This window comes from Methylobacterium sp. J-088 (genome assembly GCF_022829295.1).
GTDB lineage: Bacteria > Pseudomonadota > Alphaproteobacteria > Rhizobiales > Beijerinckiaceae > Methylobacterium.
The window spans coordinates 1-42,892 of record NZ_JAKSYH010000098.1 but is presented as its reverse complement, the minus strand read 5'-3'; the positions used below and the strand labels follow the sequence as shown (position 1 = coordinate 42,892).

Below are 42,892 nucleotides of genomic sequence, written 5' to 3'. Positions count from 1 at the left end.
CTGGGGTGGTCACGCCGCCAAGAGCGCCGTCCATGTTCCCACCGCGTCGACCTGCTTGGCGCACACCAAAGTCCCGTCGGCCGAGCGGCGCACCTCGACGACGTGCGGCAGGCCTGCCGCTAAAGGCATGTCTAGACCAAGGTCGAAACCAACCCGGCCGTCTCCGACACCGACTGTTGCCACGTCCGCGCGGTACTCGTTAGCTACTGTGAAGGCCACCACAGCCCCGTCCACCAGCACGTCCAGGCACACTGGAGTGGCAGGCTGCGCGGCATCGTGAGCCCAGCCGCCCACGTGCAGCATGCCGTCCGTGCCGATCACGCAGCGGTCCAGCCAAGCCCGCACAGGGCTTAAGCCGCCGGTCTCACCCGCCCCGATCGCACGACGGGCCAAGCGCCCGCGCAGCGCAGCCAGGTCGGGGCCGAGCTCGGTCCGAGGAGCGTAGGGCTTGGGCGCCGCGCCCGCGTCGAGGGCTTGGATGCCGTCGAAGCCAACGCGCACGCCTCGAGCTGCCAGGAAGCTTTCAGCGGGAGTGCCCTCGGCCATGAGCAGGTCGTGACTATCGAGTTCGACGTGCCAGTAGGTCAAATCCGCGACAGCCTCGCCGCGGGTGATGCTGGTGCCGTTGACCAAGTGGCCGGCGGCCACAAACAGGCCGTCGAGCCACAGAGCGTGATCAGGCGAGAGCAGCAGGTCGCGGGTGGGTACGTTGTCGGCCAGAGCGTCCGCATTGATGCGCACGGGGCAATCGTGTTTCGGCGCTGTGGAGCCGGAATAGCTGCGCGAGCCAATCCAGCGGATCGAGCGGAGCTTGCCGTCGGCGGTAATGGCTAGATCACCCACACACAGACGCTCCACCGACACATCGTCGATAGTGACACCGCGTAGGACGCGAATGCGCGTGCCCGTCACGTAGCAGGGAACTGGACTGGCCGCCGGAGCCGCAGAAGGCGCTGGGGTCGGAGTTGGTGCAGGCGCCGCGGTGACCAAATTGATCCGCACGCTGCCGTTGCCAGTGCTGATCCCGGCCCCATCACGCGTCTCCGCGGCATTCAATGTACCTGCCGCTGCTAAGTACGATGTCCCACCGCCGCCGCCGGGGCCGTCTACGTAGGAGCCACTGCCGTATGCATTGCCACCTACGCCACCGGTGTTGCCGCCACCACCACCGCCACCGCCATAGTAGAAGCCGCCACCGCCGCCACCACCGAAACCGCCGATGCCATTGCTGATGCCGCTACCACCACCTGTATAGGTTGGGCTCGTTAGTCCGCCATTGGCGGTGAGGCTGCTCCCTCCATCGCTCGTCGCGCCCGCGCCGCCGCCGCCGCCGCCCCCGGGAATGAAAGTGCTAGTGCTAGTGCCAGCAGCGCCGCCAGCTCCAAGGGTAGTACCTACAGGATTAGCTTGTGCATTTAGGCCGGCAGCAGTGGATTGACCGGTAACGCTTCTCCCCCCGCCACCGCCGCCGCCTGCAATGAGTATAGGCGTGTAAGTAGTTCCGGCACCTGAATTAGCTAGAATTTCGGTAAAGCCGCCGCCGCCGCCGCCTTCTCTGCCTTGAGTACCAACGCCACCGACGATGATTTGAAGCTGCTGGCCCTGCACTAAGTTGAAGGTGGCGCCGACCTCTGCCCCGCTGCCACCGGTAGAAGCACCGTTAGACCCAGCCCCACCCCCGGCACCGAACCCCAATAGGTCATAGGTGCCTGTCACCGACACGGTATAGTTCTGGATCGCGCCGGTGAAGTTAAAGGTGATTGGGTTCATGGTCTCCCCAGCGGTTCGGCAACTGCCACGGGTGCGCCCCTTGGGGCCGCCCGATGTCGCACGTAGCGCGCGCCTGCTGTTAGCCTGATGGAGATGAGGTCGGTGAGTCGAGGGCTGCCGCGATCACGCAGCCGTTATCAGCCTTCTCAACCTACCGTTTTACTGGCGCCTGTGCTGTTCAAGCGACAGGCGCATTCCATGGCAACGCACTGGTCACGCCCGTTCCAGTAAGGCCACAAGCAGCGACCCGGCCGCGGCGACGACGTTCCCTCGCCCGCCCCAACACAGCGGCGGAACCTCAATCACCGTCGAGATCTCTGCCGCCACCTCCGGCAGCGCAGCCTCGAGCGTCCCGGCCTCGCGGTCCCGGTCATTCCCGCGCAACCATGTGACCTGACTGCCAGTGTGGTTCTCGGGGGCCGCCAGGGACGGCTCGGCATCGGCGCCTTCCTCAAGGTCCGTGCCCCCGTCCATGCGGTCGAGCACGGCGATGATGCGGTCCGCGGCGTCGAGGGCGACCTGTGCGGCCTCCTCCAAGCTGGCGCGGAGGGCTGCTCCGGCCAGCGGCTCCGGGATCGCCGGAGCGGCCGGTTTCGGACGCGGGGTGAAGGTGAGCACGTCGCCCATGGGGTGTCTCGGGTCTCGATTGGGGATGGCCCGGCTGGATCCGGCCGGGGCGGTACGCACGGCGACAGAGGGGCAGGTCAGGCGCTCTTCAGCGCCGCACCTGATCGGCGAGGCAGGCCGTGAGCTGCCCAATGAAGAACGCGGTCTCGTCCGTGTCCCCGTTGAGGATGATCCGCTCGGCGATCGACGCGAGGCGTTCCCTGCGGTCGTCCTGGCTAGCCGGCTGACGGCGCTGCATCTCGTCCGCGGCCGCACTCTCGACGTCGGTCAGGGCGTCGCCCAGCCAGTGCAGCAGGTGGCCGGCCCTGTTGTGGTGATCGCCGAAGAGGCTGCGGTCCCCGGACTGGCATGCCCCCTGACAGGACATGGAATAGGCCACGTCCGAGAGGGCGCGTGCCTTGTCGTGGAGCACCCGCAGTTCATCCAGCGTGGCTTGGGCGAAGTCGACCCGCTCGGCGATGCCGTAAGTGGTCCGTGGCGGGTTGCCCGGGTTCGCCTTTGAGGGCGTGCTGCCGTCCAGCAGCTCGCCCTTCCAGTTCACGCCCGCGAAGGCGCAGCAGGCCTCGATCAGGTAGCGGGCCGGCTTGTAGGGTAGGTCCTCGCCGTCGCCGAGCGTCTGCCCCGCCTCGTACTCCCCGCAGGTGAAGGCCATCACGAGCGAGGCGCGAGCCTTCACGGCGAGACCGAGCGGCGTCCGTGCCGGGGTGTGCCAGATCTTGTGGCAGATCGGATCGAGTTCGGCGCCCACGCCCTCGAACTGGCTGATGGCCTCGCGCACGCCGGGCTCGGCCCAGACGGCCTCAGAAGCGGCCCAGATGTCCTTCCCTCGCGCCTTGGCGTCCCGCTCTGCCCGCGAGAAGCGAGCTTGCGCATCCTTGTAGGCCGGCTCTGCCTGCCGCCAGCGGGTGTGCACCGCGTCCAGTTCCATCCCAAGGGCCAGGATCTCGGCATCGCCGCTCAGGGACGCGGCCTCGAAGATGTCGATCTTCAAGAGCCGGCGCAGCCGCTCCCGGCGCTCGGGGGCAGTGTCCGGCCGGACCTGCCGGTCGAATTCGCGCTGCGCGATGCAGTGCAGGCGGTCCAGCTCGACCCGCAGGGCGTGCGGGATGAGAGCGAAGTGCGTCGGCTCGATGGCGGGCGAAGCCATGAACCCGGGCGGCGGGCTGTACCAGTCGGTTGGTTCTGCGCCGGGCGCGGCCGCGACCTTCCCCTCGGCAACAAGGGCCCGGATGGATGCGCAGATGCCGCCGAGGGCAATCACGGCCTCGTCTTCAGCATCGTCGCCGCCCCGCTGACGGATGGCCTTGGGCAGGTAGTCGGCGAGCGCCATCAGCCCGGGCAGCGAAGTGGGCAGGCCACCGAGCAGGCGCATGAACGCCAGATCCTCAGCGCGGGCGAGAGCGACCGAGGACTGCTGCATCTCCTCGACGCCCGGCCCTGATCCCAGCCGGTCGTATTCAGCGTAGGCGGCTTGGTGGGACTCGATCAGCCCGAAGGCCGGATCCGGCTCGACCGCCTCGCTCTCGATCGCCTCGCCCCTGGGCAGCGTTCCATGAGCGCCGGCGGAGGCCAGGGCCTGAAGAGGTCCGAGGTCCAGATCGTGCTCGACCTGGGCCAGCCGCAGTTCACGCTCGGACGCCATGTGCAGGAGCCGCGCGCATTCGGCCGGGCCGATGTCGCCCGCCTCCCATGCCTTCCAGAGGGTGTCCTGGGTCCACCACTCCAGGGACGTGCGCTTGAGCTCGGGGTAGCCCTCGACGATGAGCCGCGAACGGCGAGTATCCTCGCGGCACGCCGCCTCGTACCGCGTCAGTGCCTCGGGGCTATCCGGTCGGGGCAGCGGCCGTGGCTCACGGCCTCCCTGCGCCCCGGCATCGAACAGGGGCGAGCTGGCGATCAGGTCGAGGACGCGCAGGTGCGCGGCCCCATCCTCTCCATCGTCGAGCTCGAACCCGCGCGCGGCGGAGAATTCAACCGCGTACTGGGCGAGCGCGGCACAGCCATGGGCCGTGGTCGGCACGGTCTTGAGCAGCACGTCTTCAATGTACCGGTTGAGCACGTCGAACGCCTCCTGCTGCTCCGGCAGGGCGTCGAGGCGGCCCTCGGGCTGGGGCAACGCCTCCGCAGCCTCGACGACTGCCACCAGCCGGCGGCATTCCTTGATCGCCGGAAGGATCGGATCCTGCGAGGCCAAGATGGAAGCCGGCGGTGCGCCGAGCACGTCCCGGGCAAGGGATTGGGCCATCTCCAGCGCCTCGGGCGACTGCACCGAGAACCGGTCCGACAGGATGGCGGCGGCCTTGGCCTGCAGGCCGATAAGGCTGTCCGCGGGCGTGTTGGTGAGGACGTCGGCCGCCCTGTCCGCCGCGGCATCGAGGATGCCGTAGCCCGGCACGTCATCGAGGTCCTGGCCCGGCGCGGTCGGGATGGCGGCGATCGTCGCCTCCACGCGCTGAAGTTCGGCGGCCGCCACGGTCAGGGCGGCGTCGGCCAGTGTGGGAGGGTCCGCGGTCGCGGCGTCGGCGGCCGGCCGGGAGGCAGCGAGACGGGCGGCGGTCTCGGCGGCGCGCTCACGCAGGGTGAGGCGGGTGGGGTCGCGGCCGATGAGGCGCTGCAGGGAGGTGCGCAGGGTCATGTCGTGGATCTCCGGATGAGGTCCGCGAGCGCCTGGCCCGCGGCAGGTTGCGGGTCGGGTCAGAGCAGGGTGGCGAGGCCGGTCAGCACCATGCCGCCGCCGATGATGAAGGCCGCGGCCAGCAGCTCGCCGGCGACGTCGAGGAAGCGCAGGGACCGGCTGTGCGCGGTGTCAGGGCGGACTGGTGCCACGGCCTCCCAAGCCTCGATGCCACCGGGCACGGGCTCGTTGGGCAGGTTGAGGTAGCGGCCATCGGCCGAGAGCCGGCGGCGGCCGGTGCGGGGGCTGTCGCTGCGGACCGGGGCGGGCTGGCTGAAATTCGGGATGCGGGCATAGGACATCGTTCGCGCTCCTGACGGGGCTCGTGGCGGTGGGTCGGTGGTGGTGGTTGCGCTCCCCGGATCGGGGGAGCGGGTCAGATCAGGCGGCGGGCGGCGCCATGCCTGAATTCAGGGCCCAAGCGGGGTGATCGCCATCGGGGCCGTAGAGGTCGGGGAACAGCACCCACAGGCGCTGCTCGATGCGGGTCAGCAGATCGCTGCCCACGCTCATGGCGTCGTCGCGCAAGGCGTCGTCGTAGAACCGATCGTGCCCCCCGTGCATGTCACCGGAGACGTACTCGGCCAGCACCATGCCGATGACGGCCGCGCCAATCTCGGCCTGTGTGGCGGGCGAGAGTAGGTGCCACGCCTCTGCGAGCGAGAACGGCAGGGGCAGGCGCGACCAGAGCGCGACATGATCCGGCAGACGGGGGGTGTCGTCGCCGCGGAGGAACGTCGGCGCCATGTTGGCGGCCACGTTCGCGGGGGTTGCGGCTGCCGCGAGGAGGCCGGCGGCGAGCGCGCGGCGGTTGATGCGGTTGGACATCGCGGCGGCTCCTCAGTGACCGGCGGGGGCTTTGACGAAGGCGCGGGTCACGGGGTGACGCCAGCGGCGGGTTCGTTCGCACCAGAGCGGGGAGGCATTGTTCCCGGCTGGAATAATGGCCGGCGCGAGGGCCACACCGCGGAAAGCCGGCAGCTCGGGGAACCCGTTCTCCTCGATGTACGATGCGAGGAACGCTGTCCCGGTGCAGAGGCCGGCGATTGAGAAGGCGGCGAGAGCGGCGAGCATGGATGCGGCTCCTCAGTGCGCAGCGGCGCGGTGGGCGGCCTTGGCGACTTGCCAAGCGGCCTTGAGCGCGGAGGACATCGCCACACGGCGGGAGACGCTACAACGCTCCATAATGCCGGGAGCGGCGCGGCAGGCGGCGGCCATGATGGCGGCGCGGTCGTACTGGCCGGAGACGACGAGGGGGCGCTTGGCGGCGTGGAACTGAACGAAGGCGCGAGCCGAGAGGAGACCGGCGGGGATCGTGGGCTTGCTGTCGTGCAGCGAGCGGGAGATGCGGTTCCAAGAGACGGTGCGGTTGGACATTGGCGGGCAACCCGACTATGTATGCGGGCAACCCCGCTGTGTGTTTCATACACATAGCCGTGTCGGTGTGTACCGTCAACCTCTAAATGTGTGTGGCAAACATCAATGTTGGTGACGGGCAATCAGCTCAAAGCCGCACGCGCGCTCTCGGGCATCGAGCAAGCCGACCTCGCCACCCGGGCGGATCTGCACGTCAACACCATCCGCAAGATGGAAGCGAAGGGACCGGCCGAGATTACGAGCGGCGCCGATGTGGTGCGGCGGGTCCAGTGCGCGCTTGAGGCGGCCGGTGTCGAGTTCCTCAACCATGGGCGCCCTGGCGTGCGGCTCCGGGGCGAGCCGCAGACATGACGCATCGGTTCGGCCTCGCCCTGGACGTGCTTTCGGCTATCGCAGCGGCTTGTGCGGCCGCCTTCTGGTGGCTGTCGGCAGCGGTTCCTGTCCCAACCGAAATCATCCTGACGGCTGATGGCGGGGGTTGGCAGCCAATCACCAATGCGATGCGCGATCAGGGAACGTGGGGCAGCTATGGCGCGGCAGGCGCAGCCGTGGCTGCTGGCCTTCAAGCTGTAGCTATCATCGCTCGGCGTGCGGTTCGAAATTGAGCGCCGGTTCAACAGGATGGCCGGGCGGCCATATCATCACGGCTCGCCCGGCCTTGCGCACATCCCGACCGCTCCGCGGCTGGTGCGCCCCAGATAGCCCAGCCGAGGCCCTACCGCCACGCGTCCACATGACCACGTTACAACGTGGTAGCGCGATCCCGTTGCCAGTTCCCGCGTGGTGGTCTAAGGTCCGATAAGAAGGCATTATCGGACACTAGAACATGAGCAAGCTGCGGTCGTGGGACGGCTATCCGTTCCAGCATGGCGGCCAGCACTACACGATGGTGGGCCTGCGCACTTCCGACGGCTGGGTGCTGTACGTGAACAGTTGCCCAGACGGCGCAATGGCGGAGGAGACGGGGCACCGCACCTATCTTCGGGGTTCGGCCTCCCCTGACGATCTGCGAGCGGCGGCGCACGAACTCCAACGGCGCATCGAAACCGGCGACGCTCCCGACGAGGACCCAGGCAATGGGAACTGATCTCGCGCACCCCGCTCCAACCGGCCTACACGCTTTCGCCGATCAGGCTCGCCATTATGCCGACCAGTCTCGGGCTGCGAACACGCGCCGAGCCTATGCGTCGGACGTGCGGGCCTTCGCCGATTGGTGCGAAGCGCGGGGCGAAGGTTCGATGCCTGCGAGTCCGGCCGCCGTGCTGGCCTACCTCATCGACCACGCGACCACGTTGAAAGTTGCCACGTTACAACGTCGTCTTGCCGCGATCCGCGAGCAGCACGCCGCGGCTGGGCTCGATCTCGACACGTCGTCAGCCGCCTTTCGCGACACGTGGCGGGGGATCAAGCGGGCGCACGGCCAGCCGGCGGCGAAGAAACGGCCTCTGATGACGGTGGATCTCCGGCGCGCGGTCGCGACGCTGCCCGACACCCTGGCCGGCAAGCGCGATCGGGCGCTCATCCTCGTGGGGTTCGCCGCGGCGCTGCGGCGGTCCGAACTGGCGGGGCTCGAGGTTTCGCGCCGGGACGGAGGGGCGTGGGTCGAGGAGCGGCCCGACGGCCTGGTGATCCACCTCGCCCGCAGCAAGACCGATCAATCGGGCGAGGGCGCCGAGATAGGCGTGCCCTATGGCTCGAACATGGAGACGTGCCCGGTGCGCAGCTATCGAGCCTGGATCAAGGCGGCGCGGTTGAAGGAAGGCCCGGCCTTCCGTCCGATCGACAGGCACGGGCGCATCGGGACCGAGGCAGTGACAGACCGTGCGGTCGCTCGGATCGTACAGCGCACGGTCGAGGCAGCTGCTCTGGCGGAAGGCCACACGCCGGAGGAGGCGCGCCGGCTCGCGGCTGCCTATGCGGGCCACTCGCTCCGTTCGGGGCTCGCCACGTCGGCCGCAGCCAACGACGCGCCGGGCCATGCCATCCAGCGGCAGCTCCGGCACAAGCGGTTCGACACGACGAGCGGCTACATCCGGTCCGGGCAAATCTTCAAGCAGAACCCTGCCGGGATGGCGGGGCTGTGATGCGGGTACTGGTCCTCACCACACAAAAGGGCGGTTCGGGAAAATCAACCTTAGCCGCTTCGCTCGCCGTCGCTGCGATGCAGGACGGGGAGACGGTGGCTGCGCTCGATGCGGACCCGCAGGCGTCGCTTGCCGGCTGGGGGAAGCGCCGCGAGGCGAACGGGCTGGACGTGCAGCGCGTCGAGCCGTCGGCGTTCGCCGGTACGCTCGGGCGGATCCGTAGCAGCGGGGCGGTCTCGCTCGCGATCGTGGATACGCCCGGTCGGTTCGGTCCCGACGTGGCGCTCGTGCTGCGGGAGGCCACTTTGTGCCTCCTGCCGGTCAAGCCGTCCATCCTCGATGTCGAGGCATCGCGGCCGACGGTCGAGCAACTGCGACTCCTCGGCAAGCCATTCGCCTTCGTGCTCAACCAGTGCAACCCGACCACGCAGGCCCGCACGCTCGACGCCGCGACGGCTCTGGTGAGCACCGGATCGCTGGCGCCGTCCATGGTGGCGACACGCTCCGATTTTCTCGACTCAATGACGACGGGGCAGGGCGTCACGGAACTGGCGCCCAAAGGTAAGGCGGCCGTTGAGGTCCGACTGCTCTGGCAGTGGATCAAGGCGCAGCTCGGAGGCGCGAAGGCATGAGCAAGAAACCCCGCCCGTCCATCAACGACCAGCTCGCCAGGATCGCCGCGGCAGCGCCAACTGCAGAGCCACAACGTGAAGCCGTGGCAACAGTTCAACGTGACGACGTGACCACGTTACAGCGTGAGGACGTGGCAACACTGTCGCGTGGTAAAACGGAAACGGTTTCCGTTTCAGACGAGCCGGCTGGCCCCGAGGGGTACAAGCGCCGCGTCCGGTACGAGAAGCCTCACGCCTCGATCTACGCGCACCCCAAGGTGTTCAAAGCGCTTCGGGAGATTGCAGCGGCGACCGACTGCAAGCCTCACGATCTTTACATCGAGGGTCTGCGGCTCGTGCTGCGGCAGCACGGGCGAGATTTCGACGCGCTGAACCGGGGTGAATAACCACGTGGTCACGTTTCAACGTGGATTGATCTCGCCCGCATCATGGATCAGTCGGGCCACCGGGATCCGCGCACGGTGGTCGGCTCCATCCGGCGGGCGAACGCCTTCAAGGGGCACTCGGGGAGCGGGTTTCTGTGAGTGATAACGAAGATCCTGAGCGGTCGAGTCCTCAACTGCCGCAGCACCCCGGCACTACACCTGCCCAAAGCTTTGCGATGATGCTTGAACAGAGCTGCAAATCTTTTGAGGCATTGCAGAGCCTTATATCAGGGCGAACCAAAATAATTAGCACCGATTTCGATGTTGGCTCAACAGTGCAGACCGCACTCGCCCAATCATTCCTTTTTTATACCTCGCGGTCATACCGAATACTCAGATCGGTAAAAGGCGCTTTTGGCTTGCCTCGCGATGTTCGGAAAGAATTTGAGAGAGTGGTCGCCCCTGTTGTCACAGTTCGTGATGTCAACGAGCACGGTTTCGATATAAGCCGGGCATCGGGAAAAGTGTCAAAGCCGTCCATGCATGCCCATTCCGAGCATAGTGCAGCACTGGATGAAACTTCTATGATTATACTTGATGAGCACACCATACTTATGGGGCCGCTTAATCTTTGTGACGTGTACAAGCCGGTGGAGGCAATGCGAGCGGTAGCAGGGTTTCAGGCTCTCTTTTGGCAGGATCGCCTCCAGTCTGAGCTGTCTCACACCCGCCAGGATCCGCCCCCGGTTCGCACCGACTTGTAGCCGCTGAGACCGCCGCTGGGCTTCGCCGGGGCCTTCGGCGCGATGCCAGGGCGGGCACGGTCGAGGAGCTGTCCTACGAGGGCAATGGCGTCGACCTGATCGTCGTGGACACCCGCAGGGAAGCGCAGCAGCTCGGCCTCGAAGTCCTTCCGCCACGGGGCATCGTGCGGAATGTAGAGGCCCTTCATCGACATGCGGGCGCGGATAGACTGAGCGCGTACGGCCTTGTCGCCGCGCGTCGGGAACTGCTTGCGGACGCAGTACGCCTTCGCCTCGCGGGCGGCCGCGTCCATCATTGGCCCGAGTGCGGAGCGGATCTGACCCGTCTCCTCAGCCCATTCCATTGGGCGCCACTTCTTCACCAGATCGCAGTAGGCCGCGATCCACTCGCCGCTGTCGGCCTGCTTCCGCCAGAGGTCGAGCACGTGCATGTTGCCGGCCGGGTCGAGCCCCACGACGATGTGCACCGTGTAGTCGCCCCCGTCTCGGGTCACGGCATAGTCGCTCCCCCCGTACACGTTCAGGGTCTCGCGGGCCGGGGTGCCCTTGCTGAGCCGGATCCAGTCGCGCTCGAAGTAGCTGCCGCCCTCCGGCACCGGCACCTGCTGGTACAGGCTCGCCCAGGTGCGGGTGTCGACCTCCTCCTTCCGACGACGGAGCTGTGCCCCGTAGCCGTACTCGCCGTCTTCCCAGAGGAATTCGCCCATCTGCCGCCCGAGCGGGTCGCCGAGCCCGGCCTGCGCCGGCAGGGACAACACGCGGTAGGGGCGGGCGATGTCGTCCAACTGCCGGATGATGCGGCCGGCCAAGTCGTCGTCATGCCAGCGGGTGTGCATGATGACCTTCTTTGCCCCGGGCTTGAGACGGGTCGAGAAGTCGTCGCTGTACCAGTCCCACGTCCGATCGCGCATGCGCCGGCTCTCCGCGTCCTCGCGGCTGCCGAAGGGATCGTCGATGATGCCGAGGTCCGCGCGGAAGCCCGCGATGCCGACACCCACACCCACGGCATAGTACTCGCCGCCGGCCGTGGTCGCCCAACGGTTCGCCGCCTGGCTGTCGTCGGACAGGGCGACGCCAAGGTCCTGACCGTGCTCCACGATCAGGTTGCGGGTCTTCCTGCCGAACCGCTCGGCCAACTCCGAGGAGTGCGAGGCCGTGAGCACGTTCCGCTCGGGGTGGCGGGCCACGTACCACGCCGGGAACAGGTGGTTGGTGTAGATGCTCTTGCCGGAGCCGGGCGGCATGAACACCAACAGGGTGTCGGTGTCGGGGTCGCTCTCCAGCAACTCCAGTTCGGCAATCAGGTGCTCGTGATGGTTCGCTGGCGTGTAACCGGCGGCCACAGCCCACGCGACCATAGAGTCCTGAATGTCAGTGCGTCGTTGGCGGCGTTTCGCTTCCGTCGTCAGCAGCCGAACCCGCTCCCTCGCGGCTGAGATGTCGGACGAGTTCGACGGCCTCGGCGAGTTCTGACCCAAGCTCGGCATCGGTGAGGTCTCCAACAGGATCAACGGTGATGTGCTGGGCCGGCTTGCCCCATGCGCGGTCGAGGATGTGGCTGGCGGCGGTGACGCGGGCGGCGGCCGGGGCCTCGTCGTTGCGCATGACGCCGGCCAAGGTTTCGAGGGCTTCGCGCGTGTAGCCGCGGGCCAGTGCCTTCACGTCGTCGGGCAGGCGGGGGCGGCCGCCGGGGTTGCCAGACTGGCCGGGGGCGAAGGGCTTGAGATTGGTCGGCTTGCTCATGGTCTTGGCTGAAATCTATCGGGACTGCGAGGGTATATAGGATCTGCCTATCATTCGCTCAGAACAACGGCTTGAACAGTGGTCGCGGGTGTGTCGAGGAAGGCGGCGCGCAGCCCATCCGCGAGCCCCTGCAACGCGGCGGCTGCGGCCTGCTGGCGGACCTCGTTGGCGTCGCCCCGAACCTCAATCGTGACGGCGGCAGTCAGGGCGGCTTGCCGGGCGGCCTCGATGCCGGCGGTGAAAGCGGCTTGCTCGCGTGGGGTCATGCCTGCGCCCTCCCGATCCCGGCCCATGCGGTTTCGAGCGCCATGGCTCGCCAGTCCGCGTGACTAGGGTCTATCTCTGCGATCTCTACGGACAGGGCGGTGAAGTCCGCGTGCGGGTTGGCGGCGTGCAGGGCGTGACCGATCCGGCGCAGTTCGGCGCGGCAGGCGGTTCCGATTGGGTCTGCAGCGAGGCCTGGCGCGTCGAGGGCGTCCGTCGCTCCCGGCTGGCCGGCATCCATGAACGGGCGGCTTCGGAACGCGGCGAGCTTGAGGGCGAACCGCTGGCGGTCGGCCTTCACGATGACGCGCAGCAGGGCATCGGCGGCGGCCTCAATGGGGGTTGCAGGCTGGCTCATGCTTGAACCTCCGGCTGGGGTGCTCTGAACGGCACGCGCAGGGCCACGGCGAGTTCTGCGGCGGCCTCGGGACCGAAGGTAGCGGCGGCCTCGGCCACAAGCTCGTGACGCTCAGTCTCGGCCATGCTGCTGTCGTCGGCGGGGTCGTTCTCGGGACCAGGGCGGCGGGGATCGGGCTTGCGGCGGGGCATGATGGCTCCTCAGGCTGCGGTTCGATTGAGAGCGAGGTACGAGGCCCAGATGCGGCGCTTATCGAGCGCATCCAGGCCGGACAGGGCCGTGAGGGCGGACGGCAGCAGGCCAGGATCCCGCTCGGCCCGTAGCAGCAGATCGGCGAGGGCCTGACCACGCGGGCCGGTGCTGAGATGCACAACGGCCCTCAAGCATCGCAGCCGCGCCTTGCGCTCGGCCGGGTCGATGTCGGGGCGGAACGGTCCCCAGGCTTCATCGGCGGGGATCACCAGGCGCCCCCGTTCCGACCCAGATAGGGGTTTGACGGGTTTAAGGGGTCTGTTTTGGCCGCTACACGCAAACTGTCATGTACGTGTGCGCTTGCGGGTGCGGGCACACCCGCAACATGCATGCGCAAATTGATCCTGACAGTTCTTCGCGTTGGGATGAAACAAACCCCTAAAATCCCTGAAACCCCTAAATCTGGCGCCCGCATCAGAACACCGGTTCTGCAGAGGCCCGGTAATCGGGCGCGGGCCTCCCGCCAGGGAAGCCGTCTTCCGCGCCGACCCGGCAGAGCGAGAAGCGGTTTCCGTTGCTGCTGTCGGCGCGCATTTCGATCCGGTAGCCGCCGACGACGCGTCCCTTGATCCGGGACAGCCACTTGCCGAGACGGCGTGTGTTCACGGCGCCGCCATCGCCGGCCTGCCGCAGCAGGAGGTCGCGGAACTCCGGGGCTCGGAACTCCTGGGTGTTGTAGTCGAAGCTTGATCCGGGGCCCTTCTCGCACGCGGCTTTGACGATGGCGTTCGTGGTACAGCCGCTCGACAAGGTTAGGTGCTCGCGCCAGTGCTCGAACAGTTCGCGGATGGCGGACAGCTCCGGGTCCTCCTCGCGGGCCGTCTCCATGCTCACGACCGGATCATCATGGCCGAGCCAGACGAGCGGCGAGCGCACCATGGCGGACCAATCCTCGTAGCTCCCGAGCGAGCCGCAGACGGTCGGCGAGCCGGCGACCTGATAGGCGCGGATCACGGTGAGCGCGGCGGCCACGTAGGCCCCGCGATCGGCCATCACGCGGTCGATCGGGTTGAAGCTGAAATCCCGCAGCTCGGGGCGGTCCATCTCGGCGTCGAGAGAGCAGATCACCGCGCGGCGGGTCATGTCGCCCGTGAGCACGAGGTTGTTGCCGGTGGCGAAGGTGGTCGATCGGCATTCGAGCTCCGGCGCCTCGGACTTGCCGAGGATCCGGACCCGGACCAGGGGGCGCTCGGTAAGCTGGCAGAGCATGTCGCCGCCCAACTCGCCGTTCACGTTGTCGATGCTGACCACAGGCACCGCATCGCGCAGCAGGGCGCCCAGGCGCTTCTCGGTCTCCTCCTCGGTCTTGCCGGCGGCGATCACCGGGCAGCGCCGGCCGGTAGCGATGACGGCCGCGAGGTCCACCAAGAAGCTCTTGCCGGTGCCTGGGCTGTGCGCCCGGATGGCGTGGAGCGGCGCCGTCGGCAGGACGCCGCGGACCAGTGCCGTCAGGATGCCGGACAGGGCCACTGCGCGGTCGGTAGGGCTGACGAACGGGAACCCGACCAGCAGCGCCTCAATGAACGCCAGGGCTGCGGCCGCCTCGTTCCGATCCGGGCGCTCCATCAGATCCGGCATGGTGAAGCCGGGATCGTGCGCCAGGTAGAGCCGCGTCGCGGCGTCGTAGCCGGCGGCGGTGAGCAGCGAGCCGTCCGGCCGCAGCGTCGGTGTAGTGATGATGCCGGCCACCGGCGGGACGCGCCATTGCCCCTCGCGGGCCAGCAGCGTCAGGGTCATTTCGCTGGGTGGGTTGATGTCCAGCCAGTCCTCGGCGCGCCAGTCGAACCGCTGCACCCGCATGATGCGGGCGGCCATGTCGGCGAGGCTCACGGCCACCAGAGGGCTCATCCGCGCCACGGTGGTCATCTGCCCCTTCGCGGCTGGCACCTCGTCGATCACGGGCCGCACGAGGGCGCCGGCTCGAGAATAGATCTGCACCCCTGCCGACAGCAGCAGCAATTCCATGCGGTCGACTGCCTCCGGCACCTTGCCGGCGACGAACCGCACGATCGGCCTGCCGTCGTCCTCCTCGCTCGGGGCGGCTTCCGGATCCGCGCTGGCGCGACGCTCGGCGCGATCCTTCTTCGGGGCACCGGATCGGCCAGCGCCCGGGCGCTTCCATCCGTTCTCGGCGGCGTGCCAGAACAGGGTGGCAATGGTGACGCTACGGCCCTGCGCGAAAGCCGAGTATTTCCCCGCGGTGTGGGCCGCATCATCCTTCGGGGACGTGGCGGACCAGCTTTCCCATAGCCCGCGCCCGGCCTCGCCGAGACCGTGATAGAGCGCGTATCCGATCCGGATCCACCCGTCGTAGTCGAAGTCGTTCGGGATGCTGCGCAGCGCGTCGGCTACGGTCTCGTAGTCGGGCTTTTCATGCAGGCCGAACCCGCCCGCTTTCCGGCCCTTGGTCTCTTGCCTCGCCTGGGTCTTCCCTTGTTGCTTGCGCTCGCTCCGTGTTGCCGCGCCAGCCTTTCGCAGCATCACCTCGGCTTCGGCCACGAAGTCGCGCAGGGCGTCCTCGGTGATCTCGGGCAGGTCGGCGAAGGGAACCGTGAGCGGCGAGGCGTCCGGCCAGCGGTAGGGCGCGGCGGTCTCGGGGTGGATGCCGAAGCTGACGAAGTGCTGTCCGCTCAGCAGCACCTCGACCTTGGTATCCTTCTCCTTCGGGTCGTCGGTGAAAAACAGGGCCGGGGTCTGGATCTTCTTGAGTGGGATTGCGAGCCGGTAGCCGAGCAGTAGCTTCGGCTCGCGGCCGATCCGAACGAGCGGTGTATGCCCGAGCATGTCGCGAGCCCGATCAGCAACTGCCGCAGCCAGTTCCGCCACTCTCACGTCGATGTCGACGCCAGCCAGCCGGCCGCATAGCAGGCCGGTGTTAGTGCTGTCGGGGTAGCTCCTCGACCAGCGGCGGATTTCATCTGCCGACGCATTGAGACACCTGCGCTCCCAGGCCGGCATGACTGGCCGTTTACCGGCCGAGCTGACGTCCATGCTCGGGCTGGAGACCGGCACCGGGTGGTAGCCGTTTTCACGGAGGGCAAGGCGCAGGTCGGTCTCTGACGGAAAAGCGTGTGCCGTCATGCTGCACCTCCGAAATGGTGAGAGGGATCTTCGAAAGTCGCGTTGAGGCGCACCGCAGCGTCACGGGCGATCCGCACGGCCTCGTCGAGTGAGAAGGCGGTTCCTACGAGCGCGCCGGAGTTGCCAGAAGCGGACGTGTGATCGATCCGCCAGCACCCGCCGCCCTCGCTGTCCGGCCAGATGCTGATTTCGCCGGGTCGGTGCGGGTACGGTTCGGCCAGTCCGACGGCCAACGGCGTGTCGCGCCAGGTCACGGGGATGCCGTACCGTTTGGCGTAGGCGCGGGCGTCCGACATGGCGTGATGCTGGTCGGGCGTGCGCTCCAGGGCGGTGAAGTAGCCGGTCGGGAGGCGCAGCCAGGCCACCCAGAAATCGACCTGCGGGGCGACGATCACCTCGACGGCGATCGGGGTCTTTCGGGTCGAGAGTGGGCTGGGAAAGGCGACGACTTTGCTCATGCCGCCTCCCCGCGCTTCACGGTTTCGGGGCGGGCGAACGCCGAACACCAGTCGTTGCCGAGCACGTCAGGCCACAGGGCGTCGCCGGTCTTCTTATCCCGGCGCGGGGGCTTGGCGCGGCAGTCGCCGCGGGGCTGCTCGCCGATCGCGCCGAGGATCCCGCGGCCGCCGTAGACGTAGGCCGTGCTGTTCTGAGCGAAGTGCTGGCACCAAGCGCAGGCTTTGGCTTTGCGTGGAGGTTTGATGAGGTGGCGCATGTCAGGCAGCCTCCTCACGCTCGCCACGCATTTCGAAAGCGCGGCACCAGTGATCGGCGGCGACCACCGGCCACGTGGCGTTGTCGCCAGCGATCGCGTCGGGATCGATGCTGGGCGGGTTGGCGCGGCATTGACCGGTCGGCTTGCGGCCGATGATTGCGAACCCGCGCGGGCCGTCCTGACCCACGGTGATGCTGTCCCACTCGCTCCAGGCCGAGCAGTTGGCACAAGCGAGGGCCCCGGCAGGCGGACAGAGGATGCGGGGATGCGTCATCGGCCGCCCCCGTCCTGCTGGGCGGGGCGCAGCGCCTGCGCGGTAGAAGCGGCCGATGCGAGGGCCTTGGCAGCACAATTCAGGCTGTAGGCCGCGCCGCGAGCGTCTCGGATCAGGGCGAATTCGGCCGCGTTCCGGGCGTAGCTCTCGGCGATGCTCGCGGCCTCGGCCACGGCGTCGAAGGTAAGGGCGTCGGTCGGGGTGATCTGGGCGAGGGTGGCCATCTAGCGGGCCTCCCGCATCTGCGGGCCGTACCCGGCGAGGCCGGCGAGAACACCAGCGACGGCATCCGACACACGGCAGCGTTCGGCCAAGCGCCGCTCGATGCGTGCCTGAGTGGCGGCGGCGTCGGGAACGGCCTCGGTCGGCCGGATGGTGATGGATCGGCTGTGGGTCTTGGTTTTCACGGTAGGCACTCCTGCGTTGAGGGTGCCGGCCTGAAATCAGTGGAAACGCGCGCCGGATTGTACTATCTGAGCGGTGTCGAGACGCTGATAGAAATCCGCCGTCGGTCCTGATCCAGGGCCGGCGGCTTTTTCATGCGGCGATGGGCTGGGGCGAGGGCGAGTGCTGCGGCAGCCCGAGCATTTCGCGCAGCTTTGCGGTCGGCACGCGGTATTGCCCGCCGATCTTGAACGACGGGATGTCTCCCGCCTCGCGCGCCCGATAGGCGGCGTTCAGCCCAATCCCGAGCACGCGAGCCGCCACGGCCACGTCTACGGTCGGCTCCGTCAGCACCTTCATGATGTCGTTGGCGGCCATGGCCTCGCTCCGTACTCTAAAAAGAGGACATTTGGAGTTCTATGGCGAGCCTCGGCTTGCGTCAAGCGGTCGTGGTCTATATGGAGTGCATGTTGAGAAAATTGGAGAAAGATGATGACGGATGGTGTCGAGGCCGCTCCAAAGGCCAAGAAGGGCCGTCCGGCCGGCAAGCGCGGAACCTTTACCTTCCGAGTGACTGCGGATCTGCGCGCGCGGCTTGAGGCCGATGCTGCCGCGGTTGGCAGGCCGGTTAGCGAGGAAATCGAGCGGCGCCTTGAGCGCACCTATGAAACGGAGGATCTGTTGCTGTCGTACTTCGGCAGCGGTGAGACGGTCAGGCTATCTCAGGCTATCGCGCATCTTTGCCGGGCAGTTGAAATGAACACAGGCAAAAGATGGACTGATGATTTAGAGACTAGATCGCATGTACAGACAGCGATCGGCCGGTTTATGAATATTTACTTTTACGAACAGGGCTCGGAGGAGGCGCCAAGTCCTCTGTCAATTCTTGGTGGCCCGCGGCATGGCTGGAACGCTGCTGAGCAGGTGGCACAGTATATGGGTCTGCGCTCCAAAGCTCGGGAAGAAATGGAAGCCTTCATCAAGACGCCAGAAGGCCAGGCGGCCTTTGAACGGATCCAGAAAGAGATTGAAGCGGAACAATCCGAAGCCGCAAAGCCCAAGGTATGACGTGGTTGCAAGGGCAAATGACAAATATCAGCCACCGGAAGTGAACCGCTGAATTAAAAGACCAATGATAGATAGACTTACGTGACTGACGATATTCTCCAGGCGCGCAAGACATGAGGTCTATTTCGTGCGTTAGTGTCTCGGCAACATCGAGGCACCGCACATGCGCTGCAAGTTCCCAGCCCATCTCTACATCCGCGTTGATCGCGATCTTCGCGCCGCGCTGAACGACGGCGCCAAGGCGTCGGGTGAAAACGTCTCGACCTTCGCCCGGCGCACGTTGCGCGCGGCTGTTGGCACCCCGGATCGCGACCCGCCCCCGGCCGGTCCCGCCGCTGCCATGCGGGCCGCTGCGTGATGAGCCGCTCGCTCGCCTTCGCCTTTCTCGGATCAGTTGGGCTTCTCGCCGCCCTGTGCTGGCGCCGCGGCCAGCTCCATCTGTTCAATCGCAGCTCGCAGAGCCCCGAATGCGGAGATCGGGCCGCGAAGGTGCGCCACGATCTTGCGATGGGTCGGGCCGGGGTCGGTGCCTATGCCGGGCTCGAAAACCAGCATCTCCAGAGTGACCCTGCCCACGCCCTGCCAGACGCCGAGGTTCGGCGCCCCCTCGAAGTAGATCACCGGAGCTTCCAAGGCCCCTTCGACATGATCGGGGAGAACAGGAACCTTGTCGGTGCCTTCGCTCATAATCTCAGCTCCATCGGTACGGATCACACCGTCGATGTAGCGCGCTCACTGGCCGTTGCCCCCAACCGCCAGTCGAGCGTCGCCATTCCGAGGACCGCTTGATGAGCGGCGGGTACTCCTCGGGCTACAGGCCCTCCGCGAACATGCAGTTCGGCGCGAACAGTCCGAGCCGCACGCGGTGGCTGGAGACGATCGCCTTCGCGCCTGATGACTATCGGGCCTCGCATGGCCTGACTGTGGGCCTTGACCCGGCGACGCGACAGAGCGGGCTGGATAGCCTCATCAACGAGATGCCGTACCTCCCAGCCGGCTCCGACTACCTCGACATCGGTCGAAGCCAGCCGCATCGCTATTCCGGGAACGCGCCGGCTCTGGCGCCTCTGGGCCAGTCTTCGCCGCCGGCTTCGTTCCTTCAGCAGAACAACGACCTTCTGCTCGGCCAGGATATCAACGCTTCCCTCAACGGTCAGCCGACCCGCGGCGCTGATCCGGTCGGCGACGCCCTCGCGGCACTGTTCGCTCCGCAGCCTCGAATTCTGGGAGGCTACTGATGGGCGGCCCCGCCGATCTCCCAGAGGGCTTTGACCTCGATGCGGGCGACACCTCAACCCTCGCCGACATCTTCGCGGCGGCGGGCGCGCCGATGCCACTCACCTCGCACGAGGTGTTCCGCGAGCACATGCAGGGCGCGATCCGCGGCAATCGCCCGATCGGCCTATCCTTCCTCGAACTGGACGACCCGATCGCTACCGTCGAGGCGTGGGTCGGGTCCCTTGCCGGTCGCCGCCTTGGCTACTCGCCGACGTGGATCCGCATCGTTCGGCCCGACCTCGACCACGGCGCGCTGTTCCTGATCGACAACCTGCACGTCAACGGCGAGGCCGAGCTCACCGTCGTGGCCGAACCTGGCGTGATCACCCGCTCAGTGATCCGCGACGTGTGCCGCTGGGCGTTCCGCGGCCTACGGCTCAACCGCGTCGTTGCTCGCATCCCCGACAACTGCCCCGACCTGTCGAGCCTTGCCGGCCGGGCTGGTTTCCAGCGCGAAGGTACCGCACGCGGCTTCTACGGCGGCATCGTTGACGCAGAAATCTGGGCGATGACCGCTGCGGACTGCCCGTGGCTGCCGCCCCTACCCGCCATCCCATCCATGGGCGAAATCATCGTGCCCGCCAACGCGAAGGTTCACTAGTCATGGGAGTCTTCGACAGCTTGAGTGGCGGGGCTTACACCACCGCCTACAAGAACAACCTCAACACGATCAACACTGGCCTTAATCAGCAGACAACTGCGCTGGGCGACAACTACACGCAGGCCAACGGCTATATTCTGAACAACGGCCTTCCGGCGCTCCAAGCGGGCTACGGTGGCGGGTTGACCTCGCTCGGCACCGGCTACGGCAACCAGCGAACCGACCTGAACGCCGGTTACTCGACCGGCAAGGATGCCTTGAGCCAGTACGCGGGACAGGCGCAGGACGCGATCAACGCAGGCTATACCGCTGCTCTAGGCGCTCTCGGATCGGGCTACGGTCAGGGCCGTCAGGATCTCATCGACAACTACGGCCAAGGCCGCAACGACCTGATCGACAACTACCGACAGGGTCGGTCAGACCTGACCAATCAGTACGGCCAGACGCAAAGCCTCCTCGGCCAAGCGACCGCAGCTTATAACCCGCTCGTGTCCGGCGGCTCTGGTGCCTATTCGCGATACATGAACGCCATCGGCGCGAATGGCGCCCCAGGCTCGGCGCAGGCTGCGCAGGATTTCACTGCTGCCCCCGGCTACCAGTATCAGACGGATCAGGCGCTTGGCGCCGTGCAGCGGTCGGCTGCGGCTCGTGGCGGCCTCGCTGGCGGCAATGCTACCTCGGATATCCTCAACACCGCCACCGGCCTCGCGAACCAGGGGTATCAGCAGTACGTCAACAACCTCCAGAACGGTTCGAACTTCTTCCAGCAGGGCATCGCCGGACAGGCGACGGGCCTGACGGCGCAAGGCAACGCCAGCCAGAACTACGGCACGGCGCTCGGGAATATCTCGATGGGCCTGGGCAACGCTCTGAACGCCAACAGCACCGGGCTCGGCACGGCGCTCAACGCTAACAGCACTGGGCTCGCGAATGCGCAGGCGGGACAGTACGACAGCCAAGCGACGGCGCTGGGCAACCTGTATTCAGGCCTCGGCTCGAACCTGAATGCCTCGAACATCGGTCTGGGTACGTCGCTCGGCGGCGCAGACGCCAATCTTGGCACCGGTCAGTCGGCCCTCAATGTCGGAAACGGCACCGGGACGTATGGCGCCTACGGGCAGCTCGGCTCGAACCTCATGAATTTGGGGAACCAAGAGTCGGCGGCGATCGGCAACGCGACGAAACAGTACATCGACGCCAACAATCAGCAGGCCGCTGCGCAGACGCAAGCGGGCGCGAACCTTCTCGGCACGCTCACCGGCATCGCGAATAGCCCCCTGGTCGGTAAGCTTGGGAGCCTCTTCGGATGAGTGGCGGCGTCAACGCTCCGGGTCAGATGTCCCTGGCGGACTTCATGCGGCTCTATGCGCCGACTGCGCTGCCGCAGGCGACGCCCGTGCAGTCCGCAGGGCTCGCGGCCCTTGGGCAGTCTCAGCCCGCGCAGCAGCCCACACAGAAGTCGATGGGCTTCACCTCGAACATGGGGCAGGGCCAGCAGCAGCAGGGCGGATCGCTGCCGTTCCTCGGGCAGGGATCGCAATCCGGCCCTGCGAGCGCGGCCGGGCAGGCGCAGCCCGGCCAGGGTGGGCTTCAGCAGCTCCTGATCAACGCGATGCAGAACAACAGCGCGAACGGCACCAGCAACAGGCTCGCTGACGCGGTTGGATACGTGCCGTTCGGCACTGGCAGTTTCGGGTGACGGCGCATGTCTTTCGGTGAGTACTTCAACGGCTTTTCGCAGCTCGGCGGCAACTTCCTCGCGCAGCAGCAGGAGGCCGAGCAAAAGGCGGCGCTCGCCAAGCTCGGCGATCAGGTTCAGTCCGGTAATTACTCCGGCGCGGTTGGGACGGCGTTCGGCGGCCTCCATGACCCTCAGACCGGGCTCGGCCTGTTGAAGCTCCTCGACGCGCAGCAGCAGCGGAAGCTCACGGCGGACGCAGATGCCGGCTTTCTCCAGGGGTTCGGCATCGGTGGCCCGGTTGGCGCCCCTGGTGGCGGCCCCGCTCCTGCCGGTGGGGTGCCATCGTTCCTCGACAGTTCTGGCCCGTCGGGCAGCTATATCGCGGGTTTGGTCAAGCGGGAGAGCAATGGGGACCCGAACGCGCAGGCGTCGACCTCTTCCGCGAAGGGCCTCACGCAGTTCATCCCCTCGACGTGGAACGCCACGGCCCGCCAGCATCCCGAGCTTGGGCTGACGCCGGTCGGGAACGGGCAGGATGGGCGCACAGACCCGGATCAGTCGATCCGCGCAGCGAAGGCGCTCACGGCCGACAATGAGGCTGTGTTGGGCCGCGTCGGCTTGCCAGTGTCCGATGCCAGCCGATACGCGCTCCATTTTCTCGGGGCGAGCGGCGGCGTGCGCCTCGTGGGTGGCGCCATGCGGAACCCCGACGTGCCGGCGCTGAACTATGCCGATCCGAAGGCGGTGGCGGCCAACCGGTCGGTGTTCTTCGACCGCAATGGCGCGCCGAAATCCGCCGGCACGGTGATGAACGACTTCGCCCGCAGCTTCGGCGGCGGGGGCGGACAGCAGGCCCCTGCGCCTCGGGTCGCGAGCGCCGATCCGTCCTTCGCGCCGCAGATGCCCGTGCAGGGGCTCAATCCCGGCCGCCCGCAGCAGGCCGTTCCCGCGCAGCGCCCGGTTCAGTACGCGGACGACGAGGCGCAGACGCAGGCGCTTGAGCAGCAGATGGGGATGCTTCCTCGGCAAGCCGCTGCGCCGGTTCCGCGCGCCCCGCAGACGCTGATCCCGCAGTCGATGGCAGGCTCGGGCATCCCTGGGACGATCATGGATCGGGGCGTCCCGGTCGCCCAGGTTGGGTCGTCCGATCAGGCGAACATGCCGACGCAGGACGCGCAGCCCGCACAGTTTCGGATCCCGCCCGGCCCGCAGCAGGTGCCGGGCTCGGTCGCGGCGCTGCCGCAGGGCTTCGACGGTCAGGGTGCCCCCGCGCCGCTGCCTCGCGCTATCCCGCCCTCATCCGCTCCTACGGCCTCGAACGCACCATCTCCGGTGCCCTCGCTGCCGTTGGGTGGTGCTCCTGCCGGTCGCGTCATGGCGATGCCGGGCGATGGCCCCGCGCCAGCCGCCCCTGCGACGCCGACCGATCGCGCCTTCTCGGCGCAGGCCAGCACCATGGCGCAGTCACCGCTCGGTCAGCGGATACCCATGCTGATGCGGGCGGTCGCCAATCCGAACCTGTCTGAGGGGCCGCGTCAGATCGCGCAGACCATGCTCAAGGCCGCGCTCGACGAGACCGCGATGCCGGCGGCCGTGAAGGAATGGCGGTACGCGCAGGCCAGCGGCTTCACGCAGGCGCGCAACCCGGCTGAGTACGCCGCCGAGGTGGCGCAGCAGGGTAAGAGCGCCGCTCTCGACGGCGAGACGAGTGCTCGGGCCGCCGCCGCACAGCGGTTCGGCCTCCAGCCTGGGACGCCCGATTTCCAGAACTACGTGCTGTCCTACAAGCCGGAGAAGGATAAGGGCGCAGATCTCACGGCCGAGACGAACGCGCGGCAGGCTGCGGCCCTGCGGTATGGATTGGAGCCCGGCTCGCCCGAATTCCGCTCCTACGTGCTCACGGGCAAGGAGCCGACCGACCGGGATGAGGGCGCCAAGATCACGGCTCAGATCGAGGCGCGGCGGAAAGCTGCCGAAGGTCTCGGGCTCGAACCCAATAGCCCGAGCTATCGGTCCTTCGTGGGTACAGGAAAGCTCGGCGCGGATCGTGACATGTCGGCCGTCGACAAGAAAGCCATCGACGCGGCCGACAACGCGGTGCTCTCGGCGCAGGCCACCATCGGGCTTATGCAGCAGGCCAAAGCCCTATCTGGCGATGCCTATAGCGGGCCTTGGGCCGGTAAGCTCTCGGCAGTTACGGGCAGCTTCACCGACGCCGGCAAGGCGACGCTCGAACTGGACAATCTGGTTCAGTCGAACGCGTTGACCAACCTCAAGACCACGTTCGGTGGCAATCCCACGGAAGGCGAACGCAAGATCCTCCTTGAGGTCGCCGGTTCGTCGAACCTACCGCACGATCTGCGGGTGAAGATCTACCAGCGGGCCATCGATGCCGCGACGCTGCGCCAGCAGCAGAACGAGAGCCGTGCGGCTCAGATCCGTGAGGGCACTTACTACCGGCCCGGCTCGGGTCCTGCGGCAGCACAGGGTGCGCCAAGCGGCGGCCAGAGCGGCGCGCCCGCGCTGCCGGCCCCGTCGCCCTCAAATCGGCCCGGCGCGGTCTCGCCGTCCGACAGGTTCGGGCAGCTCGTCGGATCCGGGATGAGCAAGGCGGACGCCTACCAGCAGCTCCATCAGGAAGGTTACTGACATGGCGGCAGGCGTCGCGTTCGATCCCGCCGAGTTTGCCGCGTTCAAGTCGGGGCTGGCTGCTCCTGTCCGGGATGCTGCATCGCCGGCCCCGGCTGGCGACATGTTCGACCCGGCCGAGTTTCAGGCGTTCAAGGCGTCTCGGTCGGGCGCTGGCCAGCGTGAGGCGGCGCCGGCCAGCTTCGGCGAGCGGTTCGGCAACGGCCCGATGGCGTCCACCTTGGATACCTCGACGCCGGCAGGTTCGGCCCTGCGCCGGGTCGCGGACGAGCGCCTGGTGGGGAAGCCGTCCCTAGAGAACCAAGTAGACGCCGGCCTCTTTCGCGGTGCGAACGCCATCGGCCTGAACCTGCCGCGGAACGCCATGGCGGGGATTGAGGCGCTGCGTTCTGGCCGGTCGTTCGGGGACAGCTACCGCGAGGTCTCGGACATCGAGGACGCGCTGGCCCGGCAGTACCCGAAGACGGCCACGGCCGGGACTGTGGGCGGCGTGGTTGGCGGCGCGTTCGCGCTACCGCCGATTGGGAAGGTTGCTCAGCTCGGACGCGTCGGGCAGGCAGCGCTCACGGGAGGTCTGTACGGCGCAGCGGCGGAAGCTGCTGACACCAAGGATCTGGACCGAACGTTCGCAGCTGGCGCGCTGGGTGCCGGCCTTGGTGGCGCTGGCGGCTATGTCCTGGAGAAGGCCGCCCCGGTCGTCTCGCGGCTGTTCGCTCGGAACGCCCCGTTCCGTACCGCCGACGGTGCCCTGACCGATCAGGCAAGTACCGCCCTGCGCAAGGCCGGCATAGATCCGGCGGCGATCACACCTGAGTTGGCACAGCACATTGAGACGACGTTCGCGGCCAAGGGGCCGTCGGTCGCCGCGGCGCGCGAGGCGCAGGCCGCCGAGTTCGGTCTGCCGTTGTCCCGTGGGCAGGCGACGGCCGACCCGCAGGCGCTGGCGCAGGAGGGGCGTGCCCTGGCTGGCCAGTCCGGACCGCGGGCACAGCAGATTGGCGACGAGTTCTCTGCGCGCCAGGCAGACGCCTTGGCGACGAACCGAGACCGCTTCCTCGGCATGGCGGCCGGCGACGCGCCGCGCATCGAGCGGCCGCAGGAAGCATTCGAGGCGGTGGCGGATCGCGCCCGGCAGGCTGCCCAGGCCGAAGCCGAGCGGACCAGCATCGCGCAGCGGGCGCAGGATGACGCTCTGCGGGCCGTGCGCGGCCGTGGCGAGACCGATGCCCTGGACGCCGCCGCCATGGCCGCGCAGGGCGTGCGGGATGCAGCCAGCCAGGGCAAGGCTGGGTACCGCGCTGCTTATGACGATGTGGGCGCACTGCCTCACGTCTTCGACCCGGGCGCCCTCGACATGCTGGGCACTCGGGTGCGCTCCCGGCTTGGAGCGGACGTGCCGATTGACGATCGGCTGACACCTGCCGCGCACCGCGCTTTGCAGGACCTCGACCAGGTGCCCGAAATTTTCAATCTGGCGCCGGGCCAAGGGCCGAGCCTCGCGCAGACGGAGCAACTTCGCCGCCGAATGGGGGCGCTGTACCCCTCCACGGCACAGAACCCGACGGATCGGCTTGTCCTCGGCCGCGTCATGGATGAGTTTGACAACCATCTGAACGACGCGGCGGCAATTGGGGCACTCAACCGTCCGGCGTCTCGCGGAGCCGCAGACTTGGCCGGAGACGGCTTCCCCGGCGCCGCGAGCCTCGACGCTCCGTCCGCGCCGCTCCCGGCCGCTGGCGGGGCTCCTGCGCGACCCAGCGAGCCCGAGACCCTGACGCGATACCTCGCCCGAGGAGGCGGGGTGCCGCTGGATGCAGAGGCGCGGGCCGCCGACCTTCATCGGCTGTATGTCCCGGGGCAGGGCACGCTCGCCCGCAACGGCGCGCCGACCTGGGATCAACTTCGGGTCCGGTTGGCCGAGGAGGGGTTCCTGCCGCCAGGTATGGACGGCTCGGCCTCGTCTCGGGACGTAGCGGATTGGGCGCGACAGGCGATCCACGCCGAGCGCGTCGAGGGGCGCCCAACCCTACGGATGGGCGACGAGGCGCAGGTCGGTGGCCGGCGGGCGGTGGATGCGGTGTCGGACCAGAACACGGCGCACGCCGATCTCGTGGACCGCCAGGCCCGGCGCATGGCGATCGACCTTGAGGGCTACGGCATCGGGGCGCGAGACCTTGACCGAGGGGCGCTGAACGATGCCGCCGAGCACATGGTTCTCGGGCGCCACACCGACCCGGTGGATGCCTACGAGGCCGCGCTGACGGCACGCGAGGCGACCTCTGCCGGACGGGCGGCCGAACCGGCTCACGATATTCCCTTCGACGGGGCGACCGCGCGGGCCACGTCCGACGCCCTGCCGATCGGCGACACGGCTCCGCTGGAGGCGATGCAGCGGGCGCGTGGGCTGTTCCGAGAGTACCAGCAGAGGTTCAAGCCTCGCGGCCCTGGCGACACGGCCGGCGCCAACCTCCGGCGCATCGTGGAGCGGGACGCTTCGCCGAACGAAGTTGCCTCGATGCTGTTCGGCAGCACGACGGGGCGTGTTTCGCCCGGTCAGATGCAGACGCTGGCCCGCCTGCGGGAGGCTGTGGGTGCCGAGAGCGAGCCGTGGGCGGCCGTGCAGCGCGGGATCGTCGCCCGGCACCTCGGCGGCGAGGGTCGGGATCTCGGGGACCGGCTGCGCTACCTTGTGCGCGGCGAGGGTCGGGGCCTGATGAGCTTCCTTTCTCCGGATCTGCGCAGCGGGCTCGGTCAGCTTGAGGTGGCGACCCGCCAAGCGCAGGCTGCGCGGCAGGCAGTCCCGTCCTGGGCGGCGGATCTGGAGCGGACCGGGTTCGATCCGAACGCCATCGGCCGGAGCCTGTTCGGCTCCTCGGGAGCGATCGGTGCCAAGCCGGGTGCAGTGAACGAGGCGCGAGCCGCCAAGGCGTTCCTCGGGGCGGACAGCCAGGAATGGTCAGGGCTCCGGCAGGCGGCCGTGCAGCGCCTCATGGATCCGGCGACGCCGGCCACGAAGATGATCGCGGGCCTGCGCGACTTTACCGACGGCGCCGGCAAGGGCGTCGCCTCAACCCTGTTCAGCCCGGAGGAGCTGAGCCACCTGCGCCGGTTCTCGGGGGCGCTTCAGGCAACGATCCGGCCGGACGGCACGATCAAGTCCGGCGCGGCCGGTGAGGCGGGCCGCAAGGCTGTGGCGAAGGCCATGGACCTGATCGCCGGCGCGATCGCGTTCAAGGTCGGTGGTCTCGGCGCCGCGGCCGGCACCTATGGTGCCAAGGTCGGGACGCGCGCCGTGATGGGCGGGATCGGCGCGGCCTCGGCGCGGCGTTCGTTCGAGGGCGGGGCGCCGCGGCTGCTGGCGCCGCCTCCGATGCTGCCGCTCGGGCAGCTCGCGACGGGCGAGGGGTTGGCGCTCGGGCAGCGGTAGACCTCAGACCGTGAAGACCGCGGCGACAGCGATGACGACGAAGAACAGCGACGCGACCATAGGGATGGCTCGGTCTGCCCACGGGCGCCCCTTGGACAGCACGAAGCTGTAGACGAGGCCGTACGTGATGAGAGCGCCCATCGCCTCGCCAACCATCGCCGCGCCGAATAGGTCGGCGCTGCTTGCGATAGGCTGGCCTCGACGCAGGTAGACCAGCAGGGCGCCGAAGGCCGCATAGGCCGCGGCTCCGAACCCTAGCCACCAGGGCGCCTTCCCAGACCGCGCTTCCGCTTGGTGGCCGCGCCAAGCCAGGGCGAACAAGGCCACGTTGATGATCGTGGCTGCAGCGATTGGCGGATAGAGGCTGGAGACGGTCACGGAGTGCTCGGGGATGCCGGCTCAAGATGGCGATCGCCGAGGCGGCTGTCGAGGTGTCAGGCCCTGCGGGCCGACTGGGCCCGAAGCATCTCGGCCTCCTCCTGCCACGCGTCCCGCTCGGTCCTCATAGCCTCGACCAGGGCGTGCATGTTCCCGGCGTCGATGGCGGTCTCGACGAGCATGTCCTGGGCCGAGGCCAGTTGCTCGCGCAGTTCGGCGTTCTCGGTCGCCAGCGCCAGCAGAAGAGCGGCTACGACATCGCTCATCCAGACCCCAGCGCCCCCTCCCTCAAGCCTGAGCGTGTAGCGGTGCGGGCGCCGGGCGACAACGGCGGCTCTGCCAATGGCTACAGAGGGATGATCCGTTCCTTCGGGGCGTCCCAGTCCTCCCAACCCGTGCCCTCCTCCGGGCCGCTCAGCACGTCGAAGGCAGCATCCAGCTTGCGCAGGTCCCAGATGACCCGGCGGCCGATCCGGAAGGGTTTCGGCATCTGTCCATCGCTCACGAGTAGGTCGAATGTGGGCATGCTGACCCCAACGTAGCGGGCGGCATCTGATCGGCTCAGACCACGTCGCGGCACGACCTCAACCCGGGGCGCGGATACGGTGTCAGCGTCCTCAGAGCGGTGCTTTGGCATGGGTCCAGCCCCCATCTCTGCCCTAAAGCGAGGCGGCTCCGCGCTTTGGCCGCGGCACGACAGTAAGCAGGCGCCCGTGCAAGTCGGGCTCGACGAGCCAGACGGACCGGATCCAGGCCTCGCGCCCGTTCAAACCAACAATTGGGCCTTCGCAGATGATGCGTCTCGACCCGACTTCATCAAGCACCACGCGGGCATCCGGCGCGTTCTGGTATTGGATGGCGAGGGCATCGGCCAACGCCTTCGGCCCCTCGGCGGTGAAGCCGAGCCGCATAAGGTATTTGGCTTTTGAGCCGCCCTTAGGGTGCGTCGGGTCGAGCAGATAACTGACGACTTTCTCACCTTGGATACGAAGGCCGATGAGCGCCGGGAGCCCTTGCCGGCTCACGAGGCGTGACGGCCGGTGCGTCTCAGGTCAATCGGCCGAACCGTGGCCAGCGCGCCTTCGGGCTCGGCGAATTCAACGAAGAATGCCTCGCCGTCCTTCCAGACGCCGACGATCGTGCCTTCGGTGCCGGCGGGGATCGTGTCGCCGTCGTCCGTCACGACAGGCGCCAATACAGCCACGTCGTCGAGGTCCCGGAGCGCAGCCCCAGGGTCCTCCTTCCGCAGCAGGTATGAGAAGTCGACGCTCATGCGCTAAATCTGACGCACGCCGCGTCAGGCCGCAAGTTAGCTGATCACCGCGACTGCGCCGGCGAGGCCGCACCTGGGCGTTGCGAGACGATATCCCGGTGCTGCTCTTCCGGCGCGCGGCCAAAGCCGATCGCTGAGGGTATGGTGGCGCGGGGTGGTTAACGGATCCTCCGCATCAACACCCGACGACTACCGGCTCACGCCCGCAGGTGTCCGCAGGGGTTCACGGGGCCACGCCAAAGCGCACGAACAGACTCTCGGGATCCTGCGCATCTACGCTCGCTTTCTGCGCCGTCATCGAGGCGCCACGGCCAGCGATGGCTACGGCCGGCATGAAAGCACAGGCGCCGACGAGGATGGCGAGGGCGGCGAGGGACTGAAGCATGCGCATGATTGGGCTCTCTTGAGGATGATGCGATCCTGGCGTGGACTCATGAACTGCGCGCTGAAAGAGATCACGACAATTTGAGCCATCTACGATGTATGGCAATCTTCTGATCTTTGCGGATGCATAAGCTCGATCGCTCAACCCAAAGATGCGACTGTTATTAATTAACTAATGCATCGGTAAACTGATGTCGGCATAACACTATTAGCTGTTGATCCTGTAGCACGCGCCCTGTCGCAAGGCTCAACGTCGCGTCCCACGGATTGACCGCCCGCGCGCCAGTTAGCGCAGACTTTTGCAGGATCTCATGGCCCTCCGCATCGGTACCCGCATCCAATCCATCACCCTGATCGCCTTGGGTGGGATGGCCGCGCTGATCGGCTTGGCGGCCTGGGATATGTCGGGCAGCGTCATAGACGCGCGCGAACTGAAGACGCGCGACCTCGTCGAGTCAGCGCAGGGTGTGCTCGCGTACTTCGAGGGTGAGGAGCGTGCGGGCCGAATGGATCGGGCCGCCGCTCAGAAAGCCGCGATCGCGGTGGTCAAAGGCCTGCACTACGCCGGCAGCGAGTATTTCTGGTTGCAAGACATGCAGCCCCGCATGATCCTGCACCCCAAGGCCGAGTTGATCGGCAAGGACATCGGCGGGATCGTTGATCCGACTGGCAAGCACCTGTTCGTCGACATGGTCGAGCAGGTGAAGCGGTCGGGTGCTGGCTTCGTCCCCTACATGTGGCCCAAGCCCGGTCTGGATCAGCCTGTCGCGAAAATCTCCTACGTGAAGGGGTTCGAGCCTTGGGGCTGGATCATCGGATCGGGGATCTATGCCGATGATACCGCAGCGCAGATGCGGCCTGCGCTTATCCGCCTCCTCGGAGGGACGGCGATCGTGGCAGCGCTCATCGCCCTCCTGGCCTCTCTCATCGGACGCGGCGTGGTCCGACCGTTGCGCGCCATGACGGTATTCATGAATGGCCTCGTTGCCGGAGATCTGACGCGTGAGGTCCCGGCCAAAGAACGGGGCGATGAGATCGGCGCGATGGCTTCGGCGGTTCAGGTGTTCAAGGACAATCTGATCCGCACCCGGCAGCTTGAGGCCGAGACAGCGCAAGCGCGGATGGCTGCCGAGGAACAGCGCAAGGTTGGCATGCGCCAGATGGCCGACGGCTTCGAGGCCGCAGTCGGCGGCATCCTCGGCATGGTGTCGTCGTCGGCCACCGAGCTCCAGGCCACCGCCCAGACCATGACGGCCACGGCGACCGAAACCGCCAGCCAGTCGACGACGGTCGCAGCGGCTGCCGAGGAAGCGTCCTCGAACGTCAACACGGTCGCCGCGGCCGCCGAGGAGCTAGGCTCGTCGGTGCAGGAGATCAGCCGGCAGGTCGCTGGCTCGGCCGAGCTGGCACAGCGTGCCGTGCGTGAGGCTGACCAGACCGGTAGCCTCGTGCAGGAGCTGAGTGCCGCCGTGTCCCGGATCGGCGATGTGGTCGGGCTAATCTCGACCATCGCTGGGCAGACCAACCTGCTGGCCCTGAACGCCACGATCGAGGCCGCCCGGGCCGGGGCCGCTGGCAAGGGCTTCGCCGTCGTTGCCTCCGAGGTGAAGGCGCTGGCGGAGCAGACGGCCAAGGCCACGAACGAGATTTCGGGGCAGATCGCACAGATCCAGGCCTCGACCGGTCAGGCAGTGACGTCGATTGGCGGGATTACCGGGCGGATCCGGGAGATCAGCGACGTGGCCAGCTCGATCGCGGTGGCGGTAGAGCAGCAAGGCGCAGCGACCCAGGAGATCGTGCGCAACGTCAGCCAAGCTGCGATGGGGACAGGCGAGGTGACCAGCAACATCTCGGGTGTCGCCGGGGCGGCCGAGGAGACCGGCGCAGCGGCCAATCAAGTCCTCGGCGCCGCTTCGGAGCTGTCACGCCAGTCCGAGCATCTAACCGCCGAGGTCGAACGTTTCCTCGCCACCGTGCGCGCGGCGTAAGGCGTTCAGATTTTCCAGGGTTACACTGGACCGGGTCAGCGAAGGGGCTACTTCCTCCACCTCAGGAGCAAGTAGCCCTATCTGCTTTTTGAGGCCGGCCTCCAGCCTCTGTGCACCCGACGTCGTGCCGAATTTGGCGCATAGGGCAAGCCACAAGCCCCTGATCGCGATAGGCTAGATTGCCGATGATCCGGGTGCCCATGTCAGCCGCTGATAGGGAGTAACGGGGGAGTAACGGGATCAGGGGTCAGCCGCTGATCGAGAACGGCGTTACCTCTACCCTCGGGGCGGCCTAGAAGACCCGTTCTGAAGCCTCCTGCGGGCGTTCGGCATATCGGGCTGCACGGGCGTGGGAAATCCTTTGATCAGTCGTGCACTGCTCAAGCAGCTGGTCTGCCTTCCGCGGGTTTGATCCTACGGAGCGGAGCCCCAGCTTCCTTCCCGGACGAGCGACGGCAGACGGTCGTATGCCGCTCGCCGCTCGCCCAAAAACAAGCCGGAGGAACCCGAATGGCAGCGCATAGCTTCGACCAGAGCAACATCACGTGGCGCACGCTCGATTGGCTCGATCACATCGCCTTCTTTGTCTACAAAGTCGATGAAGAGAACCGCATCGTCGATGTCCTCTTCAAGTTCGCCGCCAACCAGCGGGTGATGTTGCACCGGCACCATTGCCCCTACGTCACCCTGGTGATGCAGGGTGAGCTACGGTTCTACCGCCCGAACGGCGAGTTGAAAGAAATCCGCCCGACCGGGAGCTTCGTCTCCGGCCCTGCTCATGGCGAACCTCACGAGGAGGGCGGCGGAGATCAGGACGCGATCGTCTTCTTCAGCAACCGCAACATCGACGACGCGCTCTACGAGTTCCTCGACAAGGACGGGAACGCGACCCAGGTGCTCGGGATCGCCGACTTCAAGGCGCAGCTTGAGGCACAGATCGCGGATGGGTCAGCCGCGAAGGTCGCCGGCCGACCTGCCTGATTGGAAGTGGTCCCGCAGTTCCGTGGCTGCGGGACCAATCTGGAGAAAATTACATCCGCGAACGACGCATGTGATGACGCCGATGGCGCTTCATGTGCCGCATGCTCATCATGCCCCGCTGCCCGCCCATCCGCTTCTCTGACGGGCTTTTCACGCTGCCGGGGTTGTTCATGTTGCTCTGAGCACTGCCGCTGCCACTGCCTGCCGGCATCTGAGCGAGAGCCGCCCCTGTGACGGCGAGCGTCAGCGCGGCCGCGAGGGCAAGGGTCTTCATCGACATGGCGTTTTCCTCCAGACGGATCGGCTCGATCGGTCAGAGGCTAAACCTCACCGCGGTCTCTATCGTTCGGGCACCCGTGAACCTCGTGGTTACAGATCCCGCGCGTGTCGCAGCCTCAGGGCCAGGATCAGCGCGCCAGGCCAGAACACGAGGCTGAGCAGGGCGATCGGGACGATGGAACGGCCTTTCCACCAGACGATCATCACCGGCAGGAGCAGGCCTGGGATCGCTACAGCCAGAAAAGCCAAGAACTGGAGGTCAGACAGGTCCATCCGCCATTCGTAGCAGCCTTCTGCCGCTACGCTTTCTTCACGCTCGGTGGCACATTGCGCCATCATGCCGATCCGGCCCGAGCACCGCTTCTTCTACCCCATCGACTGGGCGCAGCTCTCAGCCGTGATCCGGTTCGGCCGGGCTAGGGGCTGCTGCGAAGGCTGCGGGCGGCCGCATGGGCGGATGGTCTACCACCTCGGCGATGGACGCTGGTGGGACGCGGAAGCCGGCCGATGGCGTGACGGGTGGGGGCGTCGGATCCGGATTGCTGCGGAAGCTGACATCCTCGGCCGTGCCCGCCGGACGCGGGTGGTCCTAGCCGCAGCTCATCGAGATCACGACACCTCGAACAACGCGGACGCCAACCTCGCGGCGTTCTGCCAACGATGCCACATGATCCACGATCGGCCGGAGCATCGGCGCAGGCGCTGGCGCACGCTGTTTCGCAGGAAGGCGCTCGGCGACTTGTTCGGCGGCCCCTACGCTTAGGCAGCCTTCTCGGTATCTCGACTGTAACCGCAGGGCTCATCCGGCGTTCATGGGCCGACGTGTCCCGTTAGGACTCGCTTCTCGGAGGTCACATGCGCACATTCCTCACAGGCGCTGCTCTGCTTGTTCTCGCAACGGTCGGAGCTGCGTCCCAGCCCTACGATGATAGGCGACCGCCGCCCCCACCCGGGGAGGACTTAGATCGTCCCCCGCCGCCCCCGCATCGCTTCCGGCCCCCGCCACCGGGCGAGGACTTCGATGATGACCGGCCGCCTCCGTCGCATCATCACCGCGGACCGCCCCCTCCGGATGACGACGACGATGGGTCGCCCCCGCCCCCGCCGCCGCGGCGCTACTGAACAGTAGCCATAGGCTGACCGAACGGCGGCTCGCCGCGGTCAGCTCTGAAAATCGAACAAGAAAGCCGAGGCATTAGCGCTGCTATAGCCACTACCGCTTGCGCCGTAGCTCGCGCTGCTCGACTGGGAAGCCTGAAGTTGCTGGATGAACGTCGAGAGAAGGTCGCTGGCTGACGAACTCGTCGATGATGTGCTGCTATCCGACGACGTGCTCGTCGATGAGCTATCAGATGCAGAGTCACTCGGGGGTGGGCCAGGCGGCGGCCCAGGAGGCGGACCACCGGTTCCCGAGACGCCGCCCGCCGATGTCGAGGCTGTTGTGCTTTGACCGCCACTGGCGAAGAGGTTCGTCAGCTCCGAGGCCTGATCGCTCGTGAGAGTGCCGCTGCTGACCTGATCCGCGATCAAGCTGTCGATCCGGCTCTTCATGGACGACGGATCGAGCTTGGAACTCGATGAACTGGTACTGGAGCTGCTGGACGTCGATGACGCGCTGTCCGACGAGAAGCTCGACTGGATCGAGCTGAGCGCACTCGTCAGGGCAGTTGCATCAGTGCTGCTGAGCGCGCCAGACGACAGCTCGTTGCTGATCGTTGAGGCCATCTGGCTTTGGCCCGAACCTTGGGGCGGCGGAGGTGGGGGGCGCTGGGCGTAGAGCTGCGAGGTCGTAGCGGATGAGATGGTACTCACGGATGAACTCAAGATACGAAACTGCCGGGGGCGTCCGGCCGCGGGTCCGTGTGCAAATTACCCACGCTGCTGTTAAAACACTGTTATGATTGAAGGTCGGATCAGTCTACTTTTGTAGGTAGATCCGTCATCTCACAGTGCGTGACTACCGCCTGATCGCTTTGCGCTTGCGACACCTGGGGCCCGACTAGCTTTGAGGTCTAGCGCCCTAGGGTTCAGTATTAGCAGCGCTACACCCGTCATGGCGCATGATCACGGACGGCCTCCGGATCTCCCCGTGGTTTTGGCTAGTAGAAACTACTATCGCATGACACCTATTCGCCATGACGACCGCTGACACCACCGGATGTGAGATCGAGATCGACGGCGCATGGCGCCCGGTCAGCTTCGCTCAGGCGCACGCCCGCTACCCGGCCGCGATCAAACGCTGCCCGGTCTGTCACGGCCGCGTGGCGATCCACGTCAACAGCACGGCGCAGGGCGGTCTCTGGCTCCAGCACCGCCGGGCGCACGATGGTTGCCCGCTGATGCCGGCGCGGTTCACGGGCGAGGTCTCGCCGCACCCGCAGGCCCTAAGCTAACCTGCATTGTTTTTGGCACGCAGGACGATCACAACCGCTTGATTTCAGGTTTGAATACAAAATTTTGTGACGGTTTTAACTTCTGCAAGATTGATCATAGTGCCATCGACGCAGCATCAGGTGCATACGATGCAGTCCTGCAACCGCAAATTGGTATTGGTGATGCTCTTTGGGGCATTCGGATCGACCGCCATGACCGGCTTAGCTACTGCGAGCCTTTCAGGATCCGATCACATCATCTTTCAAAAGGGCAAGCGCTTTGGCCCCGGGGACGTCGCACTCCACGTCGGCGAGCACATCACCGTGGTCAACGACGACGACAACTTCGTCCATCAAGCCTACGTCGAGAGTGAAACGTTCGCCTTCGACTCCGGCGATATCGAGCCTGGCGCCAGGGCCGTCATCACCTTCCCGACAGAGGGTGATTTCACCGTCCTATGCGGCGTTCACCCCAAGATGAAGCTCGCCGTCCACGTGCGGTAGGCGCATCGCCGCTGGGGGCGCCTCAGATCAGCGGCAGACCGTTCAAGCCGCCATACAGAGCCTCGTGCCCGACGTAGTACAGCGCCAGGAAGATCGCGAGCGCACCGCCGAAGTAGGCCGGCGCCCAAGCTGCATCCCGCACCCGTACCCGAGACCGGGCGTCATCGGCGGCGATGCCCAGCAGCACGACGATGATGCCGGAATGGCCGATTGCATCCACCTTGCCGAACTCGAACACCGCCGAGACGAAGATCGCCGCCAGGATGATCGCGGACATCCGGCGCACCAGCGGCGTCCAGATCAGCGCGAAGGCCAGGGTGAACTCGATCACGCCGGCGGCCTGCATGAACAGCTCGGGCGTGGCGCCCATAGTCATCTGCGGCTTGGCGGCGAGCAGCGGATCCGTCCACTGCGGGTAGGCCCACTTCTCGACCGAGGCCCACATCAGCGTGATGGCGGCTGTCCAGCGCACGATGTCGAGCGGCCGGATGTCGAACGGCATCAGGCCCAACCCCTGGCAGATCAGGTAGACCGCCACGCCCAGGAACACCGGATAATCGGCGAGGTGGAACAGGCCGTACTGGGCGGTGGCGAACGAGAAAAGAAAGACGATGCCGAGGCCGGTCAACGGCATGGTCCGGCGTGAGATCAGGCAGGCGGCCATGGCGAGCTGCAGCCACGAGATCCAGGCCACGTCGGTCGTCAGCTCGGGCGTCAGGATGATGCCACCGAGCCCCCACACCGAGACCAGGAAGAAGCCGAGCGTGCAGCGGACCAGCAGCTCGGTGTCGGTGCGGATACGGGAGGTGACGCGGTCCAGGGCATTCATCAGGGCTGCGCCCAGCGGCGTACCCTCGGCGAGGCAGCCCAGCATCAGGCAGACGATGGCGAGTCCGGTGAGCCACTCGAAGTTCGGGCAAAGCACCTGTTCGAGGCCACGCGGCTGGCCGGCGACGTCGTAGGCACAGAACCACTTCACGTGAGCGCTGGCTGAGCCTGTGCTGACGAGGGAAAGCAGGGGCGACACGGCGAAGCTCGCGAGAGTGCGAAGACCCAGGCGACGAGGGAGCCTGAGCGCCGTGACCCGAACCATGATGACCTCGGAGGATGGAGCGAGCCGCCAGCCCGCCTACGTATTTCCTCACAAAGCTGAGCTTTACGCCAACGATTTATTAACCTGTGTTGCACGATGGTTAATACGCTGGAACGCGGTGGATGATGAGCCGGCAACTGTGTGGATCTGCACTCGGCTCCTCAAATATGCTGACAAAGTAGGCAAACCTCGCATCTGCTATAGGCGGCTCTATCCTTCCGACCATTCAAGCAGCCAGAGACCGCGATGAGCCTCGTGGAACCTCGATCCATCGTTCCGTTTGGCGAGGTTCAGGACCTTACGGCGACCCTAGCCGGGGCCTTCGCTGAAGGGGTGGACCTCGGCCCCCGCGGTGCGCAGATCCGCGCCCTCGGGGCGTCGCTGGAAACGATGATCGAAGCGTTGCGCCTAGTACTTGTCGATCTTGGCGAGCGCCCGCAGGTTGATGATGTGGAGTTGGATCTCGATCGGCTCACCCGCATGGCGAAGGCCGCTCGCACCTACGGCATAGGCGAGGACGGTTGAGATTACTGGTTGCGTCCATAGGCCGTGAGCCGGCTCTCTGCACTCTTCAGTCCCGCCGTGTCTCGCGCGACCACGCAGCAACTTGATGACGCCCCGGTTGTAGGCGCCTCATGCCGGATGTGAGAGATCTCGGGTTCCCCGATCCGCCGGTCCCGTCTTGGGTGCCCCTCGGATGGTTGTACCTAGAGGTCTCGGTGTCGTTTTCGATTGCACAACGCATCTTGCTCGGCTTCGCTGCCGTAACCCTGATGATGGTGGCGCTCGGCGTCTACGCGATCGTCCAGCTTGGTTCGGCACGAGAAGCAACTGACGGCATCGTCGCGCGCGACCTCAAGCTCGCCCGCCTCATCGACGATTTGGGTAATGATACCCGCGCGATCGGCAACCTGCGCCGTAACGCTGTCATCGATTTCCTCGTGCGGGAGCGTGGTGATACGACTGACCCCGCCCTCCTTGGCAAGCCGATTGGCGAGACAGCAAGGGCTTGGCGCCAGACCGCCGATCAAGTCGAAGCTGCGCTGAAGGCGCTCATCCGGTCGGCGCAGGAGTATGAACCGCTGGCCATATCAAATGAGCGGGCTGCAAACTGGAGAAAGCTTAACGCTCAAGCGACTGAGACTGCAGCCTTCTTTACGAGCCTACGCATGAAAGCCGAGGCACTGTTCTCTGCCGTAGCGGTCAAGGACGTCGCCTCTGTCATCAGTCGGAACGCGGAACTCAACCAGACACAGGCTGCGCTGCTGCAGCGTGTCGACGGCACTCGCGGCGTACTCGACGACAATTTTGCCGCCGGTCAACGCAGAGTGAGCGAGATCCAAGAGAGCTCACGCCTGTCAATTTACCTCACGCTGGCAACTGCTGTGCTGCTGGCGATCCTGATTACGTGGCTGATCGCCCGGGCAGTGGTGCAGCCGCTGAAGGGCCTGATGGAGTTCGTCGACCGGGTGGGCGAAGGCGACCTCTCGGGGCGGCTTGAGGCGCACAGCGGCGACGAGATCGGTCGCCTCGCTACCAACCTGAACGCGATGGTGGCGGGCCTCTCGGACTTGGCCCGGACGAACCGGGCCGCCACCGCGGATCTGAACGCCGCCGCGGCTGAGATCCGCGCTTCGGCGCAGGAGCAGGCTGCGTCGGTCGAGGAACAGTTCGCCGCCGTGCAGCAGACCGCCGCGACCATGGATCAGATCACTCATACCGGCGCCCAGATCGGCAAGCGCGCCACCGAGGTGATCGCCACCGCGCAGGCCACCGCCCAGACCTCCCGGCAGGGCCTGCGTGCCGTCTCCGACACCGCCAAGGCCATGGACGCGATCCGCGAGCAGGCCGAGGCGGTGGCCGGCAACATTGTCAGCCTGTCGGAGAAGACCCAGACGATCGGCGACATCATCGAGACGGTCAACGACATCTCGGAGCGCACGCATCTGCTCGCCCTCAACGCCGCGATCGAGGCGGCCGCGGCCGGCGAGAGCGGGCGCAGCTTCGCGGTGGTCGCCTCGGAGATGAAGCTGCTGGCCGATCAGGCCAAGGCGGCGACCGGTCAGGTGCGCGGGATCCTGGGGGAGATCCAGCGGGGCATCAACACCTCGGTGATGCTCACCGAGGAGGCGGTCAAGCGCGCTGCCGCCGGCAAGGCCCGCTCGGACACGACGCAGCGCACCATCGAGGAGATCACCGCGAAGATCGAGGAGGGTACTCAGGTGTTCCAGCAGGTGATCGCGTCAGCGAACCAGCAGCAGATGGGCATCGAGCAGGTGATGGGGGCGCTCCAGAACATCCGGCAGGCGAGCCAGCAGACCGCGGCCGGCACGAGGCAGGTCGAGTCCGCCTCCGCCAACCTCACGGAGCTGGCCCAGGCGCTGATGGCCCTCGCCGAACGCTACCGGCACTGAAGCTGTCAGAGGTCGATCTGATCCCCAACCTGACCTGCTGGGATAGCTTCCTCGGCATAAGCTCGGGCTTGCGCGACGAACAGGTCGATCTGCACGATGCCTTTGTTGATCGCAGTGATCAGGTTGGCGTTGGCCTCGCCGATCTGAGCCTCACCGATCGGCGCACGCCCCCGTAGGTCGGCAAGCAGCGCCGCCATGTGTTCCCGTTGCTCGCACAGGTCCGCGAGGATTACTTCGGCGCGTGCCGCCTGCAGTGTCGTCGCTTGACCGCTGGCCAGCAATTCCACCGCAGCAGCATCGACCCGAGCAATTGCAGACCGTTCCTCACCTCTCCGACGTAGCAGGACGATACCTTCGCTCATAAGTCTGCGCCCGTAGGTATTTAGCCTTGTAAAGGCGGGCGTGTCCCAGGCCCCGGGATACATGCGTGGAACGCAATACCGTCGGTGGTGATGGCCATCACGCTAGCTCGGCTTGGCTTGCCAACTACGCCGCTCGTCGCTCCGCCTTCAACTCGCGCTCGACCATGAACCAGAACTTCAGCTCATAGCCATCAGGCCGATGGTGTCGGTCCCATAGGTCGTAGGCACGGTCCCGGATCGCATCGTGCGGGATCCGTGTCTCTGCAGCACACGCTATGAACGGATCCGAGCTCACCCGCTGACCTCGCCAGGTCCGACGAGCGCCGAGAGCATCACTCCGTCACTGCCAATCTCAGCCCTGGTGTAGCCGAGTGCCCGCGTGAGTTGATCCCGGGCGCGCCAGACACGGCTCTTCACGGTACCGACTTGGCAGCCCATGACCGCAGCAGCTTCGTCATAGCTCATGTCCTCAATCGTCACGAGCACCAGCGCCTCCCGCATCACCGGCGCGAGCCGGTCGAGCGCGGTGCGCACGTCCTGAAGGTCGAGGCGCCCGGATTGATCGGGCGGGATGGCGAGCCGAGCAGTGTGACTTCCATCGTCATCCTCGACCTCACGAAACTTACGCTGACCACTGTAGAAAGCGTTGCGCAGGATCGTGAAGGTCCAGGCCTCGAAGTTCGTGCCCGGCTCGAAGCGCTCTCGGTTCTTCCAAGCCCGCAGAAGCGTGTCCTGCACGAGGTCGTCGGCTGCCGTGGCGTCGCGAGCGAGCGAGATGGCGAACCTACGCAGGCTCGGTGCTACGGCGAGGAACTGACGCTGGAACTCAGCGGCATCGCGGCTGCGTGCTTCCCCAAACGCGACGTCGAGTTTGGCCAGCAGGTCGGCGAAGTGCCCTGTGGCGCTCTGCTCGGCGTCCTCCTGACCGTAGGCAATGGCGAGCAGGCTCCCGAGACGTCTTCGGATTTGGTCGGAGAGCACGGCCCGGGATGCGTCCGAGGTATCCTCGACCGGTTCCGTACTCATCGTGAGGCCTGAGAGGGAACGTGCGTCATCGGCTATCATGGTTCGTTCGATAGATCGGCCGCCTGCATACCCTCACCGCATAGCTTGGTCAGTGCGACCAACCGCGCGAATTCTCGAACGCTCTGATCGGTTGAGGTCGCCCGCTGCCTCTCGGCAGCCCTTCTTCGGGTCCGTATCCACAACTTCCCTCTGTGGATCTCCTCTATCCGTGGGGTGCATCGTTTTGCACCCTATGCTGCCGAGCAGCGCCGGAGCCGCGGATCGCCCTCCCCGCCGGAGCCACTGCAGCCACTCCCGGCTGATGATGCGGAGCACGTTGGGATCCGACTTCCGCCCCTGGTGGCGGCGCTCCTGAATGGTCAATAGCCCGTCGCCCTCGGCCAGCCGGATCGCTCCCTGCGCCAGCCGACGGCACACGCCAGCCCGCGCCGCGATGGCGTCGATGCACAGCCCACAGGCGCCGTGACGGGCCATCTCGTCGCCCACCACCCGCAGCACCGCGAGTTGCCCGGTGGTGAACCTGCTGGCGAGCGCAGGCGGCATCGGGCCGGAGCAGGCCAGCCGACGGCGGCGCTCGATGGCCACGGATCGCTCAGGAGCCCGCTGCAGGCGCTTCGGCGGGAACAGCGTCACGCGGCCGAGCGGAATGCCGACGGGCACCACGGTCTCGCGGACGGAAGCCCTGCGGGTGTGCAGCGCCTCGGCCAAACCCTGGGCCTCTGAGTCGGTGACGGTCTCGGCGGCGTGGGCCTGCCAGATGGTGCGCGACAGGTCGTCGAGCTGCGCGAGTGTCCGCGCGCCCTTGATCGCCGACCGCATGGTGGCGTGAAACATCGAACCCGGTCCTTTTCGGACCGCGGCTGTGATCAAGGCACGACTTCATCGCTCCGGGAATTGGCGTTCCCGTTGACTCCCGGCGGGAGCTATGATGTCTGGGGGGCGTGAACCGTGTCCCAGGACACCATTTCGATTTCGCGGGCTCTCTGTTTGGCGACAGGGGGCCCGTAGTCGTTTCAGGGTCTCAGATCCGCGGCGGCTTCTCTCCTGAGGGTGGCCGCGACTCGCCAGGGCGGGTGCAGCCGGAACGGTCCATGTCGGCCGGGGCGCACGGTTAAGTCAACGTTGCCGGGGATCGTGCGGCCTCGCACTTGCCCCGTGTGATGCAGCGGCGGCACCGTCCCGGCATGATCCGATCCGAGCTTGTCGCCCGCATCGCGGCGCAGAACCCGCACCTCTACGCACGCGAAGTCGAAGGGGTGGTCGACACCATCCTCGACCGGATCGCCTCGGCACTGGCGGACGGCGACCGAGTTGAACTGCGCGGCTTCGGCGCTTTCTCAACGCGGCGGACGAAGGCCCGCGCCGGTCGCAACCCCCGCTCGGGTGACCGTGTGCAGGTTGCGGCCAAGACGACCATCCAGTTCAACCCGTCCAAGACGATGAAGGCGCGGCTCAACCTCGCGGAGATCTCGCCGGAGGATGAGGCGGCTCGGCTGCTCGCTCGCTAAACTCGGCCAGCGGTCGCAGGATCGCCCGAACCTCCCGGACGTGCTCGGGCTCGGGGATACCCGGCAGCAGGACAGCGATGGCCTTGTGGCCGTTCAGCAGATCAAACCCGCCACCCGCAGTTCGCGCTCGACAGCCTCGTGAAGTGCCCTTAGCGGATCATCGTTGCCGGCATTCGGCGGTTGGATCTCCGGCATCGGGGCGGGCGGTGTATCGAAGGAAGCGCGCGCTTCGCCGACCTGGGCCTTATTCAGCCCAGGTCGC

The 42,892-nt window shown here is 66.8% G+C and carries 59 protein-coding genes; 25 read left to right on the top strand and 34 right to left on the bottom strand.

The window, feature by feature from the left end:
* Positions 1-9: 9 nt before the first annotated feature.
* The 7 genes from MKK63_RS31685 to MKK63_RS11140 all read right to left on the bottom strand — a co-directional run bounded on the left by MKK63_RS31685 (position 10) and on the right by MKK63_RS11140 (position 6,448).
* A complete protein-coding gene (locus tag MKK63_RS31685; RefSeq protein ID WP_279574624.1) occupies positions 10-1,770 on the bottom strand; it encodes a Hint domain-containing protein in 1,761 nt (586 codons plus the stop codon).
* A gap of 213 nt (positions 1,771-1,983) precedes the next feature.
* The gene (locus MKK63_RS11165) at positions 1,984-2,397 is read right to left on the bottom strand and encodes a hypothetical protein (RefSeq protein ID WP_244001636.1); all 414 of its coding nucleotides are present in this window, start codon (positions 2,395-2,397) and stop codon (positions 1,984-1,986) included.
* 88 nt (positions 2,398-2,485) lie between these two features.
* Positions 2,486-5,032, bottom strand: a complete 2,547-nt coding sequence (locus tag MKK63_RS11160; protein ID WP_244001634.1) for a hypothetical protein — start codon at positions 5,030-5,032, stop codon at positions 2,486-2,488.
* Positions 5,033-5,091: 59 nt separating this feature from the next.
* Positions 5,092-5,373: a hypothetical protein gene (locus tag MKK63_RS11155; RefSeq protein WP_244001632.1), complete on the bottom strand. Its 282-nt coding sequence runs from the start codon at positions 5,371-5,373 to the stop codon at positions 5,092-5,094.
* A gap of 79 nt (positions 5,374-5,452) precedes the next feature.
* Entirely contained in the window at positions 5,453-5,899 is a 447-nt protein-coding gene (locus MKK63_RS11150) for a hypothetical protein (RefSeq protein ID WP_244001630.1), read from the bottom strand.
* A 12-nt stretch (positions 5,900-5,911) separates the two neighbouring features.
* On the bottom strand, positions 5,912-6,145 hold the full coding sequence (locus MKK63_RS11145) for a hypothetical protein (RefSeq protein ID WP_244001628.1): 234 nt from the start codon (positions 6,143-6,145) through the stop codon (positions 5,912-5,914).
* A gap of 12 nt (positions 6,146-6,157) precedes the next feature.
* Complete coding sequence (locus tag MKK63_RS11140) at positions 6,158-6,448, bottom strand: hypothetical protein (protein ID WP_244001626.1); 291 nt, start codon at positions 6,446-6,448, stop codon at positions 6,158-6,160.
* 105 nt (positions 6,449-6,553) lie between these two features.
* Here MKK63_RS11140 and MKK63_RS11135 point away from each other — a divergent pair, with 105 nt between their 5' ends.
* From MKK63_RS11135 to MKK63_RS11105, 7 genes are all read left to right on the top strand, one after another.
* The gene (locus MKK63_RS11135) at positions 6,554-6,799 is read left to right on the top strand and encodes a helix-turn-helix transcriptional regulator (protein WP_244001623.1); all 246 of its coding nucleotides are present in this window, start codon (positions 6,554-6,556) and stop codon (positions 6,797-6,799) included.
* A complete protein-coding gene (locus MKK63_RS11130; RefSeq protein WP_244001622.1) occupies positions 6,796-7,053 on the top strand; it encodes a hypothetical protein in 258 nt (85 codons plus the stop codon). Before MKK63_RS11135 ends, MKK63_RS11130 begins: the two co-directional genes overlap by 4 nt.
* A gap of 221 nt (positions 7,054-7,274) precedes the next feature.
* Complete coding sequence (locus MKK63_RS11125) at positions 7,275-7,535, top strand: hypothetical protein (RefSeq protein ID WP_244001620.1); 261 nt, start codon at positions 7,275-7,277, stop codon at positions 7,533-7,535.
* Positions 7,525-8,532 (top strand): tyrosine-type recombinase/integrase, encoded by a 1,008-nt coding sequence (locus tag MKK63_RS11120; protein ID WP_244001618.1) that lies wholly within the window; start codon positions 7,525-7,527, stop codon positions 8,530-8,532. The genes MKK63_RS11125 and MKK63_RS11120 overlap by 11 nt, the downstream gene beginning before the upstream one ends.
* On the top strand, positions 8,532-9,164 hold the full coding sequence (locus MKK63_RS11115) for a ParA family protein (RefSeq protein ID WP_244001616.1): 633 nt from the start codon (positions 8,532-8,534) through the stop codon (positions 9,162-9,164). The genes MKK63_RS11120 and MKK63_RS11115 overlap by 1 nt, the downstream gene beginning before the upstream one ends.
* Positions 9,161-9,550: a hypothetical protein gene (locus MKK63_RS11110; RefSeq protein ID WP_244001614.1), complete on the top strand. Its 390-nt coding sequence runs from the start codon at positions 9,161-9,163 to the stop codon at positions 9,548-9,550. Before MKK63_RS11115 ends, MKK63_RS11110 begins: the two co-directional genes overlap by 4 nt.
* Positions 9,551-9,684: 134 nt before the next feature.
* On the top strand, positions 9,685-10,293 hold the full coding sequence (locus tag MKK63_RS11105) for a hypothetical protein (protein ID WP_244001612.1): 609 nt from the start codon (positions 9,685-9,687) through the stop codon (positions 10,291-10,293).
* Here MKK63_RS11105 and terL read toward each other — a convergent pair.
* The 13 genes from terL to MKK63_RS11040 all read right to left on the bottom strand — a co-directional run bounded on the left by terL (position 10,251) and on the right by MKK63_RS11040 (position 17,742).
* Positions 10,251-11,651 carry a phage terminase large subunit gene (gene terL / locus MKK63_RS11100; RefSeq protein ID WP_244001596.1) on the bottom strand — a complete coding sequence of 467 codons (1,401 nt, stop codon included), beginning with the start codon at positions 11,649-11,651 and terminating at the stop codon, positions 10,251-10,253. The two genes, MKK63_RS11105 and terL, sit on opposite strands and share 43 nt — an antisense overlap.
* Before the next feature lie 13 nt (positions 11,652-11,664).
* The gene (locus MKK63_RS11095) at positions 11,665-12,036 is read right to left on the bottom strand and encodes a DUF5681 domain-containing protein (RefSeq protein WP_244001593.1); all 372 of its coding nucleotides are present in this window, start codon (positions 12,034-12,036) and stop codon (positions 11,665-11,667) included.
* 50 nt (positions 12,037-12,086) lie between these two features.
* Positions 12,087-12,302, bottom strand: coding sequence for a hypothetical protein (locus MKK63_RS11090; RefSeq protein WP_244001591.1), 216 nt, complete (start codon positions 12,300-12,302; stop codon positions 12,087-12,089).
* Positions 12,299-12,658 (bottom strand): hypothetical protein, encoded by a 360-nt coding sequence (locus MKK63_RS11085; RefSeq protein WP_244001589.1) that lies wholly within the window; start codon positions 12,656-12,658, stop codon positions 12,299-12,301. Before MKK63_RS11085 ends, MKK63_RS11090 begins: the two co-directional genes overlap by 4 nt.
* A complete protein-coding gene (locus MKK63_RS11080) occupies positions 12,655-12,849 on the bottom strand; it encodes a hypothetical protein (RefSeq protein WP_244001587.1) in 195 nt (64 codons plus the stop codon). The genes MKK63_RS11085 and MKK63_RS11080 overlap by 4 nt, the downstream gene beginning before the upstream one ends.
* Positions 12,850-12,858: 9 nt before the next feature.
* A complete protein-coding gene (locus MKK63_RS11075) occupies positions 12,859-13,119 on the bottom strand; it encodes a hypothetical protein (RefSeq protein ID WP_244001585.1) in 261 nt (86 codons plus the stop codon).
* 205 nt (positions 13,120-13,324) lie between these two features.
* Positions 13,325-15,991, bottom strand: a complete 2,667-nt coding sequence (locus MKK63_RS11070; RefSeq protein ID WP_279574623.1) for a PriCT-2 domain-containing protein — start codon at positions 15,989-15,991, stop codon at positions 13,325-13,327.
* On the bottom strand, positions 15,988-16,449 hold the full coding sequence (locus tag MKK63_RS11065) for a hypothetical protein (RefSeq protein WP_244001583.1): 462 nt from the start codon (positions 16,447-16,449) through the stop codon (positions 15,988-15,990). The genes MKK63_RS11070 and MKK63_RS11065 overlap by 4 nt, the downstream gene beginning before the upstream one ends.
* The gene (locus tag MKK63_RS11060; RefSeq protein WP_244001582.1) at positions 16,446-16,706 is read right to left on the bottom strand and encodes a hypothetical protein; all 261 of its coding nucleotides are present in this window, start codon (positions 16,704-16,706) and stop codon (positions 16,446-16,448) included. Before MKK63_RS11060 ends, MKK63_RS11065 begins: the two co-directional genes overlap by 4 nt.
* A 1-nt stretch (position 16,707) precedes the next feature.
* Entirely contained in the window at positions 16,708-16,980 is a 273-nt protein-coding gene (locus MKK63_RS11055) for a hypothetical protein (protein WP_244001580.1), read from the bottom strand.
* Positions 16,977-17,204 carry a hypothetical protein gene (locus MKK63_RS11050; RefSeq protein ID WP_244001578.1) on the bottom strand — a complete coding sequence of 76 codons (228 nt, stop codon included), beginning with the start codon at positions 17,202-17,204 and terminating at the stop codon, positions 16,977-16,979. Before MKK63_RS11050 ends, MKK63_RS11055 begins: the two co-directional genes overlap by 4 nt.
* Complete coding sequence (locus MKK63_RS11045) at positions 17,205-17,387, bottom strand: hypothetical protein (RefSeq protein WP_244001576.1); 183 nt, start codon at positions 17,385-17,387, stop codon at positions 17,205-17,207.
* A 130-nt stretch (positions 17,388-17,517) separates the two neighbouring features.
* The gene (locus MKK63_RS11040) at positions 17,518-17,742 is read right to left on the bottom strand and encodes a helix-turn-helix domain-containing protein (protein ID WP_244001573.1); all 225 of its coding nucleotides are present in this window, start codon (positions 17,740-17,742) and stop codon (positions 17,518-17,520) included.
* Between the two features lie 114 nt (positions 17,743-17,856).
* Between MKK63_RS11040 and MKK63_RS11035 the strand changes: the two genes are divergently transcribed.
* Both MKK63_RS11035 and MKK63_RS11030 read left to right on the top strand, forming a co-directional pair.
* Positions 17,857-18,432 carry a hypothetical protein gene (locus tag MKK63_RS11035; RefSeq protein WP_244001571.1) on the top strand — a complete coding sequence of 192 codons (576 nt, stop codon included), beginning with the start codon at positions 17,857-17,859 and terminating at the stop codon, positions 18,430-18,432.
* A gap of 163 nt (positions 18,433-18,595) precedes the next feature.
* On the top strand, positions 18,596-18,790 hold the full coding sequence (locus MKK63_RS11030) for a hypothetical protein (RefSeq protein WP_244001570.1): 195 nt from the start codon (positions 18,596-18,598) through the stop codon (positions 18,788-18,790).
* Positions 18,791-18,822: 32 nt separating this feature from the next.
* Here the strand turns inward: MKK63_RS11030 and MKK63_RS11025 are convergent, their stop codons facing one another.
* Entirely contained in the window at positions 18,823-19,119 is a 297-nt protein-coding gene (locus tag MKK63_RS11025) for a hypothetical protein (protein ID WP_244001568.1), read from the bottom strand.
* A gap of 143 nt (positions 19,120-19,262) precedes the next feature.
* Between MKK63_RS11025 and MKK63_RS11020 the strand changes: the two genes are divergently transcribed.
* Genes MKK63_RS11020 through MKK63_RS10995 form a run of 6 tightly spaced genes read left to right on the top strand, consistent with a single transcriptional unit; the run spans position 19,263 to position 28,068 of the window.
* Entirely contained in the window at positions 19,263-19,670 is a 408-nt protein-coding gene (locus MKK63_RS11020; RefSeq protein WP_244001566.1) for a hypothetical protein, read from the top strand.
* Positions 19,670-20,311: a GNAT family N-acetyltransferase gene (locus MKK63_RS11015; RefSeq protein WP_244001564.1), complete on the top strand. Its 642-nt coding sequence runs from the start codon at positions 19,670-19,672 to the stop codon at positions 20,309-20,311. Before MKK63_RS11020 ends, MKK63_RS11015 begins: the two co-directional genes overlap by 1 nt.
* Positions 20,312-20,313: 2 nt before the next feature.
* The gene (locus tag MKK63_RS11010; protein ID WP_244001562.1) at positions 20,314-21,621 is read left to right on the top strand and encodes a hypothetical protein; all 1,308 of its coding nucleotides are present in this window, start codon (positions 20,314-20,316) and stop codon (positions 21,619-21,621) included.
* The gene (locus MKK63_RS11005) at positions 21,618-22,010 is read left to right on the top strand and encodes a hypothetical protein (protein WP_244001560.1); all 393 of its coding nucleotides are present in this window, start codon (positions 21,618-21,620) and stop codon (positions 22,008-22,010) included. The genes MKK63_RS11010 and MKK63_RS11005 overlap by 4 nt, the downstream gene beginning before the upstream one ends.
* A 6-nt stretch (positions 22,011-22,016) precedes the next feature.
* Positions 22,017-24,641: a transglycosylase SLT domain-containing protein gene (locus MKK63_RS11000; protein WP_244001558.1), complete on the top strand. Its 2,625-nt coding sequence runs from the start codon at positions 22,017-22,019 to the stop codon at positions 24,639-24,641.
* Between the two features lies 1 nt (position 24,642).
* Positions 24,643-28,068, top strand: a complete 3,426-nt coding sequence (locus tag MKK63_RS10995; RefSeq protein ID WP_244001556.1) for a hypothetical protein — start codon at positions 24,643-24,645, stop codon at positions 28,066-28,068.
* Between the two features lie 3 nt (positions 28,069-28,071).
* On the opposite strand, the gene MKK63_RS10990 is transcribed toward MKK63_RS10995, so the two are convergent.
* The 6 genes from MKK63_RS10990 to MKK63_RS10965 form a co-directional block, all read right to left on the bottom strand.
* Positions 28,072-28,446, bottom strand: coding sequence for a hypothetical protein (locus tag MKK63_RS10990; RefSeq protein ID WP_244001554.1), 375 nt, complete (start codon positions 28,444-28,446; stop codon positions 28,072-28,074).
* Positions 28,447-28,502: 56 nt separating this feature from the next.
* On the bottom strand, positions 28,503-28,712 hold the full coding sequence (locus MKK63_RS10985; RefSeq protein WP_244001552.1) for a hypothetical protein: 210 nt from the start codon (positions 28,710-28,712) through the stop codon (positions 28,503-28,505).
* An 80-nt stretch (positions 28,713-28,792) separates the two neighbouring features.
* Positions 28,793-28,936, bottom strand: coding sequence for a hypothetical protein (locus tag MKK63_RS31960; protein ID WP_313901763.1), 144 nt, complete (start codon positions 28,934-28,936; stop codon positions 28,793-28,795).
* 169 nt (positions 28,937-29,105) lie between these two features.
* The gene (locus MKK63_RS10975) at positions 29,106-29,471 is read right to left on the bottom strand and encodes a DUF6883 domain-containing protein (protein ID WP_244001548.1); all 366 of its coding nucleotides are present in this window, start codon (positions 29,469-29,471) and stop codon (positions 29,106-29,108) included.
* Positions 29,468-29,719 carry a DUF4926 domain-containing protein gene (locus MKK63_RS10970; protein WP_244001546.1) on the bottom strand — a complete coding sequence of 84 codons (252 nt, stop codon included), beginning with the start codon at positions 29,717-29,719 and terminating at the stop codon, positions 29,468-29,470. The genes MKK63_RS10975 and MKK63_RS10970 overlap by 4 nt, the downstream gene beginning before the upstream one ends.
* Before the next feature lie 223 nt (positions 29,720-29,942).
* Positions 29,943-30,110: a hypothetical protein gene (locus tag MKK63_RS10965; RefSeq protein WP_243922888.1), complete on the bottom strand. Its 168-nt coding sequence runs from the start codon at positions 30,108-30,110 to the stop codon at positions 29,943-29,945.
* 304 nt (positions 30,111-30,414) lie between these two features.
* Between MKK63_RS10965 and MKK63_RS10960 the strand changes: the two genes are divergently transcribed.
* Both MKK63_RS10960 and MKK63_RS10955 read left to right on the top strand, forming a co-directional pair.
* On the top strand, positions 30,415-32,091 hold the full coding sequence (locus tag MKK63_RS10960) for a methyl-accepting chemotaxis protein (RefSeq protein WP_244001544.1): 1,677 nt from the start codon (positions 30,415-30,417) through the stop codon (positions 32,089-32,091).
* Positions 32,092-32,601: 510 nt separating this feature from the next.
* Positions 32,602-33,072, top strand: a complete 471-nt coding sequence (locus MKK63_RS10955; protein ID WP_244001543.1) for a regulator — start codon at positions 32,602-32,604, stop codon at positions 33,070-33,072.
* A gap of 49 nt (positions 33,073-33,121) precedes the next feature.
* On the opposite strand, the gene MKK63_RS10950 is transcribed toward MKK63_RS10955, so the two are convergent.
* Positions 33,122-33,352: a hypothetical protein gene (locus tag MKK63_RS10950; protein WP_244001541.1), complete on the bottom strand. Its 231-nt coding sequence runs from the start codon at positions 33,350-33,352 to the stop codon at positions 33,122-33,124.
* Between the two features lie 89 nt (positions 33,353-33,441).
* On the bottom strand, positions 33,442-33,624 hold the full coding sequence (locus MKK63_RS10945; protein WP_244001539.1) for a hypothetical protein: 183 nt from the start codon (positions 33,622-33,624) through the stop codon (positions 33,442-33,444).
* A gap of 64 nt (positions 33,625-33,688) precedes the next feature.
* Here MKK63_RS10945 and MKK63_RS10940 point away from each other — a divergent pair, with 64 nt between their 5' ends.
* The 5 genes from MKK63_RS10940 to MKK63_RS10920 all read left to right on the top strand — a co-directional run bounded on the left by MKK63_RS10940 (position 33,689) and on the right by MKK63_RS10920 (position 36,227).
* Positions 33,689-34,114, top strand: a complete 426-nt coding sequence (locus tag MKK63_RS10940) for a hypothetical protein (protein WP_244001537.1) — start codon at positions 33,689-33,691, stop codon at positions 34,112-34,114.
* A gap of 504 nt (positions 34,115-34,618) precedes the next feature.
* Positions 34,619-34,801: a hypothetical protein gene (locus MKK63_RS10935; protein ID WP_244001535.1), complete on the top strand. Its 183-nt coding sequence runs from the start codon at positions 34,619-34,621 to the stop codon at positions 34,799-34,801.
* A gap of 99 nt (positions 34,802-34,900) precedes the next feature.
* Positions 34,901-35,128, top strand: coding sequence for a hypothetical protein (locus MKK63_RS10930; RefSeq protein WP_244001533.1), 228 nt, complete (start codon positions 34,901-34,903; stop codon positions 35,126-35,128).
* A gap of 358 nt (positions 35,129-35,486) precedes the next feature.
* A complete protein-coding gene (locus tag MKK63_RS10925) occupies positions 35,487-35,744 on the top strand; it encodes a hypothetical protein (RefSeq protein WP_244001531.1) in 258 nt (85 codons plus the stop codon).
* 129 nt (positions 35,745-35,873) lie between these two features.
* Positions 35,874-36,227, top strand: coding sequence for a methylamine utilization protein (locus MKK63_RS10920; RefSeq protein WP_244001528.1), 354 nt, complete (start codon positions 35,874-35,876; stop codon positions 36,225-36,227).
* 22 nt (positions 36,228-36,249) lie between these two features.
* Here MKK63_RS10920 and MKK63_RS10915 read toward each other — a convergent pair whose 3' ends face one another.
* Positions 36,250-37,254: a hypothetical protein gene (locus MKK63_RS10915; protein WP_244001526.1), complete on the bottom strand. Its 1,005-nt coding sequence runs from the start codon at positions 37,252-37,254 to the stop codon at positions 36,250-36,252.
* 312 nt (positions 37,255-37,566) lie between these two features.
* Here MKK63_RS10915 and MKK63_RS10910 point away from each other — a divergent pair, with 312 nt between their 5' ends.
* The gene (locus MKK63_RS10910) at positions 37,567-37,845 is read left to right on the top strand and encodes a hypothetical protein (protein ID WP_244001523.1); all 279 of its coding nucleotides are present in this window, start codon (positions 37,567-37,569) and stop codon (positions 37,843-37,845) included.
* A gap of 248 nt (positions 37,846-38,093) precedes the next feature.
* On the top strand, positions 38,094-39,734 hold the full coding sequence (locus MKK63_RS10905; protein ID WP_279574625.1) for a methyl-accepting chemotaxis protein: 1,641 nt from the start codon (positions 38,094-38,096) through the stop codon (positions 39,732-39,734).
* A 5-nt stretch (positions 39,735-39,739) separates the two neighbouring features.
* Here the strand turns inward: MKK63_RS10905 and MKK63_RS10900 are convergent, their stop codons facing one another.
* From MKK63_RS10900 to MKK63_RS10885, 4 genes are all read right to left on the bottom strand, one after another.
* Entirely contained in the window at positions 39,740-40,096 is a 357-nt protein-coding gene (locus MKK63_RS10900) for a hypothetical protein (RefSeq protein ID WP_244001519.1), read from the bottom strand.
* 124 nt (positions 40,097-40,220) lie between these two features.
* A complete protein-coding gene (locus MKK63_RS31955; RefSeq protein ID WP_244001517.1) occupies positions 40,221-40,391 on the bottom strand; it encodes a DUF2934 domain-containing protein in 171 nt (56 codons plus the stop codon).
* On the bottom strand, positions 40,388-41,122 hold the full coding sequence (locus MKK63_RS10890) for a sigma-70 family RNA polymerase sigma factor (RefSeq protein ID WP_244001515.1): 735 nt from the start codon (positions 41,120-41,122) through the stop codon (positions 40,388-40,390). The genes MKK63_RS31955 and MKK63_RS10890 overlap by 4 nt, the downstream gene beginning before the upstream one ends.
* Positions 41,123-41,194: 72 nt before the next feature.
* Positions 41,195-41,956, bottom strand: coding sequence for a hypothetical protein (locus tag MKK63_RS10885; protein WP_244001513.1), 762 nt, complete (start codon positions 41,954-41,956; stop codon positions 41,195-41,197).
* A 350-nt stretch (positions 41,957-42,306) separates the two neighbouring features.
* On the opposite strand from MKK63_RS10885, the gene MKK63_RS10880 reads away from it, so the two are divergent.
* Positions 42,307-42,630 carry an HU family DNA-binding protein gene (locus tag MKK63_RS10880; RefSeq protein ID WP_244001511.1) on the top strand — a complete coding sequence of 108 codons (324 nt, stop codon included), beginning with the start codon at positions 42,307-42,309 and terminating at the stop codon, positions 42,628-42,630.
* Positions 42,631-42,892 lie beyond the last annotated feature (262 nt).

Coding starts and splice junctions, on each gene's coding strand:
- MKK63_RS31685 (WP_279574624.1), bottom strand. CDS start 1,770: ATGAACCCAATCACCTTTAACTTCACCGGCGCGATCCAGAACTATACC.
- MKK63_RS11165 (WP_244001636.1), bottom strand. CDS start 2,397: ATGGGCGACGTGCTCACCTTCACCCCGCGTCCGAAACCGGCCGCTCCG.
- MKK63_RS11160 (WP_244001634.1), bottom strand. CDS start 5,032: ATGACCCTGCGCACCTCCCTGCAGCGCCTCATCGGCCGCGACCCCACC.
- MKK63_RS11155 (WP_244001632.1), bottom strand. CDS start 5,373: ATGTCCTATGCCCGCATCCCGAATTTCAGCCAGCCCGCCCCGGTCCGC.
- MKK63_RS11150 (WP_244001630.1), bottom strand. CDS start 5,899: ATGTCCAACCGCATCAACCGCCGCGCGCTCGCCGCCGGCCTCCTCGCG.
- MKK63_RS11145 (WP_244001628.1), bottom strand. CDS start 6,145: ATGCTCGCCGCTCTCGCCGCCTTCTCAATCGCCGGCCTCTGCACCGGG.
- MKK63_RS11140 (WP_244001626.1), bottom strand. CDS start 6,448: ATGTCCAACCGCACCGTCTCTTGGAACCGCATCTCCCGCTCGCTGCAC.
- MKK63_RS11135 (WP_244001623.1), top strand. CDS start 6,554: ATGTTGGTGACGGGCAATCAGCTCAAAGCCGCACGCGCGCTCTCGGGC.
- MKK63_RS11130 (WP_244001622.1), top strand. CDS start 6,796: ATGACGCATCGGTTCGGCCTCGCCCTGGACGTGCTTTCGGCTATCGCA.
- MKK63_RS11125 (WP_244001620.1), top strand. CDS start 7,275: ATGAGCAAGCTGCGGTCGTGGGACGGCTATCCGTTCCAGCATGGCGGC.
- MKK63_RS11120 (WP_244001618.1), top strand. CDS start 7,525: ATGGGAACTGATCTCGCGCACCCCGCTCCAACCGGCCTACACGCTTTC.
- MKK63_RS11115 (WP_244001616.1), top strand. CDS start 8,532: ATGCGGGTACTGGTCCTCACCACACAAAAGGGCGGTTCGGGAAAATCA.
- MKK63_RS11110 (WP_244001614.1), top strand. CDS start 9,161: ATGAGCAAGAAACCCCGCCCGTCCATCAACGACCAGCTCGCCAGGATC.
- terL (WP_244001596.1), bottom strand. CDS start 11,651: ATGGTCGCGTGGGCTGTGGCCGCCGGTTACACGCCAGCGAACCATCAC.
- MKK63_RS11095 (WP_244001593.1), bottom strand. CDS start 12,036: ATGAGCAAGCCGACCAATCTCAAGCCCTTCGCCCCCGGCCAGTCTGGC.
- MKK63_RS11090 (WP_244001591.1), bottom strand. CDS start 12,302: ATGACCCCACGCGAGCAAGCCGCTTTCACCGCCGGCATCGAGGCCGCC.
- MKK63_RS11085 (WP_244001589.1), bottom strand. CDS start 12,658: ATGAGCCAGCCTGCAACCCCCATTGAGGCCGCCGCCGATGCCCTGCTG.
- MKK63_RS11080 (WP_244001587.1), bottom strand. CDS start 12,849: ATGCCCCGCCGCAAGCCCGATCCCCGCCGCCCTGGTCCCGAGAACGAC.
- MKK63_RS11070 (WP_279574623.1), bottom strand. CDS start 15,991: ATGACGGCACACGCTTTTCCGTCAGAGACCGACCTGCGCCTTGCCCTC.
- MKK63_RS11065 (WP_244001583.1), bottom strand. CDS start 16,449: ATGAGCAAAGTCGTCGCCTTTCCCAGCCCACTCTCGACCCGAAAGACC.
- MKK63_RS11060 (WP_244001582.1), bottom strand. CDS start 16,706: ATGCGCCACCTCATCAAACCTCCACGCAAAGCCAAAGCCTGCGCTTGG.
- MKK63_RS11055 (WP_244001580.1), bottom strand. CDS start 16,980: ATGACGCATCCCCGCATCCTCTGTCCGCCTGCCGGGGCCCTCGCTTGT.
- MKK63_RS11050 (WP_244001578.1), bottom strand. CDS start 17,204: ATGGCCACCCTCGCCCAGATCACCCCGACCGACGCCCTTACCTTCGAC.
- MKK63_RS11040 (WP_244001573.1), bottom strand. CDS start 17,742: ATGGCCGCCAACGACATCATGAAGGTGCTGACGGAGCCGACCGTAGAC.
- MKK63_RS11035 (WP_244001571.1), top strand. CDS start 17,857: ATGACGGATGGTGTCGAGGCCGCTCCAAAGGCCAAGAAGGGCCGTCCG.
- MKK63_RS11030 (WP_244001570.1), top strand. CDS start 18,596: ATGCGCTGCAAGTTCCCAGCCCATCTCTACATCCGCGTTGATCGCGAT.
- MKK63_RS11025 (WP_244001568.1), bottom strand. CDS start 19,119: ATGAGCGAAGGCACCGACAAGGTTCCTGTTCTCCCCGATCATGTCGAA.
- MKK63_RS11020 (WP_244001566.1), top strand. CDS start 19,263: ATGCAGTTCGGCGCGAACAGTCCGAGCCGCACGCGGTGGCTGGAGACG.
- MKK63_RS11015 (WP_244001564.1), top strand. CDS start 19,670: ATGGGCGGCCCCGCCGATCTCCCAGAGGGCTTTGACCTCGATGCGGGC.
- MKK63_RS11010 (WP_244001562.1), top strand. CDS start 20,314: ATGGGAGTCTTCGACAGCTTGAGTGGCGGGGCTTACACCACCGCCTAC.
- MKK63_RS11005 (WP_244001560.1), top strand. CDS start 21,618: ATGAGTGGCGGCGTCAACGCTCCGGGTCAGATGTCCCTGGCGGACTTC.
- MKK63_RS11000 (WP_244001558.1), top strand. CDS start 22,017: ATGTCTTTCGGTGAGTACTTCAACGGCTTTTCGCAGCTCGGCGGCAAC.
- MKK63_RS10995 (WP_244001556.1), top strand. CDS start 24,643: ATGGCGGCAGGCGTCGCGTTCGATCCCGCCGAGTTTGCCGCGTTCAAG.
- MKK63_RS10985 (WP_244001552.1), bottom strand. CDS start 28,712: ATGAGCGATGTCGTAGCCGCTCTTCTGCTGGCGCTGGCGACCGAGAAC.
- MKK63_RS31960 (WP_313901763.1), bottom strand. CDS start 28,936: ATGCCGAAACCCTTCCGGATCGGCCGCCGGGTCATCTGGGACCTGCGC.
- MKK63_RS10970 (WP_244001546.1), bottom strand. CDS start 29,719: ATGAGCGTCGACTTCTCATACCTGCTGCGGAAGGAGGACCCTGGGGCT.
- MKK63_RS10965 (WP_243922888.1), bottom strand. CDS start 30,110: ATGCGCATGCTTCAGTCCCTCGCCGCCCTCGCCATCCTCGTCGGCGCC.
- MKK63_RS10960 (WP_244001544.1), top strand. CDS start 30,415: ATGGCCCTCCGCATCGGTACCCGCATCCAATCCATCACCCTGATCGCC.
- MKK63_RS10955 (WP_244001543.1), top strand. CDS start 32,602: ATGGCAGCGCATAGCTTCGACCAGAGCAACATCACGTGGCGCACGCTC.
- MKK63_RS10950 (WP_244001541.1), bottom strand. CDS start 33,352: ATGTCGATGAAGACCCTTGCCCTCGCGGCCGCGCTGACGCTCGCCGTC.
- MKK63_RS10945 (WP_244001539.1), bottom strand. CDS start 33,624: ATGGACCTGTCTGACCTCCAGTTCTTGGCTTTTCTGGCTGTAGCGATC.
- MKK63_RS10940 (WP_244001537.1), top strand. CDS start 33,689: ATGCCGATCCGGCCCGAGCACCGCTTCTTCTACCCCATCGACTGGGCG.
- MKK63_RS10935 (WP_244001535.1), top strand. CDS start 34,619: ATGAACGTCGAGAGAAGGTCGCTGGCTGACGAACTCGTCGATGATGTG.
- MKK63_RS10930 (WP_244001533.1), top strand. CDS start 34,901: ATGGACGACGGATCGAGCTTGGAACTCGATGAACTGGTACTGGAGCTG.
- MKK63_RS10925 (WP_244001531.1), top strand. CDS start 35,487: ATGACGACCGCTGACACCACCGGATGTGAGATCGAGATCGACGGCGCA.
- MKK63_RS10920 (WP_244001528.1), top strand. CDS start 35,874: ATGCAGTCCTGCAACCGCAAATTGGTATTGGTGATGCTCTTTGGGGCA.
- MKK63_RS10910 (WP_244001523.1), top strand. CDS start 37,567: ATGAGCCTCGTGGAACCTCGATCCATCGTTCCGTTTGGCGAGGTTCAG.
- MKK63_RS10905 (WP_279574625.1), top strand. CDS start 38,094: ATGATGGTGGCGCTCGGCGTCTACGCGATCGTCCAGCTTGGTTCGGCA.
- MKK63_RS10900 (WP_244001519.1), bottom strand. CDS start 40,096: ATGAGCGAAGGTATCGTCCTGCTACGTCGGAGAGGTGAGGAACGGTCT.
- MKK63_RS10890 (WP_244001515.1), bottom strand. CDS start 41,122: ATGAGTACGGAACCGGTCGAGGATACCTCGGACGCATCCCGGGCCGTG.
- MKK63_RS10885 (WP_244001513.1), bottom strand. CDS start 41,956: ATGTTTCACGCCACCATGCGGTCGGCGATCAAGGGCGCGCGGACACTC.
- MKK63_RS10880 (WP_244001511.1), top strand. CDS start 42,307: ATGATCCGATCCGAGCTTGTCGCCCGCATCGCGGCGCAGAACCCGCAC.